Source organism: Rhizobium sp. B21/90, from assembly GCF_019355815.1.
Lineage (GTDB): Bacteria > Pseudomonadota > Alphaproteobacteria > Rhizobiales > Rhizobiaceae > Rhizobium > Rhizobium rhododendri.
Window position 1 is genome coordinate 634,386 of sequence record NZ_CP072163.1, and the last position, 57,671, is coordinate 692,056.

General features: G+C 57.8%; 48 protein-coding genes and 5 pseudogenes (2 of these 53 cut by a window edge). 34 read left to right on the forward strand and 19 right to left on the reverse strand.

The window, feature by feature from the left end:
* The 3 genes in view from J5278_RS21085 to J5278_RS21095 are tightly spaced (at most 50 nt apart) and all read right to left on the reverse strand, a layout consistent with a single transcriptional unit that may run on beyond the window.
* Positions 1–160: the 5' portion of a biotin carboxylase N-terminal domain-containing protein gene (locus tag J5278_RS21085; protein ID WP_219259011.1), read on the reverse strand. It extends 1,619 nt beyond the left edge of the window; only the first 160 of its 1,779 coding nucleotides appear in the window; the start codon lies at positions 158–160; its stop codon lies beyond the left edge, outside the window.
* Positions 160–1,761, reverse strand: a complete 1,602-nt coding sequence (pxpB, locus tag J5278_RS21090) for a 5-oxoprolinase subunit PxpB (RefSeq protein ID WP_219259012.1) — start codon at positions 1,759–1,761, stop codon at positions 160–162. The genes J5278_RS21085 and pxpB overlap by 1 nt, the downstream gene beginning before the upstream one ends.
* A gap of 50 nt (positions 1,762–1,811) precedes the next feature.
* A complete protein-coding gene (locus tag J5278_RS21095) occupies positions 1,812–2,579 on the reverse strand; it encodes a LamB/YcsF family protein (protein ID WP_142831709.1) in 768 nt (255 codons plus the stop codon).
* A 390-nt stretch (positions 2,580–2,969) separates the two neighbouring features.
* Here J5278_RS21095 and J5278_RS21100 point away from each other — a divergent pair, with 390 nt between their 5' ends.
* Complete coding sequence (locus tag J5278_RS21100) at positions 2,970–3,581, forward strand: GntR family transcriptional regulator (protein ID WP_244615512.1); 612 nt, start codon at positions 2,970–2,972, stop codon at positions 3,579–3,581.
* A gap of 149 nt (positions 3,582–3,730) precedes the next feature.
* Here the strand turns inward: J5278_RS21100 and J5278_RS31150 are convergent.
* The 3 genes and pseudogenes from J5278_RS31150 to J5278_RS21110 all read right to left on the reverse strand — a co-directional run.
* Positions 3,731–4,040, reverse strand: a pseudogene (locus J5278_RS31150) (hypothetical protein); the annotation flags it as partial.
* Between the two features lie 143 nt (positions 4,041–4,183).
* Positions 4,184–4,525 (reverse strand): annotated as a pseudogene (locus J5278_RS31155) (FCD domain-containing protein); the annotation flags it as partial.
* A 152-nt stretch (positions 4,526–4,677) separates the two neighbouring features.
* The gene (locus J5278_RS21110) at positions 4,678–5,388 is read right to left on the reverse strand and encodes a GntR family transcriptional regulator (RefSeq protein WP_142831711.1); all 711 of its coding nucleotides are present in this window, start codon (positions 5,386–5,388) and stop codon (positions 4,678–4,680) included.
* A 166-nt stretch (positions 5,389–5,554) separates the two neighbouring features.
* On the opposite strand from J5278_RS21110, the gene J5278_RS21115 reads away from it, so the two are divergent.
* The 5 genes from J5278_RS21115 to J5278_RS21135 are packed head-to-tail and all read left to right on the forward strand — an operon-like array spanning position 5,555 to position 11,311.
* The gene (locus J5278_RS21115; protein WP_142831712.1) at positions 5,555–6,577 is read left to right on the forward strand and encodes an amidohydrolase family protein; all 1,023 of its coding nucleotides are present in this window, start codon (positions 5,555–5,557) and stop codon (positions 6,575–6,577) included.
* The gene (locus tag J5278_RS21120) at positions 6,574–7,464 is read left to right on the forward strand and encodes a VOC family protein (protein ID WP_143123075.1); all 891 of its coding nucleotides are present in this window, start codon (positions 6,574–6,576) and stop codon (positions 7,462–7,464) included. Before J5278_RS21115 ends, J5278_RS21120 begins: the two co-directional genes overlap by 4 nt.
* 46 nt (positions 7,465–7,510) lie before the next feature.
* A complete protein-coding gene (locus J5278_RS21125; RefSeq protein ID WP_142831714.1) occupies positions 7,511–9,073 on the forward strand; it encodes a bifunctional 3-(3-hydroxy-phenyl)propionate/3-hydroxycinnamic acid hydroxylase in 1,563 nt (520 codons plus the stop codon).
* 54 nt (positions 9,074–9,127) lie between these two features.
* Positions 9,128–10,438: an MFS transporter gene (locus tag J5278_RS21130; RefSeq protein ID WP_219259014.1), complete on the forward strand. Its 1,311-nt coding sequence runs from the start codon at positions 9,128–9,130 to the stop codon at positions 10,436–10,438.
* Between the two features lie 30 nt (positions 10,439–10,468).
* On the forward strand, positions 10,469–11,311 hold the full coding sequence (locus tag J5278_RS21135; RefSeq protein WP_142831716.1) for a fumarylacetoacetate hydrolase family protein: 843 nt from the start codon (positions 10,469–10,471) through the stop codon (positions 11,309–11,311).
* Positions 11,312–11,997: 686 nt separating this feature from the next.
* Here the strand turns inward: J5278_RS21135 and J5278_RS21140 are convergent.
* A complete protein-coding gene (locus tag J5278_RS21140) occupies positions 11,998–13,005 on the reverse strand; it encodes a LacI family DNA-binding transcriptional regulator (protein ID WP_142831744.1) in 1,008 nt (335 codons plus the stop codon).
* A gap of 186 nt (positions 13,006–13,191) precedes the next feature.
* On the opposite strand from J5278_RS21140, the gene J5278_RS21145 reads away from it, so the two are divergent.
* The 9 genes from J5278_RS21145 to J5278_RS31160 all read left to right on the forward strand — a co-directional run bounded on the left by J5278_RS21145 (position 13,192) and on the right by J5278_RS31160 (position 23,523).
* A complete protein-coding gene (locus J5278_RS21145; protein ID WP_142831717.1) occupies positions 13,192–14,220 on the forward strand; it encodes an ABC transporter substrate-binding protein in 1,029 nt (342 codons plus the stop codon).
* A gap of 70 nt (positions 14,221–14,290) precedes the next feature.
* Positions 14,291–16,531 carry an iron ABC transporter permease gene (locus J5278_RS21150; RefSeq protein ID WP_219259016.1) on the forward strand — a complete coding sequence of 747 codons (2,241 nt, stop codon included), beginning with the start codon at positions 14,291–14,293 and terminating at the stop codon, positions 16,529–16,531.
* Entirely contained in the window at positions 16,528–17,592 is a 1,065-nt protein-coding gene (locus J5278_RS21155) for an ABC transporter ATP-binding protein (protein WP_142831719.1), read from the forward strand. Before J5278_RS21150 ends, J5278_RS21155 begins: the two co-directional genes overlap by 4 nt.
* A gap of 49 nt (positions 17,593–17,641) precedes the next feature.
* Positions 17,642–18,442, forward strand: a complete 801-nt coding sequence (locus J5278_RS21160) for an inositol monophosphatase family protein (protein WP_142831720.1) — start codon at positions 17,642–17,644, stop codon at positions 18,440–18,442.
* Between the two features lie 567 nt (positions 18,443–19,009).
* Positions 19,010–20,281 (forward strand): sn-glycerol-3-phosphate ABC transporter substrate-binding protein UgpB, encoded by a 1,272-nt coding sequence (gene ugpB, locus J5278_RS21165; RefSeq protein ID WP_247749429.1) that lies wholly within the window; start codon positions 19,010–19,012, stop codon positions 20,279–20,281.
* Positions 20,282–20,344: 63 nt separating this feature from the next.
* Positions 20,345–21,226, forward strand: coding sequence for a sn-glycerol-3-phosphate ABC transporter permease UgpA (ugpA, locus tag J5278_RS21170; protein WP_209188228.1), 882 nt, complete (start codon positions 20,345–20,347; stop codon positions 21,224–21,226).
* A 9-nt stretch (positions 21,227–21,235) separates the two neighbouring features.
* Positions 21,236–22,084: a sn-glycerol-3-phosphate ABC transporter permease UgpE gene (ugpE, locus tag J5278_RS21175; protein ID WP_142831723.1), complete on the forward strand. Its 849-nt coding sequence runs from the start codon at positions 21,236–21,238 to the stop codon at positions 22,082–22,084.
* The gene (locus tag J5278_RS21180; protein ID WP_209188213.1) at positions 22,084–23,139 is read left to right on the forward strand and encodes a sn-glycerol-3-phosphate import ATP-binding protein UgpC; all 1,056 of its coding nucleotides are present in this window, start codon (positions 22,084–22,086) and stop codon (positions 23,137–23,139) included. Before ugpE ends, J5278_RS21180 begins: the two co-directional genes overlap by 1 nt.
* A gap of 96 nt (positions 23,140–23,235) precedes the next feature.
* A complete protein-coding gene (locus J5278_RS31160) occupies positions 23,236–23,523 on the forward strand; it encodes a hypothetical protein (protein WP_247749422.1) in 288 nt (95 codons plus the stop codon).
* On the opposite strand, the pseudogene J5278_RS31665 reads toward J5278_RS31160, so the two are convergent.
* The 3 genes and pseudogenes from J5278_RS31665 to J5278_RS21190 all read right to left on the reverse strand — a co-directional run.
* A pseudogene (locus J5278_RS31665) lies at positions 23,445–23,774 on the reverse strand (PIN domain-containing protein); the annotation flags it as partial. The gene J5278_RS31160 and the pseudogene J5278_RS31665 sit on opposite strands and share 79 nt — an antisense overlap.
* Complete coding sequence (locus J5278_RS31165) at positions 23,771–24,025, reverse strand: plasmid stabilization protein (RefSeq protein ID WP_257623467.1); 255 nt, start codon at positions 24,023–24,025, stop codon at positions 23,771–23,773. The gene J5278_RS31165 and the pseudogene J5278_RS31665, both read right to left, overlap by 4 nt.
* 324 nt (positions 24,026–24,349) lie before the next feature.
* Positions 24,350–25,147 (reverse strand): transporter substrate-binding domain-containing protein, encoded by a 798-nt coding sequence (locus tag J5278_RS21190; RefSeq protein ID WP_142831727.1) that lies wholly within the window; start codon positions 25,145–25,147, stop codon positions 24,350–24,352.
* Between the two features lie 238 nt (positions 25,148–25,385).
* Between J5278_RS21190 and J5278_RS21195 the strand changes: the two genes are divergently transcribed.
* Entirely contained in the window at positions 25,386–27,617 is a 2,232-nt protein-coding gene (locus tag J5278_RS21195; protein ID WP_257623468.1) for a bifunctional diguanylate cyclase/phosphodiesterase, read from the forward strand.
* A 403-nt stretch (positions 27,618–28,020) separates the two neighbouring features.
* Here J5278_RS21195 and J5278_RS21200 read toward each other — a convergent pair whose 3' ends face one another.
* Entirely contained in the window at positions 28,021–29,115 is a 1,095-nt protein-coding gene (locus J5278_RS21200; RefSeq protein ID WP_219259024.1) for a GSU2403 family nucleotidyltransferase fold protein, read from the reverse strand.
* Between the two features lie 81 nt (positions 29,116–29,196).
* Between J5278_RS21200 and J5278_RS21205 the strand changes: the two are divergent.
* A pseudogene (locus J5278_RS21205) lies at positions 29,197–29,806 on the forward strand (ABC transporter ATP-binding protein); the annotation flags it as partial.
* A 228-nt stretch (positions 29,807–30,034) separates the two neighbouring features.
* On the opposite strand, the gene J5278_RS21210 reads toward J5278_RS21205, so the two are convergent.
* The gene (locus J5278_RS21210; protein WP_209188217.1) at positions 30,035–30,937 is read right to left on the reverse strand and encodes a LysR family transcriptional regulator; all 903 of its coding nucleotides are present in this window, start codon (positions 30,935–30,937) and stop codon (positions 30,035–30,037) included.
* 132 nt (positions 30,938–31,069) lie between these two features.
* Here J5278_RS21210 and J5278_RS21215 point away from each other — a divergent pair, with 132 nt between their 5' ends.
* The 4 genes and pseudogenes from J5278_RS21215 to J5278_RS21230 all read left to right on the forward strand — a co-directional run bounded on the left by J5278_RS21215 (position 31,070) and on the right by J5278_RS21230 (position 35,688).
* A complete protein-coding gene (locus tag J5278_RS21215; RefSeq protein WP_219259026.1) occupies positions 31,070–32,257 on the forward strand; it encodes an HlyD family secretion protein in 1,188 nt (395 codons plus the stop codon).
* Between the two features lie 32 nt (positions 32,258–32,289).
* Positions 32,290–32,880 carry a hypothetical protein gene (locus tag J5278_RS21220; RefSeq protein WP_219259028.1) on the forward strand — a complete coding sequence of 197 codons (591 nt, stop codon included), beginning with the start codon at positions 32,290–32,292 and terminating at the stop codon, positions 32,878–32,880.
* Between the two features lie 90 nt (positions 32,881–32,970).
* Entirely contained in the window at positions 32,971–34,590 is a 1,620-nt protein-coding gene (locus J5278_RS21225) for an MDR family MFS transporter (RefSeq protein WP_219259030.1), read from the forward strand.
* Between the two features lie 161 nt (positions 34,591–34,751).
* Positions 34,752–35,688 (forward strand): annotated as a pseudogene (locus J5278_RS21230) (NADP-dependent oxidoreductase).
* Between the two features lie 132 nt (positions 35,689–35,820).
* On the opposite strand, the gene J5278_RS21235 reads toward J5278_RS21230, so the two are convergent.
* From J5278_RS21235 to J5278_RS21255, 5 genes are all read right to left on the reverse strand, one after another.
* Positions 35,821–36,186 (reverse strand): response regulator, encoded by a 366-nt coding sequence (locus J5278_RS21235; RefSeq protein ID WP_209188222.1) that lies wholly within the window; start codon positions 36,184–36,186, stop codon positions 35,821–35,823.
* Positions 36,187–36,246: 60 nt separating this feature from the next.
* A complete protein-coding gene (locus tag J5278_RS21240) occupies positions 36,247–36,504 on the reverse strand; it encodes a hypothetical protein (RefSeq protein WP_374109207.1) in 258 nt (85 codons plus the stop codon).
* A gap of 159 nt (positions 36,505–36,663) precedes the next feature.
* Positions 36,664–37,788, reverse strand: a complete 1,125-nt coding sequence (locus J5278_RS21245; protein WP_209230093.1) for an IS5 family transposase — start codon at positions 37,786–37,788, stop codon at positions 36,664–36,666.
* A gap of 50 nt (positions 37,789–37,838) precedes the next feature.
* Complete coding sequence (locus J5278_RS21250; RefSeq protein WP_257623469.1) at positions 37,839–38,618, reverse strand: sensor histidine kinase; 780 nt, start codon at positions 38,616–38,618, stop codon at positions 37,839–37,841.
* Positions 38,619–38,913: 295 nt separating this feature from the next.
* Complete coding sequence (locus tag J5278_RS21255) at positions 38,914–39,243, reverse strand: YciI family protein (RefSeq protein WP_209183077.1); 330 nt, start codon at positions 39,241–39,243, stop codon at positions 38,914–38,916.
* Positions 39,244–39,317: 74 nt separating this feature from the next.
* Here J5278_RS21255 and J5278_RS21260 point away from each other — a divergent pair, with 74 nt between their 5' ends.
* The 6 genes from J5278_RS21260 to J5278_RS21285 all read left to right on the forward strand — a co-directional run bounded on the left by J5278_RS21260 (position 39,318) and on the right by J5278_RS21285 (position 43,008).
* Positions 39,318–39,776, forward strand: coding sequence for a metalloregulator ArsR/SmtB family transcription factor (locus tag J5278_RS21260; protein ID WP_257623470.1), 459 nt, complete (start codon positions 39,318–39,320; stop codon positions 39,774–39,776).
* A gap of 28 nt (positions 39,777–39,804) precedes the next feature.
* Positions 39,805–40,266, forward strand: a complete 462-nt coding sequence (locus J5278_RS21265; protein ID WP_209183078.1) for an SRPBCC domain-containing protein — start codon at positions 39,805–39,807, stop codon at positions 40,264–40,266.
* Positions 40,267–40,435: 169 nt separating this feature from the next.
* Positions 40,436–41,200: a VOC family protein gene (locus tag J5278_RS21270; RefSeq protein ID WP_219259034.1), complete on the forward strand. Its 765-nt coding sequence runs from the start codon at positions 40,436–40,438 to the stop codon at positions 41,198–41,200.
* An 11-nt stretch (positions 41,201–41,211) separates the two neighbouring features.
* The gene (locus J5278_RS21275) at positions 41,212–41,706 is read left to right on the forward strand and encodes a VOC family protein (protein ID WP_209183080.1); all 495 of its coding nucleotides are present in this window, start codon (positions 41,212–41,214) and stop codon (positions 41,704–41,706) included.
* Positions 41,699–42,355 (forward strand): dihydrofolate reductase family protein, encoded by a 657-nt coding sequence (locus J5278_RS21280; RefSeq protein WP_219259035.1) that lies wholly within the window; start codon positions 41,699–41,701, stop codon positions 42,353–42,355. Before J5278_RS21275 ends, J5278_RS21280 begins: the two co-directional genes overlap by 8 nt.
* Complete coding sequence (locus J5278_RS21285) at positions 42,349–43,008, forward strand: glutathione S-transferase family protein (RefSeq protein WP_219259037.1); 660 nt, start codon at positions 42,349–42,351, stop codon at positions 43,006–43,008. The genes J5278_RS21280 and J5278_RS21285 overlap by 7 nt, the downstream gene beginning before the upstream one ends.
* 513 nt (positions 43,009–43,521) lie before the next feature.
* Here J5278_RS21285 and J5278_RS21290 read toward each other — a convergent pair.
* A complete protein-coding gene (locus J5278_RS21290; RefSeq protein WP_219259039.1) occupies positions 43,522–45,456 on the reverse strand; it encodes a DUF4139 domain-containing protein in 1,935 nt (644 codons plus the stop codon).
* A 1,306-nt stretch (positions 45,457–46,762) separates the two neighbouring features.
* Between J5278_RS21290 and J5278_RS21295 the strand changes: the two genes are divergently transcribed.
* The 4 genes from J5278_RS21295 to J5278_RS21310 all read left to right on the forward strand — a co-directional run bounded on the left by J5278_RS21295 (position 46,763) and on the right by J5278_RS21310 (position 50,430).
* On the forward strand, positions 46,763–47,929 hold the full coding sequence (locus J5278_RS21295; protein WP_219259040.1) for a Toxic anion resistance protein (TelA): 1,167 nt from the start codon (positions 46,763–46,765) through the stop codon (positions 47,927–47,929).
* A 16-nt stretch (positions 47,930–47,945) separates the two neighbouring features.
* Complete coding sequence (locus J5278_RS21300; protein WP_219259042.1) at positions 47,946–48,641, forward strand: TerD family protein; 696 nt, start codon at positions 47,946–47,948, stop codon at positions 48,639–48,641.
* Between the two features lie 71 nt (positions 48,642–48,712).
* Positions 48,713–49,651, forward strand: coding sequence for a hypothetical protein (locus J5278_RS21305; protein ID WP_219259044.1), 939 nt, complete (start codon positions 48,713–48,715; stop codon positions 49,649–49,651).
* Between the two features lie 2 nt (positions 49,652–49,653).
* A complete protein-coding gene (locus tag J5278_RS21310) occupies positions 49,654–50,430 on the forward strand; it encodes a VWA domain-containing protein (protein ID WP_219259047.1) in 777 nt (258 codons plus the stop codon).
* Between the two features lie 191 nt (positions 50,431–50,621).
* Here the strand turns inward: J5278_RS21310 and J5278_RS21315 are convergent, their stop codons facing one another.
* Positions 50,622–53,219: a heavy metal translocating P-type ATPase gene (locus tag J5278_RS21315; RefSeq protein WP_219259048.1), complete on the reverse strand. Its 2,598-nt coding sequence runs from the start codon at positions 53,217–53,219 to the stop codon at positions 50,622–50,624.
* Between the two features lie 291 nt (positions 53,220–53,510).
* Between J5278_RS21315 and J5278_RS21320 the strand changes: the two genes are divergently transcribed.
* From J5278_RS21320 to J5278_RS21330, 3 genes are all read left to right on the forward strand, one after another.
* Positions 53,511–54,134 carry a DUF433 domain-containing protein gene (locus J5278_RS21320; protein WP_209183097.1) on the forward strand — a complete coding sequence of 208 codons (624 nt, stop codon included), beginning with the start codon at positions 53,511–53,513 and terminating at the stop codon, positions 54,132–54,134.
* Between the two features lie 252 nt (positions 54,135–54,386).
* Positions 54,387–54,509: a hypothetical protein gene (locus J5278_RS31670; protein WP_257623471.1), complete on the forward strand. Its 123-nt coding sequence runs from the start codon at positions 54,387–54,389 to the stop codon at positions 54,507–54,509.
* Positions 54,510–55,551: 1,042 nt separating this feature from the next.
* Positions 55,552–57,671, forward strand: partial view of a bifunctional diguanylate cyclase/phosphodiesterase gene (locus J5278_RS21330; RefSeq protein ID WP_142831735.1) — the 5' portion only. It continues 310 nt past the right edge of the window; the window shows 2,120 of its 2,430 coding nt (coding positions 1–2,120); it begins with the start codon at positions 55,552–55,554; its stop codon lies beyond the right edge, outside the window.

A 57,671-nucleotide genomic window follows, 5' to 3' on the forward strand; every position in this document is an offset into this window, starting at 1 on the left:
TCGATCCCTGAAGCGCATAGGCCTCGTCCGCAAGTCCGACGAACAGCGCATCGACATCGACATCCGCATAAACGGCAACCGAGGTAAGGCCGTAGTCGCGGCAGGCCCGGATGAGGCGCACGGCAATCTCGCCGCGGTTGGCTATCAACACCTTCTTCATCACTGCTGTCTTCCTGCTATGGGCTGCGTGGCAAACGGAGCGGACGCAACAAAGCGGATGCGCGTACCGACTGGGATCTGCCCTGCAAGATCGAGATGATGGCCAGCGATATTGGCAATCACCGGATAACCGCCCGTCAGCGGATGATCGACGAGGAACAGAACCGGCTGACCGCTCGCAGGCACCTGAATGGCGCCGCGGATCGTCGCCTCGCTCGGCAGTTCCTTGACGATGGACCGCTCCAGCGCGTCGCCCTCGAGGCGCATGCCGACGCGGCTCGATTGCAGCGAGACGGTCCAGTCCTGCGCGAGGAAGCTTTCGATTGCGTCAGGCGTGAACCAGTCCGTGCGCGGGCCGAGCACGACGTCGAGGCGGACCGTTTCGCCAGCGCGAGGCATGGCAAATTCCGGCTCCTGGAGGAGTGCAACCGCAGAATGAGAGCCAGCCTGCACATTGGATATCGAAATGAACTCCCCGACCCTCAGCGGTTCCGGGCCGATCTGCGCCAGCATGTCCGTCGCGCAACTCTTCAGAACGGGGGCCACATAGAAGCCGCCTCTGATCGCCATATAGCTGCGCATGCCGGACGTCGCGATGCCGAGCGTCACCAGGTCGCCATCCTCGACGGCAAAGGCACAATGATGCGGAGCCTCGATCGCCGCTCCCTCAGCCGTCGCGACGGAGACCCTTGCCTGCGCGCCTGTCATCGCCATGACGCCTTGGCCGTGCATGCGGAAGGACAGCCCGCCCAGCGGGATTTCCAGCGCGACCGTATTGTCCGGATTGCCGACAAGGCGATTGGCTGCTGCAAAACTTTTCCGATCGGCGGCACCGGAGCGGCCGATGCCCTGGTGTACCAGCCCCGAACGTCCGAGATCCTGAAACAGAACGGGAAGTCCGACGGAGACGATCTCGATGGCGGTCTGGCCATCCGTTGGAACGGTTGCGGGGCGTGTGGCAAACGACGGACCGGAAGACCTGGTCTGAATGGTGTAGGCGTGGTCGGTTGCCATGTCGCAAAACCGCACGCGCTGACCCGGCTGCAGCAGCGAGACCGGCTCGCGGGCAATGTCGAACATGTCGAGAGGGGTTCTCCCGATGAGTTGCCAGCCGCCTGGGCTCGCCTTGGGATAGACGCCGCTGAAGGCGCCTGCGAGGCCTACGGAACCGGCGGGAACCAGCGTACGCGGCGATTGCCTGCGCGGCACGCTAAGGCGCTCGTCGCCCTGGGTGAGATAGGCAAAGCCCGGCGCAAAACCGGTGAAGGCAACCAGATAGTCATGTCCGGTATGCAACCGGACCACCTCCTGCGGAGTCATGCCCAGCAGGGCGGCGACTTCCGGCAGGTCTTCACCCTCGTAACAAACCGGGATTTCCAATAACGGACCCAAGGCGGGCCCGGTCCTCGACAGGTCCAGGTCGGCGATTGCAGCATTCAGCATCGCGGTGGAGAGAACCGACGGATCGAACTCGATCATTAGCGTGCGCGCCGCCGGAATGAGTTCGCGAATCCCCAAAAGATTGCGGCGCAGAAGAGCATCGTAAAGGTCCAGTGCCGCTTCCAGATCGACGAGTTCGACAAGTACGCAATCGGCCCGCATGGGCAAAATCTGTGCATCGCAGGCTTTCTGGGGATCCGCCCCTCCCCTGATCATGCGGCGCCCGTAAAGGCGCGCACGGTCAGGCCCGCTTCTTCCAGGCGCCGACGCAGGGTCCTTGCCATCCGCACTGCGTCGGGGCTGTCGCCATGCACGCAGATACTCTGGGCCTTGATCCGCGTGGGCTTGCCGTCGATCGAGTCGACGACCCCTTCGCGAACGAGCCGCACCATGCGTTTGGCGACCTCTTCGGCATCATGTAGAACGGCGCCCGCTTGCCGGCGCGAAACGAGATGGCCATCGCAGGTGTAGGCACGGTCGGCAAAAGCTTCCTCCACCACCCGCAGCCCGGCGGCTTGCGCCTGCGCCACCAGGGGCGCGCCTGCCAACGCCATCAACACCAGTTCCGGATCGACCGCGCGGATCGCGGCAATCACGTCGGCGGCCTGCCGGGTGTCGGTGGCGATGGTATTGTAAAGGGCGCCGTGGGGTTTGACATAGCTGACGCGCGTTCCGGCAGCTTGGGCAAGACCCTTCAGCGCACCGATCTGATAGATGACGTCTCCGATCAGCTCTTCGCTCGTCGGGTCCATATTGCGGCGGCCAAAGCCGACAAGATCGCGGTAGCCGACATGGGCACCGATCGCCACGCCGCGCGCGGCGGCAGAGCGCAGCGTCCTTAGAATGCCGGCCGGATCGCCGGCATGAAAGCCACAAGCCACGTTCGTGCTCGTCACGACTTCGATCAGGGCATCATCTTCGCCCATTTTCCACGGGCCGAAGCTTTCACCGAGGTCGCTGTTGAGATCGATTGCCCACATCCGACAAACATTTCCATTGAAAACTGACAGGAGGCTATCAAGTGAGGACAATTCTGTCCAGAGTGTTGAACAATATCGATGCATTGCCCTACAGATAGCACATTGCTCATTTGTTGTGCAGCGCATCGGCGTGTCTTTTCCATTGATGTTTTCGCGTGAAAGAGCCTAAGCAGTGAAGACAGGCAGCGACTGACACATGCGTTCCGGCACGAGAACTCAACTGCTGAGGAATGGCAACGCCGCATGGGATGCGCGACAGATAGACGAGACGAGATGAAGGTGATCAGCCAAGCAGCAGACGGGACATCCGGATTGCCAAACGAGCAAACGTTGGGGCCGATATCCAGCCAGCCGGCCAGCCAGACCTTGGCAGAGGCGGTCGCGGGCCGCATGCGCGAGCAGGTAATCTCAGGACGCCTGACGCCGGGTAGCCATCTGTCCGAACTGGCGCTGAGCGAGGAGATGCAGGTATCGCGCAACACGCTACGCGAGGTTTTCCGCATATTGACGAAAGAGGGCCTGCTGCGCCACGAAGCCAATCGCGGCGTGTTCGTGACGACACCCAGCATGTCCACGATCATCGACATCTACCGGGTCCGCCGCATCATCGAGTGTCCCGCACTTGCCCAGGCGCACCCAAGCCATCCCAGTGCCCGAAAAATGCGTGTCGCCGTCGAGGCCGCCCGCCGCTGCCGCTCGGAGGGCGACTGGTTGGGCGTTGGCAGCGCGGATATCGCCTTTCACGCTGCGGTGGTCGACCTGGCCGACAGCCCCCGCCTTTCGGCATTCTTCCGCGAAGTATCGCTGGAACTGCGCCTGGTATTCGGGCTGTTGCGCGACCCCGAGTTCCTGCATGCGCCCTTCGTTGATCAGAACCTCAAGATCCTGACCGAATTTGAGGAGGAAAAACCCACACAGGCTGCCGCCGCCATGGAAATATATCTTAACCAGGCGGAGCGCTTCATCATGGGCGCCTATGGTCGCCTGTCCGGTAAACCCTGAGGCCAGTGGACACAGGCCTTGGAAGAGTCCCTGCTATCCAGCCCGCAAGCCGGTCTCGATGAAGGCCAATCTCTCCCGGTCCTTTGCATGGACTATTGTGCGGACAGATGGTTGCGGCGCGTTGGTAGAGCCGGTCTCCTGAGCTGGCCGACATGGGCTGGATGCGGCATCCCGAGATGGGCGCGTGCAGACAACCGGGCCAGTAGGAGACCTTCATGCCGCCCGCGTCGCGCGCCTCCACAAGCGCGGCCGGCCTGTCGCCGCGCTCGCTGGCGTTCTGTGCCATCACCGGCCTGATCTCTTTGCCCGCCCTGTTTCCTTCTGGCGGCAGTAGACCATTCCGTCCTCGGGAAAATAGACCTTCTGGTGCGAGCTGCGGGGCTGGAGGAACGGGCCGGCATGATAGGAGGCGGCCAGATTGATGGTGTTGAGACCGGCGCGCTTACGCAGCTCGGCGCTGGCTTGACCGAGCGTCGAAGTCTTAAATCCTTATATAGGTGGGGAACTGAGGAGATCACATCGATTATGGAAAGCGTAGCGCACAGGTGCTTTCGCAAAGCCATCTCAGCATGTGCAGGTCGTCCTGAAACGATGGCGTCCACGATTGCTTCGTGTTCGGTAAGCACGGTTTGCATCTTCCCAGGCATAGGTAAGTGAAGTCGTCGGAGCCTGTCCAGATGGACACTTTGACGTCTGACACTAGCCCAAAGCTCAAGGATGCCGGTTTTCTCATAAAGTATTCTGTGGAACTCACGGTCGATGCTGTCGAATACGTCGTCGGTTTCCTGTGTCGCAACCGCAGCCTGCCGTACCAGCACCTCTCGCAGATCCTTTGCCGTTTCGGCCGACGCATCTGCCGTCAAGCGTCTCACGGCTTCAAGCTCGATTGAGAGCCGCAAGAACTGCGCCGGCCTGGCATGATCAAGGTCGATTTTGGCTACCACCGTGGCATACTGGGGATAAACATCAACCAAGCGTTCCTCTTGCAGTATCGAACTTCCGTCAGGGTAAAGTAATGCGGTTTTGACGGCGGCCTCCGGTTGAACCCTTCCGATTGTCTGTGCCCAATCTCCTCTATATTTGCCCTTTCGAGGCTTTAATAACCTTGCTCAGAACCAAACTGCTCAAGATCACCAACAATAGCTTCAGCCGTCCGTTTGTAATGCTTCTCCAGAAGTTCCGACGCCGTATTCACATTGCCCTTCAGCACTTCCTTCAGGATCGCCTCGTGCTCATCGGTCACGTGACGGGTCCGGAACACCTTCCTGATCGACATCTGGCGGTATCGGTACAGGCGGTCTGCAAGTTGCTCGGCGAATGCAATCAGCGGTCTCGAGCCACAATTGGCAATCAGGACTTGGTGGTAGCGACGATGTGCCCGTTCCCACTCCGGATTGTCTTCGAATTTATCTTCTCTAAGTGAGCGCGGAGTTCGGTCGAGCCGATGATGGGCAACGACAAGGTCTTCTTCCCATTGCGGTGTGCGGTTCGCCATCGACTCGCGCAGGGCGAGCCCCTCCACCCAGCACCTCGTCTTGGTCAACTCCACGAGCTCCGCCCTGCTGACAGGCTGAACGAAGAAGCCGCGCTGATCTCTTCCTTCAACTAGTTCCTCCGACGCCAGACGGTTCAGCGCCTCCCTTAGCGGCGTTTGGCCCGCGCCATAGTGGTCCATCAAAAACCGCAGCTGCAGTTTGCGACCAGGCTCCAGCACTGTGGTGAGAATGTCCGATTTCAGGCGCTCGTAGACGGAGCTGGCCTGTGTCGATGCCGACAAGGCGGGCTTCGTGACTGCAAGAGTATTCATTGGCGATTTTCCCCGACGATGCCGATGTGGGTATTTATATAACGCCGGTCGTCTTGGTGCAAATTTATAAATTATTGTTTACAGAGACTCTATTGTATAATATCCATTTGATGACGATGACATTTCACTGTGAGGGTGCGATGGTTTCCACGCAAAGAGGCAGGCTATGACGAGGCTATGCGGGTGCCGCGGCATCGACGTCCATTGCCATGTCGTACCCTCGGAGTTTGCGCCCTATCTCAAGGGGGCACCGCCTTCGAACTGGCCTTCCATGATGGCCCGGGACGCCTGCCACAGGACGATCGTGATCGACGGCAAGAACTATCGAACCGTCAGCGATGCCTGCTGGGACTCACAGCGCCGCATGGACGACATGGATCGAATGGGCATCAAGACGCAGGCGCTGTCGCCGATGCCCGAATTGTTCAACTACTGGATGGATATCGACCCAGCCAACGATCTTATCCATTACTTGAACGACACCATCGCAACCATGGCAAGCACCTCCGGCGGCCGGTTTGTCGGTCTCGGTTCGGTTCCGCTCCAGGATGTTGACAAGGCAATCGACGAGCTTCGCCGCTGCATGAGGGACCTCGGTTTCTCCGGCGTGGAGATCGGCAGCAACATCAACGGCATTCCGATCGGAGACCCGCGATTCTTGCCTTTTTTCGCCGAAGCTGAAGCGCTGGGTTCTGCGGTGTTCGTCCACGCGGTCAGACCGACCGGAATGGACAGGCTGGTCGGTCCCGGACAGTTGCAGCAAGTGCTGGCCTATCCGACGGACGTCGGATTGGCAGCCGCCTCTGTCATCACGGCGAACCTGATGCTCAAGCATCCAAGGCTGCGCCTGGCGTTCAGTCACGGCGGAGGAACACTCGCCTCGTTGTTGCCTCGGCTCGATGAAGGCTGGAAGGTCTTTCCGGCTCTGCGCGAGACGATCCTTGAGGAACCGTCCATCCAGGCCAAACGCCTCTACTACGACGCCCTGGTGTACGATGAGCCGACACTGCGGCACCTCGTTTCGATGTTCGGCGACGAGCGAGTCATTCTCGGTACCGACTACCCCTTCAACTTCCACGAAAAAGCCCCCCTCGCCCGGATCGAGGCCGCCTTCGGCGACGACCTTACCCGGGATAGACTGACTTTTTCCAATGCCGAAGCATTCCTGGCACTCGAGGCACAGTCATGACACAGTTTCCCGTGACCGCTCTAAAAAGCGTCGAACTTGGCACCCCGGATCTGAACCGTTCGGAAGAATTCTACACTGCTGTATGGGGACTGGAGGTCGTCGCCCGGCAGGGCGGCAAGGTGTTCCTCGCCGCTTCCGGCGACGATCATCACGTTCTCGAGTTGATCGGCAGCGACAGGTCCGAACTGCGCAAGATCACCTTCAGCGTCGGCAGCGCCGATGATCTCGGCCGACTGTCAGCATCAGCCGTGGCGCTTGGCTGCCAGTTGCTGCGTCCTGTCGAGCAAAGCCCCGGTCCCGCCGGCGGCCAGCGCTTCGTCATCCGGGAGCCGCAGGGAAGCACGCTCGAATTTGTCCACGGCGACATGACCAAGACCGGCGCTGCGGTTGCCAACCGGCCGCTTCGACTGGCGCATGTCAACATCAACAGCGCCGACGTCGATGGCCTATCGCGCTTCTACGAGCAATTGCTGGGTTTTCAGCTCACTGACCGATCGAAGATGATGGCCTTCCTGCGCTGCAACGACGATCACCATGCCGTCGTGCTTGCCGAGGCGAACGTCAATGGCCTGAACCATATTGCTTTCCTGATGCCGGATACGGAGTCCGTCATGCGCGCCTCCGGCCGCATGGTCGACAACGGCTATCCGATCGGCTGGGGTGTCGGCCGGCATGGTCCGGGAGACAATGTGTTCGCTTACTTCCTCGATCCGCTGGGCGTCGTCATCGAATACACATCCGATGTTCTCCAGGTGGATAACACCTATCAGCCAAAGGGCCCTGAGCAGTGGACATGGCCGCCCGGCCGCACAGATCATTGGGGTATCGCTCCACCAAAAAGTGACGTGGTGAAAGCAGCTCAGCTCGCCATCCCCTTCAAGGCGTGATCATCCGAACGGGCATTCCATTGCAACTTTGAAGCGGCTCAGAACAATGACGAACACATCAGAACATTACGACGTCGTGGTCGTAGGCTTTGGCCCGTCCGGCGCCGTTGCGGCCTCGCTGCTTGGCAGCCGGGGCATTCGCACACTCGCGATCGACAGGCAGGAGGACGTCTACGACAAGCCCCGCGCCATAGCCATCGACCACGAAATTCTTCGCCACCTGGACAATCTCGGCATTGCGGATGCGATCAAGCCCCATATCGCGGCGTTCCCCGCATCCGAGCATTTCGGCGCAAAGGGGCAGCTGATCCGCCGGATCGACATGGTGCCCGAGCCATATCCCCTCGGCTACATCCCGACAATGGTGTTTTCCCAGCCGCCCGTCGAAGCCATTCTGCGGGCCCATGCGCAAACCTATCCTTGCGTGACCGTGGAACTAGGCACGGAGCTGATCAGTCTTGCGCAGACGGAGGCGCAGGCGACGCTGCATCTGAAGGAGAAGGACGGCACCGCTCGAACCGTCACGGCCTCCTATGTGATTGCCTGTGACGGCGCGACGAGCGGCGTCCGACAGGCGCTGGGGCTCACGCTGGAAGACCTTGTCTTCGACGAACCCTGGTTGGTCGTCGACGTCATCGTCAACGAGACTTCTCTGGAAAAGCTGCCGAAGACCGCAGCGCAGTTCTGCGATCCGGCCCGGCCGACGTCCTTTATCGTTGGCCCCGGCACTCATCGGCGCTGGGAGATCATGCTGCTGCCCGGCGAGGACGCCAGGGAGATGGAAAAGCCCGCGAATGTCTGGAAGCTTTTGTCTCGCTGGCTGAAGCCGGAAGATGCGACACTCTGGCGGTCGGCGAGCTATCGGTTCCATGCGCTGGTGGCGGCCAATTGGGAACTCGGTCGTGTGTTCCTCGCCGGAGATGCCGCCCATCAGCAGCCGCCATTCATCGGCCAGGGTATGTGCCAGGGACTTCGGGATGTCTCGAACCTCATCTGGAAACTTGACCATGTCCTGAAAGGTCGGACGAACCTCGAGCTGCTCGACAGCTATCAGGTCGAGCGGAAGGCGCATGTCACGGAACTGACGACGCGCATCAAGGCGATAGGCCACGTCATCTGTGAGCGCGATCCGGCCGCTGCGGCCGCGCGCGACGAGCGGATCCTCGCCGAAGGCGGGGGTACGGCCCGAACTGTCACCCGTCAGGAAATCGTGCCGCCGCTTCGCGATGGTTTTTTTGCTAAACGAGCCAATCCGGCAAACGGAACGCTCGCGCCCCAGCCCTGGATCTACGGTGAGGAAGAACCCGTCCTTCTCGACAAGCTGACCGGTGCCGGCTGGCGCCTGATTGTGGATGGCCGCGCCGGCGACATCGATCCAAACACGCTCGAACGGCGCGAGATCTCCGTGGCGCAGGTCGGCCGGCGTAACGGCGGCGCTTCATCGACAGACAAGGGGCTCGTCGAGAAGGACGGGGTCATGGCAGCCTGGTTCGATAGCCACAAATGCAGTGCCGTTCTGGTGCGACCCGACCATTACGTCTTCGGGACCGCGAAATCGGCAGACGAAATTCACGCACTTTACGCAGAGCTGGAGGAAGCGCTCGCCTGACGGCGTGGCGTCACGCGATGCGGGGTAATCGAGGCACGTCATGGGGAGGAAAACATGACCAATTCAACGAGCGCAAGTCACGCCGGAAAATGGCGTCCATACACAGTCTTGATCATGCTCTTTCTGTTTCAGACGCTGAACTTCTTCGACAAGCTTGTCTTCGGCCTGTCCGCCGTTCCGATGATGAAGGAACTGTCGCTGTCGCCACAGCAGTTCGGCCTGATCGGCAGCAGCTTCTTTCTGCTGTTTTCCATCTCCGGCATTCTCGTCGGCCTGTTCGTCACCGGCCGTGTTCCGGTCAGGTGGATCTTGGCTATCCTGGCTCTCATCTGGTCCGCGACGCAAATTCCGATCTTCTTCAGCACGTCGATCACCGTTCTTATCGGCTGCCGGATCCTGCTCGGTTTCGGTGAAGGACCGGGCCTGCCAACGGCGATCCACGCCTGCTACGACTGGTTCTCGACCGAGAAGCGGAGCGTTCCGAGCGCAATCATCCTCCAGGGCATCAGTGTGGGCTTGCTGGTTGGCAGCCCGCTGCTGGCCTATGTGATTGTCTCCTATGGCTGGCGCAGCGGCTTTCTGTTCTGCGGCGTCTTGGGTCTGGTCTGGCTCGCTGCCTGGCTCTTCATCGGCGGAGAAGGTCCCTATGCCGTCAAGACCGTGGATCATGGCGTGGTCGATACATCGCCCCGCATTCCGGCAACGAAGCTGTGGCTCGATCCGACTGTCATCGGCGTCATCATCATGTCGACGATGTCCTACTGGATCGTCGGCATGTCGGCGACCTGGCTGCCGCCCTACCTCCAACAGGGTCTTGGATATTCCCACAGTGAAACGGGGTGGATCATCTCTGGTGTCTATATCTTTCAGTCGCCCCTACTCCTCGCAGGATCGTGGCTCGCCCAGCGGATGCTGAACGCCGGCTGGAGCAGACGCACCACGCTTGGAAGCGCTTCGGGATGGGCTCTGCTCGTCAGCGGCGCCGCCTTGGTGCTCGGCGTATATGCCTCAGGTCCCCTTCAGCTCGTCCTGATTGCCATCGCCTTCGCGGCGCCGAGCCTGACGACGATCTACGGCCCGGTCACGCTCGGTGCCATCGCCCCTGCGGCCCAACGCGGCAAGCTCATCATCGTCATCTATTCGGGCAACGCTGCTTCCGCGCTCGTTTCGAACGCAGTAACCGGCAGCATCGTGCAGGCATCCGGCTCCGACGGGCCCGGCGGTTATGCCAATGCTATGCTGTTCACCGCCGGCATCCTTCTTATTGGCGCGATCGCCGCGTTTGCACTGATCTTCCCCGAGCGGACGCTCAGTCGGTTTTCAAGCATCCCCGGCCTGAAGGGGCTGGGTCTTCGTCAAGCATAGGGCAGCGCCCGCCTCCAAGGAGACCACAAGATGAAACTCTCAACATTCAGTCACGACGGCCAGACGAGCTGGGGCGTTGTCCAAGACGACCGGGCCTTCGACGTCGGAGCGGCCTTGGCGTCCCGCTACCCCGATCTCAAGGCAGCGATATCGGCTGGACTGGACGGAATCAGCGCCGCGCTCGAAGGCGCAAAATCCTATCCACTGTCCGAAGTGATGTGGCTGCCGGTGGTGCCGAACCCGGACAAGATCCTCTGCGTTGGATTGAACTACGAAATGCACCGCAAGGAAACCGGCCGCAGCGAAGTCGAGCACCCGACGATTTTTGCTCGCTATGCCAACAGCCAGACGGGCCATCTCGCGCCGATCGTCCGTCCGAAAGTTTCGGCCGAACTCGACTTCGAAGGCGAACTGGCTGTTATCATCGGCAAGGCCGGGCGATATATCACTCGCGAGGAGGCGATGTCGCATGTTGCGGGCTATGCCTGCTACAACGACGGCAGTGTGCGCGACTTTCAGCGCCATACCATCCAGTTCACGCCAGGCAAGAACTTCCCGGATACCGGTGCCTTCGGTCCCTGGATGATGACGCCGGATGAACTGGGCCCGCTCGGCGACCTTCGCATTCAGACACGCTTGAATGGTCAGGTCGTGCAGGAAGCCAAGTTCGACCAGATGATTTTCGATATCCCGAAGCAGATCGAATATATCTCTACGTTTACCCGCCTCGAGCCTGGCGACGTGATTGTCAGCGGCACCCCTGGGGGCGTCGGAGCGAAGAGAAATCCGCCGCTCTGGATGAAGGCCGGAGATGTGATCGAGGTGGATATAGAGGGCTTGGCCGTCCTGAAGAATGCCGTTGTCGATGAGTGATTCTGCGCTCGGTCTGTTTTAAGGCATGAATTGAAGCTCGGAGTATAGTGTGAACTTTCCACACCGTACTCCGTTCAAACTATTCGGTGCCTTGATGGGATGAGAACAGTTGACCTGCTGCTTCTGCCACAGAGCCGAGTGGTAAATTTGTGATTGCAATCTAGCATGAAATAATTGTTGCACGCTCTCCCAATTTCTCCTGGGTATAACCACAAACGCGCGCGCCGGTTGCCGTATCAAATGCATGTGCCCTTGTTGAGCAGTTGCTAGCTTGGGCGCGTGCTCAGACGGTCCCTGGATATGATGGTAAGGTGGTGCCCGGCCAGCCGAGCCGTGACGTGCGTTTCCAAACCCGTGGGCTCGTGCGAACGCTTCATCCGCTTGCGCAAGCCTCTCATTAGAACCGCAACCCAGGACGGCTCAGCGGTACTTGGTGTTGATGAGTGTCACAAGAGCAATGAGACCGAAAGGAAATGCCATTCTAGCCCTCCTCTGAGAAACCCAAACAGGCAAAACCGGAAGGCTTTCCCGATCGGCTTTCTGTTAGCCGACTATGGTTTCCAACCTGCCTCGATAAAGCAAGCGCCATTGTCACAAACGTCATATATCCCAATTTCTCTCGTTTAGACAGATAGTTGACCGCGATCGACATTTTGCACGCCCAGTCTTGAGGGGCGACTGAACGACTACCCCGCTCGGACGGATCCTCTCCACACGAATTCGGCATGCAGTCGTTTTGATGTCTGATCGGGGTCGCCTGACGGCTCCGCCGACAGCCATTGGACGGCCTCGCTTGCAATTGCCATCACTGGCTGCGCGAAGGTGGTCAGCTCGTAGGAAGACCATGACGCTTGTTCGATATCGTCGAAGCCAACAATGCTGAGGCTCTCAGGAACCGAAATCGAAAACTGATGACGGGCAGCATCCATAAACCCGCACGCCAACAGGTCAGTCGCGCAAAACACGGCGTCAGGGCGCTCGCTTTTGGTAAGCAGTCGTTGTGCCAGCACCTTCCCGGATTCATATCCGGTGAGACCGTAACGCTCGACGGTGACATCCAGTCCCTGCGCCTTCGCTGCGGCAACGAAACCCGTCTCACGCGCCATCAGACTTGGCGTGCCCGCGTCGGAATTGGCAAATGCAAGCCGTCGGCATCCCGCCCGCACGAATGCGGTTACGACCCTTTGCGCCGCTTCGGTATCATCTAGATTGATCCGCAAGGGGCCCGGCTGGTCGTCGTCGCGATTGATCAGCACAAGCCTTTGGCCGCTGCGCAAACAGAGCTGGGCGATCGACTTGTCGGGTAGACCGGACATGATGATCGATGCATCGGCTCGATATCGGATGGCCTGTTGCAGGGCGCGATCAACGCTGCCGTCCGATCGATCCGTATTGACAAGCATGGCGACCTTGCCTGCCAACTGGAGCTGCTGCGTCAGCTCCCGCAAAAGCGCCGACCGATAGGGTGTGGCGACATCAGAAACGATGAGGCAAACAATCCCACTTTCGTTGCGCATCAGGCCACGGGCAAGATGATTGACATGATAGCCAAGTTCTTCGGCAGCCTGGACCACCTTTTGACGCGTCGATGCCGACACGGACGCGCCAGGTGTAAACGCCCTCGACACGGCCGAGCGCGACACCCCTGCCCGCTTGGCGACCTCGTCCGCACTGACGAAGAGTTTTTGAGACACGCACCTAGCTCCCTGTGTTTTGCACAGATTCATGCACCTTTTTGCAAAGCCGTGCAAGAAGCATGCTGTCGACTTTAATGTTATTTTTATGACAAACATGTTGACAGGCTTAGTATTCGCAGGCAGCATTTGCACACGCTTGCAAACAGCGAACGGCGTGGAGGCGTCGTATTAACGGAGGAAACTATGCGATCCATCAAATTGGCCGCGGCATTGCTTGCCACGGGTGTGTCCCTTTGCGCCTATTCGGCCCATGCGGCAGGCGACCTCAACATGATCTGCTCGGCAGACCCCGAGGTTTGCGACGTTATGAAGAGCCTGTTCGAGAAGCAGTCGGACATCAAGGTGAACATGGTTCGCCTCTCCGCAGGCGAGACCTACGCGAAAATCCGCGCCGAAGCCCGCAATCCGAAGACCGACATCTGGTGGGCGGGGACAGGCGATCCGCATCTTCAGGCCGCCGCCGAAGGTTTGACGCAGGAATACAAATCACCATTGTTCGATCAACTTCAGGATTGGGCCAAAAAGCAGGCCGAAACCTCCAAGTTCCGTACGGTCGGCGTCTACGCCGGCGCACTTGGCTGGGGCTACAATACGGAGCTCTTGAAGAAGAAAGGCTTTAAGGAACCGAAATGTTGGGCTGATCTTCTCGACCCCTCCTACAAGGGTGAAATCCAGATCGCCAATCCAAACTCGTCGGGGACATCGTACAACAGCCTTGCCACGCTCGTGCAAATCATGGGTGAGGATAAGGCCTTCGAGTATCTCACCAAGCTGAACGCAAACATTTCCCAGTACACGAAATCCGGCTCTGCGCCCGTCAAGTCCGCCGCGCGCGGTGAAGCGACGATCGGAATCGTATTCATGCACGATGCTGTAGCCCAGACGGTCGAGGGCTTCCCAATCAAGACAGTCGCGCCCTGCGAGGGCACGGGTTACGAAATCGGCTCGATGTCGATCGTAAAGGGCGCGAGGAACCTGGAAAATGCCGAGAAATGGTATGACTGGGCTCTGTCGGCAGAAGCGCAATCGCACATGAAGGACGGCAAGTCCTATCAGCTTCCGTCCAACAAGTTTGCCGAGGTGCCGAAGGAAGCGCCGAAGTTCGACGACATCAAGCTTATTGATTACGACTTCGCCAAATATGGCGATCCGACTGTCCGCAAGGCCTTGCTCTCCCGCTGGAACAAGGAGATCGGCGCCAAGGCTAACTGAGCCCCAGTGCCGTTGGCTGCCGAACTGATCTTTGGCAGCCTTCACAAAACTTGAGCGGAGATAAATAGACATGACACAAGCCAGTCGCAGGCAGGATGTCGCCTTCATTGTCGGACTTTTGGCCATGATCGTGTTGCCCTGGTACCGGATCGAGGGCGGCTTCTACAGTTTTGGTTGGCTCTCCAGCTATCCGAATGATCTGGCAATAGCCCCTGCGGCTCTCGAAATATTTGAGTTCGGGCGTTGGTGGCTGTTGGTTGCGGCTGTTCCGCTTCTGGTGGCGGGCGCATCGCGCTTCATCGGCGCGCCTGAGCGTCAAGGGCTCGTCCTTGCCTGGGCGGGTGCAATCGGCGTCGCCTATCTGATATTCCAAGGCCTTGCGATCAACTTCTCCGGCTGGAGCTGGTCCGTCAGCGAAACTCTGTTTGGACCTATGTCGGACGGGCAGCCCTCGATGGGCGCCGGCGCCATTGTCACAGCAATCGTGTTTGTCCTGCTTTTTTCGTTCGGCCTTGCGAAACGCGGTGTGATGAAGGGCGATGCGTTTGTCATAGGCTCGATCACCATGTTGATCTTCCTTGTGGCCATCTTTGTATTCTACCCGGTCGGCAGCATGTTCGTCGGGGCCTTCCAGTCTATCGACGGCTCATTCGACGCGACGGGCTTCATCTCCAATATCCAGGATCCTTCGGTCTGGAGCCTGAGTTGCATTGTCGGCGGCGACAGTTGCGGAGTCGCATGGCGGACGCTTTGCCTCGCGATCCTGACTGCGACGGGAGCAACCCTGCTTGGGCTCTGTTTTGCCCTTGTTGCCACCCGCACCCGATTTCCTTTCAAAAAGGGTCTGCGGCTGCTGACCATCCTACCGATCATCACGCCGCCCTTCGTCATCGGTCTGGCGCTGATTCTGCTGTTCGGACGCTCCGGTGTCGTCACTGAATGGGTGGGCAGCTTGACCGGAGCGGAACCCAGCCGTTGGCTCTATGGCCTGACAGGGATCTGGATTGCTCAGGTGCTATCCTTTACCCCGATTTCGTTTCTGGTGCTGATTGGTGTCGTCGAAGGTGTAAGTCCTTCGATGGAAGAGGCCTCGCAAACATTGCGCGCCAATCGCTGGCGGACATTCTGGCGGGTGTCGCTGCCGCTGATGACGCCGGGTCTGGCAAATGCATTCCTGATCGGATTCATCGAAAGCATGGCGGATTTCGGCAATCCAATGGTGCTAGGCGGGAGCCACGGCGTGCTGTCCACGGAAATCTTCTTCGCTGTGGTCGGCTCGCAGAACGATCCGTCAAGAGCAGCCGTGCTTGCGATGATCCTTCTGGTGTTCACGATGACAGCCTTCATCACGCAGCGCTTCTGGCTTTCCGGCAAGAGCTTTGCCACCGTGACCGGCAAGGGTGATTCGGGTGCGCACATTGCCCTGCCGAAAGGCCTGTCGATCGCCGTCCACGCCATGGTTATTCCGTGGATTGCATTCACGCTCGTCGTTTACGGTATGATCCTGTTCGGTGGCTTCGTGAAAACATGGGGGCTGGATAGCAGCCTGACCATCGAACACTACATCAAAGCGTTCTCCATCGGCTTGCGCAACGACGGGGGGCTGGAATGGTCCGGGGTTGCCTGGAACTCATTCTGGACGACGATGGAAATCGCTCTGATCTCCGCACCCTTGACGGCCGCTGTCGGCCTGCTGACCGCCTATATCATTGTTCGCCAGCGGTTCGTCGGCCGGAACATCTTCGAGTTCGCACTGATGATGAGCTTCGCTATTCCGGGCACCGTCATCGGCATCAGCTACATCATGGCATTCAATCTGCCGCCACTGGAAATGACAGGCACCGCGCTGATCCTTGTTGCCTGCTTCGTCTTCCGCAACATGCCGGTCGGCGTCCGAGGCGGCGTTGCCGCCATGAGCCAGCTCGACAAGAGCCTCGATGAGGCATCCCTGACGCTGGGCGCCACCAGCTTCCGGACGATCCGAAAGGTTATCCTTCCCCTCCTTCGCCCTGCCATCACGGCGGCACTCGTCTATTCCTTCGTGCGCGCCATCACATCGATCAGCGCTGTGATCTTTCTCGTCAGCGCCCAGTACAACATGTCCACCGCTTTCATTGTCGGCTTGGTCGAAAATGGCGAATACGGCGTCGCCATCGCCTACTCCTCGGCGCTGATCGTCGTGATGATCGCCGTCATCACAGGCTTCCAGTTCATCGTCGGTGAACGCCGTCTGCGACGCGAGAACCGCGTTGCGATCGCCGCCCCCGTCGTAATCGCACCCACGCCGATCGGTCAGGAGAATCCAACATGAGCATGATCAAACCCGGTTCCGTGGTTTTCCAGAGTGTCAGGAAGATCTTTGGCGCCTTCACCGCCATTCCGGATCTGTCGTTGACCATTGCGCCTGGGACGCTGGTGACGCTCCTCGGCCCCTCTGGCTGCGGCAAGACGACGACATTGCGGATGCTCGCGGGTCTCGAGCATCCGTCCTCTGGCCGCATCCTGATTGCCGGCAAGGATGTGACGATGCTGCCCGCCAACGAGCGCGATGTCTCCATGGTTTTCCAGAGCTACGCCCTGTTTCCCCATATGACTTCGCTCGACAATGTCGCCTATGGTCTGGAGTCTTCCGGGTTGAAGAGGAAGGAAGCGCGTGAGCGGGCCGAAGAGGGCTTGAAGTTGGTCGGGCTTGGCGGCATGGGCAAGCGGCTGCCAGCCGAACTCTCCGGCGGCCAGCAGCAGCGTGTCGCTGTCGCCCGCGCTCTCGTTCTGGAGCCACAGGTTCTGCTCCTCGACGAGCCGCTCTCCAATCTCGATGCGCGACTGCGCAGACGGGTGCGGACGGAAATTCGCGAGTTGCAGCAACGTCTAGGCTTTACGGCCGTCTATGTTACCCACGACCAGGATGAGGCGCTGGCCGTGTCTGATCAGATTATCGTCATGAAGGATGGCGAGATCGCCCAGCAAGGCGCACCGCGCGATCTCTACGAAACACCTGCCTCGGCCTTCATTGCCGACTTCATGGGGGAGGCGAATGTCGTTCCCTGTGATGTGATCGCAATCGAGCCTGGCCACGCGGTGATCAACGTCGAGGGTCTGCAGCACCGGATGCCAACCTTGAAGGCCGCAAAGGGCCCAGCCCAGCTCGCCGTTAGGCCGAACGCCATAACGCTTTCGCCGGGTGCCTCGCCCGGCAGCTTCAGCGGCCACATCATACATGCAGCATATCTGGGAGATCACGTCGAATATGAGGTCAAGACGCGGTCGTCGACGCTGTTCGTTATCGACAGTGCGGTCGAAAAGCCTCTTCCGTCTTCGACCGAGGTGACAATCGGCTTTCGGGAGCGGGGCATCGCCATCATCGGCGCATGAAGCATGCCGCCGTTTCAATTCCGTGCAGTATCCCACAAGGAAAATCGCAATGACCTCCCAAACCGTCTCCGGCCTTGAAGGGCGCTTCACTCTAGCCCAGACCGTTGCCCTTGAAGCTGGAAAGCTCGCGTTCGACTATTTCAACCGTCGCGAAACGCTTGTGATCGAAACGAAGCGCGACCTTCAGGACGTCGTATCGATCGCCGATCGTGAGGTCGAAGAGCTAATCCGTTCCCGTTTCGGCGAGGCATACGGCGCGGATGGCGTGTTGGGAGAGGAATACGGCCTTCAGGCTGGAACCTCTGGTTATACCTGGGTCGTCGATCCTATCGATGGGACGAGCCCGTTCGTCAACGGCATGCCAAACTGGTGCGTTTCCATCGCCCTTCTTCATGACTGTATCCCTGTCGTCGGGGTAATTTACGCTCCCTGCTTCGACGAAGTGTACGCGGGCTGCCTCGGGAGAGGTGCGACACTAAATGGCAAGTCACTCTCGCTCGACGCAAGCCGCACTATACAGAATGCGGTGACAGGGTTTGGTGCCAACAGCCACGTGACCCCCGCCTCCGTGGGCAAGATTGTCGAAGGCATCCTCGAAGCGGGGGGTAATTTCATCCGCAACGGCTCCGGCGCGCTGATGCTCGCCTACGTCGCGGCAGGTCGCCTCGTCGGTTACTATGAGCCCTACATGCACGCCTGGGATTGCCTGGCGGGCTATTGCCTCGTGAAGGAAGCCGGCGGCTGGTACCACCCCTTTCCGACAGAAGGCGAGCGTCTGACCAGGGGCTCCCAGGTCCTTGCCGCAGCCCCGGGCGCGATTGATGATCTCAAAAAGATTGCTGGCTTGTAAATCAGGACTAGGTTGATTGGAACATGATGTACAATACCGATGATCTTGCAATCGCGACCTCCACAAGTCAGAAGCGAACTGCTCGTCTGTCTGACGAAGACAGGTCTTTTGCAGGAGCAACTGATGCGCCTCGCCGATTGCGCGCTCGGGCATCCAGACAGGAGGGCATTCGGGTCATACAAGACCGTCGCCTTATCTGCAGGTGTCCCTACCAGTGCGGTATCGCGCCTGGCAGTCGGGCTTGGCTTGTCCTCGTTTCACGAGTTGCGGGACAATTTCCGCAATGAACTGAGAGGTATCCCGCAATCCAGGCATGTCGGCGCAAGTGTCCGGGATTGGCCAAGAACGATAGCTGGCTTATAAATATCTCCCTCCATCTGGACGGAGAACCACGCTGCTCTAAATCCCGTGAACGCCTTTGCATCCAGAGCGGAAGCACTGGGATTTTGGAGAGCGTACGGCAGTTGCAATGGTGATCTGGGAGGGTCGCCGTTGCATGTGATTGAAGATGAAGGACAGGGAGGAAACATGACCAATCGTTTCATTATAACATGCTCCATCGCGGCAATGGCTTCGATAGCAGGCGCCCCGCACACGTTTGCAGCGACAGAGCTTCAATGGTGGCATGCTATGTCGGGCGCCAACAACGAAGTGGTCGACAATCTCGCCAAAGAATTCAACGAGAGCCAAAAGGATTTCAAGGTGGTCCCTGTCTTCAAGGGCACCTATCCGGAAACGTTGAACGCAGGTATCGCAGCATTCCGCGCCAAGCAATCGCCGGCAATCCTGCAGGTCTTCGATGCGGGTAGCGGCGTCATGATGGGAGCCGAAGGAGCGATCATGCCGGCGGCCGACGTTCTGAAGAAGGCAGGCTACGAGTTCAACAAGGCAGACTACCTGCCGGGGATCGTCTCCTATTACTCGAAGCCGGACGGTACCATGCTGTCCTTCCCGTACAATTCCTCCTCGCCAATCCTCTACTATAACAAGGACATCTTCAAGAAAGCCGGCCTGGATGCGGCGATCCCGCCAAAGACATGGGCACAGGTGTTCGACGCTGCAAAGAAGATCAAGTCGAGTGGCGCCGCAAATTGCGGGCTGACCTCGACCTGGCTCACCTGGATTCAGACGGAAAATTATGCCGCCTGGAACAACGTGCCCTATAGCACGAATGAAAATGGTCTTGGCGGCACGGACGTCAAGCTGGAGTTCAACTCGGCACCGTTTGTTCAACATTTCCAGGCAATCGCCGATTTGGCGAAGGATGGAACGTTCCGTTATGGCGGCCGCACATCAGAGGCCAAGCAACTCTTTACATCTGGCGAATGCGGGATCCTGACGGAATCTTCTGGCGGCCTTGGTGATATCGTCAAGGCCGGCATTGCCTATGGCATTGGCCAGCTTCCCTATGACGACGGAGATGGTCGTCCGCAAAACACCATTCCCGGCGGTGCGAGCCTCTGGGTCCTCACCGGCAAGACCGATCAGGAATACAAAGGCATCGGTGAGTTTTTCCACTTCCTGTCGCAGACCAAGATCCAGGCCCGTCTGCACCAGGTCTCCGGCTACCTGCCGGTGACGATGGCCGCCTATGGGGAAACGAAGAAGTCCGGCTTCTACCAGAAGAACCCCGGCATGGAGACGCCGATCCTGCAGATGATGGGCAAACCGCCGACGGCAAACTCCAAGGGTGTCCGCCTCGTCAATCTGCCACAGGTCCGCGACATCATGAATGAGGAATTCGAGGCGATGCTTGCCGGCAAGCAGGACGCAAAGACGGCCCTCGACAAGGCCGTGGAACGAGGCAACGCAGCGATCGCACAGGCGAACGGTAACTGAATGCAGGAAGCCATGGTCCGCGCGCCCTGTTCGCGGACCGCCCTCCCCTTCGAGGAGATCGCCGTGCAAAACGTCGTCTTTCCAAACAAGATCCTGCCCTACCTCCTGGTCGCGCCGCAGATCATCCTGACGGTGGTGTTCTTCTTCTGGCCGGCCAGCCAGGCACTCTACCAGTCACTCCAGCGTGAAGATCCGTTCGGCATGAAGAGTGGATTCGTCGGTCTGGCGAACTTTTGGCAGGTCCTCGGCGATCCGAGCTACCTCCATTCGCTACAGGTGACAGTCGTCTTCAGCGTGGCGACTGCGGCACTCTCCATGATCGCAGCCATTGCATTGGCGACAGCAGCCGACAAGGTGGTGCGAGGCAAGACCCTCTACCGGACACTGCTGATCTGGCCCTATGCCGTGGCGCCAGCCGTCGCCGGCATGCTCTGGCTTTTCATGTTCAATCCCGCCATGGGTACGTTCGCATACCTGCTTCGTCGCAATGGGTTTGCCTGGGATCCGTTGCTAAAAGGCGACCAGGCGATTTCGCTTGTCGTCGTTGCCGCGGCCTGGAAACAAATCAGCTACAACTTCCTGTTCTTTGTCGCGGGCTTGCAGGCCATTCCCAAATCCTTGCTTGAGGCCGCGGCCATCGACGGCTCTCGTGGCGCCCGACGCTTCTGGACTATCGTGTTCCCGTTGCTGGCCCCGACGACCTTCTTCCTGCTGGTCGTCAACACTGTCTACGCGTTCTTCGACACCTTCGGCATCATCGATTCCGTCACTAAGGGTGGCCCGGCCAAGGCGACCGAGACCTTGGTCTATAAGGTCTACAATGATGGCTTCGTAAATCTCAACCTGGGCTCATCCGCTGCCCAATCGGTAATCCTGATGGCAATCGTAATCGGGCTGACAGCTTTCCAGTTCCGCTTCGTCGAACGGCGGGTGCACTATGCGTGAGATTCGCTCATGATCGAAAAACGTCCCATCGCCAATCTTGTCGGGCACCTGATGCTGATCCTTGGCATTATCATTGTCGCCTTTCCGATCTATTACACCTTCGTCGCATCAACGATGACATCTGCGGAAATCTTGAAACCTCCGATATCGCTGCTGCCCGGCAGTCACTTCCTGGAGAACTATGGCGACGCTCTTTCGGGCGGCGTCGAGAAAGTGGTTGGCGTCAGCCTGGAGCGAATGCTCTGGAACACTATCGTCGTCTCGGTCGTGATTGCCGCAGGTAAGATCGTCATCTCATTCCTGTCAGCCTACGCCATCGTGTTCTTTCGCTTCCCGCTTCGCATGGTGTTTTTCTGGATGATCTTCATCACGTTGATGTTGCCGGTCGAGGTCCGCATCCTGCCGACCTACAAAGTGGTCGTCGATCTCGGAATGATCGATAGCTATGCCGGCCTTACCTTGCCGTTGATGGCGTCGGCCACTGCGACCTTCCTGTTTCGTCAGTTCTTCCTCACGATCCCCGGCGAACTGCTCGAGGCCGCGCGGATCGACAATGCCGGGCCGTTCCGCTTCATGCGGGATATTCTGCTTCCGCTATCGAGCACCAACATCGCAGCCCTCTTCGTCATCCTGTTCATCTATGGCTGGACGCAGTATCTCTGGCCGCTCCTGGTCACAAACGACGCCCAGATGACCACGATCATCATCGGACTGCGAAAGATGGTCGATTTCACCGACGCATCGACACCGTGGAACCTCGTCATGGTGACAGCGATTCTGGCAATCATTCCCCCCATACTCGTCGTGGTGCTGATGCAGCGCTGGTTCGTCAAAGGGCTCGTGGAGACTGAGAAGTAATGGCTGCAATCACCCTCAAGAATGTCCGCAAGACCTATGGCAAGACTATCGAGGCCATCTCCGGCGTTTCGCTGGAGATCGGGGACGGCGAATTCGTTGTTCTGGTCGGCCCGTCGGGCTGCGGGAAATCGACGCTGCTGCGAATGATTGCCGGCCTGGAGAGCATATCCTCAGGCGAGATCTCTATCGGCGGCCGTGTCGTCAACGAACTCGAGCCCTCCGAGCGCGACATCGCCATGGTCTTCCAGAACTACGCGCTCTATCCGCATATGACGGTGCGCCAGAACCTCGCCTATGGGTTAAAGAACCGCAATATGCCCAAGGCCGAAATCGATAGCCGCATCCAAAAGGCCGCATCATCGCTGGAGATTGAGACTTTTCTCGAAAGAAAGCCGCGGCAACTATCCGGCGGCCAGCGTCAACGTGTTGCCATGGGCCGGGCAATCGTGAGAGAGCCGGCAGCCTTCCTGTTCGACGAACCGCTATCGAACCTGGATGCAAAGCTGCGCGTCCAGATGCGTGTCGAGATTAAGAGCCTGCAGTTCTCGCTAAAAACGACGAGTGTCTATGTCACGCATGACCAGATGGAGGCGATGACGTTGGCAGATCGGCTGGTCGTGCTCAACGCCGGCCGGATCGAGCAGGTGGGTTCGCCCATCGAGCTTTACGAGAAGCCTGCCACGACCTTCGTTGCCACCTTTATAGGCTCTCCATCCATGAACCTCCTGAACTGCGTCCCGGAAAATCCGGACTTCCGTCTTGGAGATAGGCTCGCAGCCAAGCAATTCACAACGATTGGCATCAGGCCGGAAGATTTCTTGGTGACCGATGCTGAAGGCCAACAAGCGTTTCGTGCGAAGGTTCGCGTCCTTGCGGTCGAGCTGGTCGGGGCGGAAAGCTACGTTCATGCAGTCTTGCCAGACCGTCAGGCAATCACGTTCCGTGTACCGGGACGTTCCGCCGTCAGGATCAACGATGAAGTCGTGATCGCGGCCCCGGAGACGGCCCTTCACTTCTTTGACCACCAGGGAAAGCGTTGCGAGACGTTATCCTGACGCAACCGCATTTGTGACAAGCGCGAACGAGACCTGCGTTGACATCGAAGATGTTGCCGCGAAAAAAATGGCAGGGTTCAACAAAAGGAGGAATGCATGAGGAAAAGACAGATCCACCGCTACGCCGCAAGTACTGCGCTTCTGCTGTTCCCTGGAACTTTGGGCGCATCGTTCGTATCGGCCGCCGATCTGGTCGCAACACAGGCCAACGACAATCTCAATGCGGTTCTGTGGGACCAGACGTCGGTCGAGTCAAAGGGCAACGCGCTTGGAGCCTATGCGCTCGGGCAGGTACGGCTAGATCAGGCGCTGGCTGACAAAACGTGGACGGCGGTTACAATAGCCTTCCCAGATACCCGAGCGCGCACTAGGAGTTCAAAATAGAGCTGTGAAGCCGCTAGATTGAATGCCAGTATGCGCTCTGAAAGTGCAGCAGCACCTCTCCTTCAAGGCGATTTCGGAGAATGGATGCCGCTTCCCTAAGGGCATCGCAGCAATCTGAAGCGTAGCTCAGCAATTGTTATCGCTGAGAGAAACAGTGTCTCAATAGCTTTGGCATCTAACCATGCGACCACCGCCAGATCGGGAACCGGCTTCCATGGCTCTGAAATGACGTTCGTATCCAACAAGATCATTCGAAAATCATCAGTTCAGCAGGTCCGTTATCGCGACTTTTCTGCAGTGCCTCAACATCGCCATTAGCAAGCCCGGTATCACGACCAATCGCAGCTAGGAGAGAACCAAGTTTAAGGCGCTCAGAGGGACGTACGGCGGCCTCTATGATAGCACGTATCTTGGCTTCAGTGCTTCGGCCATGATGAGCCGCCCGCACCCGTAGGGCATGATGCGTTTCGTCAGACAGATTTCGACTAGTGACAGCAGGCATTGACATCACCTTTCAAAAACGATGGCGTTGATATCAACACAGTCAGAATGATGCCATCTTTCAAGTAGATTTACGAGGGCGAAAACCCCACTTGTCGAAGATTTACGTCTATAAGGGGCTCGTCTCGGTGACCAGCAAAGGACCTGTGTGTCTTTGTATAGCGCAACACTAATTTATTGAACTCAGGTCCAGCTTCACGCGCTAACGAGCTAACGAGCTAAATGCATGTTGTGATAGGCGAACTACTATTTTGTGGCTTTGTCTCCGTGTCAATGTCAACTTCCAAAAAGCGTCGGCATCCTAGTAAGATTTCTTCAGGTAGCGTTAGCGTATGCTGAACGGGAAGTATTTGGCATTAATAGTATCGTACGTATCGTCCGCTTCGATTACCTCAATCGCAGAATTCAATTTTTTCAGCAGTTCCGTGTCGGAAGGGCGCACCGCAATCCCCGCGCCATCGCCAAAATACTCCGTATTCTTTATATCGGATCCTTTATACTCGCAGCAACTACCTGCTTTTGTGTTTGCCAGCCAATCGTAGATTGCCAGTTTATCCTCAATAATTATATCCACACTTCCATCGACAAGCGCTTTATAAAGGTCTGGCGATGCATGAAACTCAGTAGTAGACACACCCGCGTAAAACCGTCTCGCATAAGCTTCTTGTGAAGTGGCTGCCGTCACGCCTAGCCGGAGCTTCTTTAAGTCCTCCATGCCTGTACCCGCAATATTGCTCCCTTTTCTAACGATGAATACCGATGGGCTGTCATAGTACTTCTGGGTGAATGCAACGCTTTTTCGTCTTTCCGCGCTCATCGACATGGACGAGACAATTGCGTCAAAGCGATCCGCTAGCAAATCAGGGATCATGGTTGTCCATTCTTGCACAACAAACTCACACTTCAACTCCGCAACCTTGCAAAGCGCTTTTCCAATATCGACATCGAAACCTTGGAGTTGATTGTTGGAATCGACATAGTTGAACGGCGGAAACGCCCCCTCAACGGCGATCCTGATGCTTTTGGAATCTGAAGTTTCTCCAGCGAGGCCAACGCCCGCGGCGAATAGACATCCGAGCGACGTCAGACACACAAATCCCAGTAAGATTTTTATAAAATTCATGTCTCACCAATGCTGATGCGCTCGGCAGTGTTGCCAAGACCTGACATCGCTTTGGTCATACATATCATGCAACTATTAAGGAGCTTTTTCGCCTGTATGCTAATTTCAGCATGACTTGAAAAGCAATTCGTAATCAATACAAGTCAATGTCCAGTCGACTGGGGGAAGTCGCGTGCTTGGCAATTCGATCCAAAATCTATTTACTTATAGAGTGACGCGGACATCATCTGGATCGATATTGATTCTGCTCGCTGTTAGCGCGCTCGGGATCCTTGCGCTAGTATTCTTGGCTGCCGTTTGGGCCGGTTCGGAAAGCGATGCTGCAGCCCTTGATCGTCAGCGGCAACTTGTTACCGGCCGTTTGAGTGATCAGGTGACGCGTGTCTCTCAAGAAATGCAACTGATAGGCGCTGGCTACGCTTCGTTTTTGATTGGCGATACGGTTTTAGCGAAGGGCGATACTGGTCTTCCAAGCGAAGGCCGTAAACCCGCATCTGCAGAAACCTTCGGAAGGATTGCTACGACAGCCTTTGGTTTCAATGCCGCTTTTCTAACTACCTCCAAGGGAGAGCTTGCCCTCACCTCGGACCCAGAAGCAACGCGCCGTTTCAAGTGGGTCAGGCCGCTGCTCCAACCGCTTGTCGTCGATCTGGAAAAACGGTTGGTGCAACATGATCCGCTAACTGCCTCTGGACGCGTTGGTTTGATGCGACTTGAGGGCCGCCCTTCTGTCGTGGGCGTGATCCCTGTAGTAAGTTCGGCGACCGCCAGGGATGAAGAAGGAGAACATTTATATCTCTTGGTCGTTCGTTTCCTCGATGGCGTCACGCTCGACACCCTCAGTCGCGAACAAGGCTTGGCCGGCGCCCGGTACGCGCGTAGTGCGGATCAGGATTCCACTGAAGTTGCTTTTGAAATAGATGCGACGGCAACAGGTGAACCTATCGGCTTCATCATTTGGAAGCCCGACTTGCCAGGTTCAAGAGTTCTAGGACGCCTGATCCCTGTACTCTCCATTGCGGGATTGATTATCGCAGGTTCGTTTTTTGCATTGATGGGGCGCTTGCGCGGAAGCCTGAATGAGTTGAGTGCTAGCGAGCACCATGCAAAACATCTCTCGCTTCACGACGTGTTGACCGGACTTCCCAATCGAGCTTTGTTCACCTCTCGCTTTGAGGCGTGTCTTGCCTCGATGAAGGCCGATCGTAGCACCGCTGTTATCGCACTCATCGATTTGGACAGATTCAAACAAGTAAATGATACATACGGACATGCCACCGGTGACGAACTTCTGCTTGCGGTCGTCGCAAGGATTTCCAACCTGATAACTTCGAGTGACACCCTCGCCCGTGTTGGCGGCGACGAGTTTGCGTTGCTAATGCCTAAGCGTGGAGGAGATGCTGATCATCAGATCGTCTTTTGTGAAAAAATCATCAGGGCCTTGAGTGATCCCTTTCAGCTTCGCGGCGGCGACATCGTTGTTCGCGTAGGAGGCTCGATTGGCGTCACGACATTCGATGATGACAGACAGACGCTCGATGAGTTCCTTCGCCGCGCAGACGTTGCGCTTTACCAGGCGAAGACGGCCGGTCGAGGCAGAGCTGTTGCCTATGATCATTCAATGGACAGCATAGTCGAGGCACGGGAGGCTCTCAAAAGGGATCTGCGTCTCGTCCTGGAAGGCAGTTCGTCTGCCTCCGTGGAAAGCGGCCGGCCAGACATCGATAAGGGCAATCTGGAGGTTTATTTTCAGGGAGTGTATCGTTCCGACCAAATTTGCGAGCTTTCAAGCGCCGAGGCGCTCGTCCGGTGGAACCACCCGACGCATGGGCTGCTAACGCCTGATAAATTCATTTCGATTGCTGAGGAAGCCGGTATTATCAATCAGCTCGGCGCATGGGTCTTGAGAGAGGCGGCTGAAGCTGCATCAAACTGGCCAACAGAGATATCCATCGCAGTCAACGTTTCGCCTTCGCAAATGCGGCATCCCGAATTTGATCGTCATGTGCTTGAAATACTCGCGGTGACAGGGTTATCTCCATCCCGGCTGGAACTAGAGTTGACAGAAGCAACACTGTTCAACATCAACGAGAACGCTTTGGCCGCGCTAACGCGGCTACGGGCTCACGGTGTTCGTATCGCCCTCGACGATTTCGGCACAGGGTTCTCGTCACTCAGCCACGTCATTCAATTTAACATCGACAGAATTAAAATCGATAGATCTTTTGTCAGGCTACTCGGCACGCGCGCCGAGGGTGCGGCTATCATATCCGCGATCGTCGGCCTGAGCCGTACATTGGGCAAGGAGACTACAGCGGAAGGTGTCGAAACTCAGGGTCAACGGGACTTCTTGATCGCAGTGGGCTGCACCGATTTGCAAGGTTTTTTGTTTTCTAGACCTGAGCCCTTGAGTGACTTTAGATCACGGATAATACATCCCATACAAAAGGTTGCTGCTCCCCTCGGCTGATGAGTGCCGATTCTGATGAAGCACGCCCCGTTGTTCCGAGATGCGCCCACAGGTCGCACGTCATATGGCGCTCCGGATGACTCAGCTGCTTCGGCAAACAAGGAAGGTGTCGACACCGAGGATTGCCTTGAGGAGAAACGCGCTTTCCATCAAGACGGTGGAGGCTGCACGGATCACCGATGCAAGCCGTCACACCATCAAAGATCACCTCAAAGCACTCGTGAATCAAGGGCACCTCGTCCTGCACGGTGCCGGCCGCGGCGCCTGGTACGGTCTTTCCTAATGGATGGGATGTCAGGCCTATCTGAATGTGTGCGCTTGAAAGGAACCGAACCCTCGGCACTATATTTTTCTTATTCACGTCGAATTAAGTCAACTGCTTGGCTTTCGAGTGGTGGATACCCTATTCTCCAAACGGAAGCTTGATTTCTTCCCTATTTTTCTTTGCGCCGTCGATCAGTACCGTTTCAAACCGCTCGGCATCTTGTTCTTGCAGCATGCCCGCCCCGGACCGAATTCCTTCTTGCCAAGCAGAGCCGCGCTTCCACGCTTCATTGTACACAAGCGCCAGGTCGGCGGATCGCCTTGTCTGCTGCAGGGCTTCGAGAAGCAGCGCAGCTTGGCGAACTTCTTTTTCCCGCTTCGCCGGCCCCTGCCCATCGGTGGGCCGGCGGCTAGCGACGATGAGCTTGTGGATCGCGTAGCGGCATGGATCGGGGACGACAACTGGCACACCGCTTCGGTGGAGCAGCATTGTCCTGAGAGGTTCCCTGATGAGGAAGTCGAGAAAGCGTAGTGGGTCCGCGCTGGCGCCGCCCAAGGCGGGCATCTTCGCCGGCAGGTCGATGTAGTCATCCGAAGCACGGTTCGATGTCAAGAATTCAACCCGGTAGCCGTTGGCATTTTGAAACGCCGACGATGCCGCAAATCCTGATCGATGGGGAACCGGTCGGAAGCTGGCGTCGACGCCCCGCAGCAGCTCAAGGACAGGCGGCAGGCTGTCCTCCACCTCCGGGCTGATGGCATAATGCTGTGCAATGTCCGCATCGCCGGTCAGGATCGATGCCATGGGAAGGCGGACGCCCAGTAGTCCTGAGTAGCATTGAAAGGCCACCGTACCAATGAGAACACCGCGGAGCCGGAAGAGACCGCCGTCTGCCAGAGCCTCGACAATGTCACCTGACATGGCGTCGGGAGCGATCATTCCACCTTCGCGGGTCAGCGTATTGACCATGCGCCTGCGAGCACGCAGATCGTCCTTGTCCCGCTTGTGTTCGCCTACACGCCGTGCGACATCCGGGTCGTCTGCAGGGCCGACGTAGCGACGTTTCGTGCCGCCATGCCCATCAGGTATGTCGAAGTACCAATACCTCCGCCCCTTAACGTTCGCGGGAGTGAACCGACCTTCCGATGGAAAGTCGGCTGTCCACGCGGCATCGAGCGAGCGCTGGCCTAATTCGGCGAGGATTGTCTGGTACATGAGGTCGATGGACTTCATAGGCTCGACTCCACGGTTATACTGTTTTTCAAAAAAAGTATAACCGACGTGCCGGCAGGGTACAACGTGAAATGGTCGCCTATCGCCAGCACCGAGACCCGCAGCCCGCCGAACCTCAAACCTCAAACGACATCGCAGACAAGCGGGACCATCCGTCTTAACGATCCGGATGTGGGCGCCGTCAGGCCGCGTGACCGCGATCTTGCAATGGTCTTCCAGTCCTATACGCTTTATCCGCATCTAACCGTGGAACAGAACATCGAAGTGCCTTTGACCATGCGCCGCCTGAACTCCATCGAACGCCTGCCGTCTCTCGGGCGTCCTCTATCCGGGAGCGGCTGAACGATTGCGCGACATCGATAGCGAGGTGGCGCGGGGTGCATCCCTGTCGATCGAGGTATTGAAGCAGCCAAGCCGGCGGCGCTCTCGGGCGGTCAACGGCAAAGGGTGGCGCTGGCGCGTGCCATGATGCGAAACCCGAGCGCCTTTCTAATGGACGAACCGCTCTCCAATCTGGATGCCAAAATGCGCGTCCAGGCACGCAGCGAAATTGCACAGCTCCACCGCGCGCTGGGCGCGACCTTTATCTATCTCACCCATGACCAGGCCGAGGCCATGATGATGTCCGAACCGTATTGCGGTGATGATGGACGGGGAATTGCTGCAGGTCGGCACGCCTGACAAGATCTACTACAGGTGGTTCGATCCGCAGCAAGGTTGATAGTGCCCCCGTCTGCATCTACAAGACGGGTGAAAATTTCTTTGAGTTGCCTGGCTCGAAGCACAGCATCAGCAAGAAGGCGCGCAAGAAAGTCCTAGCCAGCCTGCTTGCAGTCTTCATCGTAGGTTCCGATCACAACAACCTGACGGAGCCGGATGACTGATAGCCCCCCTGCAATGAAGGGCCGGAACTCCCTCGTCAAGTCATCCACTTTCGATGCTCTGCGAAACGATCCGCAAGCAGATCGATGAACAGGCGAACCTTAGTCGGGAGATGGCTGCGGTTAGGGTAGACCGCGTTGATGGTGAACTCGACCGCATTCACGTCAGGCATTATCCGGACAAGCCGCCCCGAAGCTAGATCGTCGAAGACAACAAAACTGGGTGCCAGAAACACGCCCCGCCCTGTCGCCGCAAGGTGTCGGAGCGTTTCGGCGCTGTTCGATACCACGTTTCCTGAAATCTTGACGCTCTGGTGACCTCCGTCGGGCCCTTCGAAACGCCATTCCTCTCCGTAAGGGTAATAGGCATAACGAAGACAATTGTGTGCCGTTAAATCGGCCGGACTTTCAGGCTTCGCATGCGTCTCCAGATAGGACGGCGAACAGGTGAGAATGTGACGCCAGGGCGTTAGCTTCCTGACAACGAGGCTTGAGTCCGGCGGCGGTATGGTTCTTATCATCAGGTCGTAGCCGTCTTCGACCATGTCGATCGCCTGTTCACCGATCTTCAAGTCAAGTGAAATCGACGGATAGAGCTCCATGAATTCACTGACGACGGGCAGAAGAAATCGCACAATCGCTGTGCTGGTATGGACTTTCAGCGTGCCGCGGGGTGTTGTGTTCAAGGCGCCGGCGGCGCGATCGGCGTCGTCGAGGTCTCCCAGTATTTGGGTCGATCGTTCGTAGTAGAACTTGCCGGTCTCCGTGAGGCTGACCTTGCGGGTGGTGCGGTTTAACAACCGCACGCCGAGGCGCTCTTCAAGTGATTGCACATGGTTGCCCACCATCGTCACCGACATGTTGAGCTTGCGCGCAGCCGCCGAGAATCCCCCGCAATCGACCACACGACCGAACACGATAAGGCTTGTTAGCCTGTCCATTCATACCCCCGATTATCCGCTGAGAGTGGATGATCCTTCCCGATATCGACAGATTATCACAAGGCATATTGCGGGGCATTCTCATTCTCATCGAACAAGCCGGCCCAATGGCCGAAAATGAGGAGAAGGACAATGGTCGAAATACCCCGCGCAGCGGCTTTTGAAGCAGCCAACCAGACGAGCATCGCGAAGGTTCAGGATGCACCATCGGACAGCGAAAGCAACAGTGCTCCTGTCCAACCTGCACAGGTCCCGGCAAAGCCAGGAAATGGTCGCAAGATCGCCAAGCGCGGCCTCATCCTGGCTGCTCTCCTTGCCGGCGTCGCCTTCGGGGCGGATTTCGGATACCATTACTGGACAGTTGGACGCTTCATCGAGTCCACCGACGACGCCTACGTCAAGGCCGACTACACGACCATCGCTCCGAAGGTTGCCGGCTATATTGCCACCGTTTCCGTCAACGACAATGATGTGGTTAAGGCCGGCCAGGTTCTGGCACGGATCGACGATCGCGACTTTCAGATGGCGCTGGCCCAAGCAAGAGCGGACGTCACGGCAGCCGATGCCGCCATCTCCAACCTCGACGCCCAGATCGAACTGCAGCAATCCGTCATTGGCCAGGCGAAGGCCACGATCGACTCGTCTCAGGCTTCGCTAGACTTCGCACGCTCTGAGGCCGCGAGATCCGCGCGGCTGATCAGCAACGGCGCCGGCACCCAGTCCCGTGCCGAACAAAGCCAGTCGCTGAGCCAGCAGGCAATCGCCGCACTGGAACGTGATCAGGCGGCTCTCGTCGCCGCTGAGAAGAAAATCCCGGTGCTGCAGACCCAGCGTAAACAGGCAGTCGCGCAGCGCGATCGCTCTGCCGCCGCCGCGCAACAAGCGAAACTCAATCTCTCTTATACGACGATAACAGCGCCGGTCGACGGCATCGTCGGTGCGCGGTCCCTGCGTGTCGGCCAATATGTGACCTCAGGCACCCAGCTGATGGCGGTCGTGCCGACCCATTCCGCCTATGTCGTTGCCAACTTCAAGGAAACGCAGCTGACGAATGTCCGCGCCGGACAGCCGGTCGTCATCAAGATCGATAGCTTTCCCGACCTGACAATCAGGGGTCACGTCGACAGCGTCTCGCCCGCGAGCGGTCTCGAATTCTCGCTGCTGCCGCCGGACAACGCGACCGGCAACTTCACCAAAATCGTCCAGCGTATCCCGGTCAAGATCGTCTTTGACGATAACAGTCTGGCTGGTCTGCTTCGCTCGGGAATGTCGGTGGAGCCGGACATCGACACCAAGCTGACCGTTCTGGGCGGCAAATGAGCGCCGGAGCGACATCGAATGGAGTTGAAACCATGCTTGACATCGTTTCCTTGAAGCCCATCGTCGGCGAAAGACCTCCCGTCGATAAGGATGCCCTGCTTTCCATGATCGAATGGATATCCGATGAGGGTTGCGAGCACGAAGACGAGCGGTTGTTCATCGCCGGGCTGGGTAAACGCCTACGCGGCCTCGAATTCCCGATCGACCGTTTGACCTTCCATGTGCTGACGCTCCATCCCGATTATGTCGGCCGCACCGTCGCCTGGGCGCCGGATGGGGTCGTCGAGGTTCTCGATCGCGAGCAGTGTGTGGTACCGCTCTTCTCCAGGACGCCGTTCTATAGAGTCATGAAGACAGGTTGCTCTCTTGTCATAGGTACTGGTGAGGAAAACGGTGACTGGCAGGACATCGATGTCTTTGCCGGCCGCCAGCTCATACAGATGATCATCGCGCCGCTCGGCAAGGGAGCCGGACCGGTCAGCGTCGTCGCCTTCGGAACCGCGCAAGCCGGCGGCTTCTTGCCGTCGCAATGTCAGGTCATCCACCGCATGCTTCCAGCACTGCGCAATGCCTGGGAACTCCAGGCCCTTCGGCTGGAGGATCTCAGCCTGATCGGCGATTGACCCGTCTGGCTTGATGATCCTTCCAATCTTTCCGCAATTATCGCGAGCGCCATCCTGTGAGACTGTCTCGGCATCAGAAGGAGAACGGCAATGGCAACGCTTCAGATCGCAGTGAACAACAATTCGGCTTCGGGGCCCTCGGCAACGGCCGCCCCGCCTACCCATGCGATGAGCCCACTGCGCATGTGGAGCGCTGTCATCGGCTCAACCCTCGGTGCATTCATGGCCGTCCTCAACATCCAGATTGTCAACGCATCGCTCGCCGACATCCAGGGCGCGATCGGTGCGGGTTCGGATGACGGCGGCTGGATTTCCACCTCCTACCTCATCGCCGAAATCGTGGTGATCCCGCTTAGCGCCTGGCTCGCCCGTGTGTTCTCGGTACGCGTTTATCTCTTGACGAATGCCGTCATCTTCCTGCTGTTTTCGGTCGCCTGCGCCTTTGCAGCCGACCTTCAGCAGATGATCATCCTGCGCGCCATTCAGGGCTTTTCGGGCGGCGTGCTTATCCCGATGGCTTTCACGATCATCATCACGCTTCTGCCCAAAGCCAAGCAACCGATCGGCCTCGCGCTTTTCGCCCTGTCCGCAACCTTCGCCCCGGCCATCGGACCAACGATTGGCGGATACCTTACTGAGAACTGGGGTTGGCAATACATATTTTATGTCAATCTGGTACCAGGTGTACTGATGCTAGGCATGCTCTGGGCTTCCCTCGATCGGGCACCGATGAACCTATCCCTGCTTGCCAAGGGCGACTGGCCGGGTATCATCACTATGTCCGTCGGCCTTGCCGCCCTGCAGACCGTACTTGAAGAAGGCAACAAGGAAGACTGGTTCGGTTCCGACTTCATCCGTCGCCTGTCGATCATCGCGGCCGTTTCACTGATACTGTTCCTCTATATCGAGCTGAAGTCCGCCCATCCCCTACTGAACCTGCGCCTTCTCGTTCGTCGCAACTTCGGCTTCGGCATTGTTTCCAACTTCATGCTCGGCGTTGCTCTCTACGGCTCGGTCTTCGTCCTGCCGATCTATTTGACCCGAATACAAGGTTATAATGCAGAGCAGATCGGTATGGTTCTCGCCTGGACCGGCCTCCCACAGCTGCTTCTCATTCCGCTCGTGCCACGACTGATGAAACTGGTCGATATCCGGCTGCTCATTATTGTCGGCTTCGCCCTCTTCGCAGTATCTAACTTCATGAACATCCACATGACTGGTGACTATGCCACCGACCAGCTGTTCTGGCCGAACATCGTACGCGCCGTCGGTCAGGCTCTCGTCTTCACACCGCTGTCCGCAATCGCTACATCGGGGATAGAGCAGGAAAACGCAGGCTCGGCCTCAGCTCTCTTCAACATGATGCGTAATCTTGGCGGCGCCGTCGGCATCGCAGTCCTGCAGACCTTTCTCACCAAGCGTGAGCAGTTCCACTCAAACATTCTCACGAGTTCTGTCTCGGTATTCCAAGATGCGACCCGGGACCGCGTGGCAAAATTGACGGCCTACTTCATGAGCCATGGCGTCAGCGACCAAGCACTTGCCACACACAAGGCCGTGGTCGGGATCGCTCTGAAATTACGTAAACAGGCTAATATCCTTGCCTTCAGCGATACTTTCTACCTGCTCGGGGTAGCCCTTGTGATCGCACTGCTTGCATCACTCCTTTTGAAGAAGCCTGGTCAGGTGTCCGGTGGAGGCGCGCACTAACGCGTCACTGCAACCACTTCGATTTTGTCCCAATCAGTCCATCCCAGACCCGATGACAAAAGATCCACTCCATCGGTCCCGCTAAAAATGCAGCCAACCGAAGTTGCTGGAACCAACTCAAACCCACCTTGAAAAACAGGAGAACTGAAATGAGCAACACAATGAAGGCCTACCGCGTCCATGAGTTTGGCGGCCCGGAAGTCATCCGCGCGGAGCAGATAGAGCGTCCCGCTCATGAAGCGAACGAAGTGCTGGTGAAGGTGCACGGCGCAGGTGTCGGTCCTTGGGACGGGTGGATCCGCTCTGGGCACAGTGCGCTTCCACAGCCCCTGCCCCTGACACTCGGATCGGATATCTGTGGCGTCGTCGAAGCCGTCGGGGAAAACGTTCGCTCCTTCAAAGCAGGCGACGCTGTCTACGGCGTCACGAACCCCCGCTTCATCGGCGCTTACGCCGACTATGCCATCGCCAGCGCTACCATGATCGCTCTCAAGCCGAAGACAATCGACGACATCGAAGCTGCTTCGATTCCGGTGATCGCCGTCACGGCCAAACAGGCTCTGTTCGATCAGGCCGGTTTGAAGCAAAGGAAACAGTGTCCTCATCCACGGCGCTGCCGGCAACGTCGGCAACTACGCGGTCCAACTCGCGCACAAAGCGGGCATCAGGGTCATCGCAACAGGAAGTGCCGGGGACGTCGATGAAATCAAAAGTCTGGGAGCCGACCAGGTCATCGACCATCGTGCCAGTCGGTTCGAAGAGCAGGTATTCGAGGTGGATGCCGTCATCGACCTCGTCGGAGGTGAGACCCAGACCCGATCTTTCGCTGTCCTGAAAAAAGGCGGGAAGCTTGTATCTGCAGTGTCCAAGCCCGATCAGGAGCTTGCATCAAAACACGGTGTCACCGCAGCGTTCTTCCTGGTCGCAGTATCGACAGCCGAATTGAATGAGATCGCCGCAATGGTCGATGGCGGATTTCTAAAAACCAACGTCGGCGACGTGCTGCCACTATCAGACGCGATTGCTGCGCATGAGATGTTGGAGGGAACAAGAGCTCGAAACAAAGGGAAGATCATCCTTAATGTCTTGAGCGACTAAGGCAGTCAGTAAATAGCTTAGCAAAGGGAACGCTTTATCAACTCCAGTGGCGACTCAACTGGTCGCCGCTGTTCTATGTACACGCTGTGTGACTTGCGAATTTCCGCGATGGTTTTAGGTGATCTATGGAACTTAGGCTGCCATTAGTTGATGAATTGATTCAACGACATCAGCTGTGTGATACGGCTTTGCTAGGAATAGCCCTTCGACCGGCAACGTGCCTGGCTCAATGGCGTGATAGCCAGACGTCACGATGATCTTTATCGGCGGCCAACCGTCGCTGATTGCGGCAGCCAGCTTCAACCCATCGATGCTACCAGGCATCTCGATATCGGTGAACACCACTTGAATGTTCGTGTTTAAGATCAGGCAATCGATAGCCGTGTCGGCATTTTGGGCGTCAAAGACCTCAAATCCCGCGTCTTCCAGCGCGCTCACAAGCGCCATCCTGATGATAGCCTCGTCTTCCACCACAAGAACCACAATACGATCTTCCATTTTATTGCTTTCCCATTCATGTCCGGCCACCTCAAGCAGAGCGGCTGTGAGTTAGGCTGATTACATCACTTGACAGGCGACGCTCGCCCTTGACCCAGGATGATTATCGGTGACTGTGAATTTAGCCTGGAGCTGTTTAGCCATCGCCTCGACGATGCCCGTGCCAAGGCCAGGTTTGGATACAACGGGATCAAGTGACATCCCGACGCCGTCGTCGTCCACCGACAGCACCCATCCCGCTTGATTGGCGCGATAGGCCACTATGATCTTGCCCCTCCGATGGTTTGGAAAGGCATGCTTCAAAGCGTTGATAACCAATTCCGTAACGATCAGACCTAGCAGGTCGCGGAAATAGCGCCGATTTTTCCGCCGATCCTGGCTAGACGGCTCGAAGACAGGCCGTGATGAGGCTTTTTCAGCGGCCGTTGTCGGCCCATTTTGTCGTCATCCGCCTGGTTCGGCGGATTCCGGGCGCGATTAGGCTGTCGCCAGCAGCTTTGGCAGCCTCACCAGATTATAAGCGGTGGCTGTCAGTGTGAACATCCAGCCGACGCGATCCTTTCCACGATGGCGGGTCTTACGCATTCCGCCGCTGGTCTTGGCCCAACCGAACACTTCCTCGATACGCTTGCGAATGCGCTGACTGACAGCGTAGCCAGGGTGATGGGTGGTGCGACCGTCGATGGCCGAGCGTCGGTTCGTCGTGTTTTGGGCGACGTGTGGCGTCACCTTTGCGTCCCGCAAGGCAGCAACGAAATCGGCCGTATCGTAGGCTTTGTCTGCAGCCAATGTGATGCGATGACGACCATCCATGCGGCCCACCATATCCAGTGCCGCCTCGCGCTCGGCGGTTCCGGTCGCATGGGTCAGCGTGGCGTCAACAACCAAACCATTGCGGTTTTCCATGGTGACGTGGCCCATGTGGCAAAGCCTGGCCGCCTGGCCACGGGCCTTCTTATAAAGCCTGGCGTCCGGGTCGGTGGTCGATGCGTGGGTTGCGTTGCTGCGCTTCTCGCCGTGGAAATCGCGCTCAGAGTTGCGGCCTTTGGCTTCTGGCGGCTGTTTCTCTTCAGCGCCAGAGCCGCTGCCGTCGGTGTCGCCACCATCTGTGTCGTCCTTGGGCTTGAAGCTCTTCATGCTGGCCCAGGCTTCGATCAAGGTGCCGTCCACCGAGAAGTGGTCGTCTGACAGCAATGCTTTCACCCGCGGCTGGCTCAGCAACGCGGCCAGAAACTTGGCGGCGATATCGCCAGCCAAGAGCCGCTCACGGTTCTTGGTGAACACGGTGACGTCCCAGATCGGCGCGTCCATCGACAAGCCGACGAACCAGCGGAACAGCAGATTGTAGTCCATCTGCTCCATGAGCTGACGCTCCGAGCGGATCGTGTAAAAGGCCTGCAACAACAGAGCGCGCAGCAGCTTCTCCGGCGGGATCGACGGACGGCCGATCGCTGAATACATCGCCTCGAAATCCGGCGACAAAACTTCCAGCGCCTCGTCTACAATCGCGCGGATCGCCCGCAGCGGATGGCTTGTCGGAACCCGGGCTTCGCAGCTCACATAAGAAAACAAACCCGCCGTCTGGATATCATTACCGCGCATGTCCTGCTCCTGCCGACCAATCACTCAGGCATGGAATCATGGCAGTCCGTTCACAGCAAGGGCCTTTTTCCGCATCCTGCTAGACTCACAGAAACGGTTGCCTTGGCGACACTGCCGTCAACGTCGACGTCTATCGTGATCTCCTCAGGATCGAGGATCATGGAGGCGCCAAGGCTGTCGCAAAGCTGGGTAAAGTAGGTTCGTAGATGGACGTCGCCTGTGTTGGTCGACGCGAGCTGTCGCTGAACCGCAGCAATCGACATCACCCGGCCATGAGCGAGCTTCAAATGCGAGCGGCTTTCGTCGGAATTCACCCGCCGGGTACTCTGCAAGAGAATGCTAGCGATGATCTGCAGACTGTTGGCAACGCGGTGTTGGACTTCCTGCAGTAGCACAGCCTTCTCCGCAATCAGCTCGTCCTTTTGCTTTTCGGCAAGCCGGGCATCGGTGACGTCAAGGATTGAGAGCAATAGGCGTTCGTTTTCGAGGTCTCCGTACGCCAGCTTCTGGGCATTTAGAACCAGGCATCTCGGCAGCTTTCCGTCTCGATGGAGAGTAATTTCGTACGCTTGAACGGCTGCACTGCCCGACGCCGTTGCTTCCAGCAGCAATGACAGCGTTCGGAAGTTCCATTCGCCGTGACCAACTTCGGCGAAAGGCTTGTTTAAAATTGTGTCGGCGTCGATTTCAAACTCACCGCAGAACGAGTCGCTAGCAGCGACGACCGAAAGCTTGAGGTCCAACAGTAACATCGGCGCGTTAGATGACGCGACAATAGCAAGACCGAGGCTCATCGCGCCCTGCGGCGGAGGAGTTGCAGCAATTGTCATTAGAAATTGTCCTTGAAACCCGGAGGCTCGCACAGCGAAAGCCTTTCCCGGCGTGGACGTCGGTAACTGAGCAACAGAGCTTCAGTCCCGTATCGAAGCCTACCACGTATTCGAGAGCAGCCTAATGAAATCGTGTAGCGCTCCAACGGTTCGTCTCAAAGACGCTCAACAGATGGGCATACTAGGTTCCTATAGCTGCCAAAGACGCTGAACCTGGACGGCTCTGCGTCGGATACGCGTCCGGCATGACGTTGGAATAACGTCCGGTCTCATTGAACAAATCAGTAAGACGCGATCACTCGTCTTGCAGCGGCCACACTTCAACGACGCCGTGGGCCACGGCACAAGGCGCTTTGGATACCATCTCGATAGCCTCTTCAAGATCTTTTGCCTCAATGACGGCAAAACCCGCAACTGGAAGGGAAGAAGCCATATAGGCTCCATCTTCTGTTTCGACTCTTATGGCATCGGTGTTGCGAACTCGAACGGGCTGGCCGGCGATGCCGATCAACGCGCCCATGCGGCGCAAGGAGGCATCATGTTCATGCGCCATGTCTCGGGCAGCGCGCGGGGTTCGATCGTAACCGGCCTGGTCGCCATAACCGATTGTGACAAACTTAGGCATATTTTTCTCCTCAGGTAATCGCGCCGTTTCGGTAAGCACGCCTGAAGATGCAGAATTTCCACGAGCTGTCATGCGTGAACGTCGGCCTTATTGATATGCACGCGACTGTCGCGGACCCTTATCCCGATATTGACAAGCGATCCTCCATCAATCTATACCACTCGGTAAATATAGCAAATGGTTTACATATGACCGATCCTCTAAGTATGAAATTTGCAGCACTTGCTGACCCTACACGCCGCGCAATGCTGGCCCGCCTTGCACTCGGCGAGTTGACCCTTGCTGACCTCGCAAGACCTTTGCAGATGACGGTTCCAGCCGTTGCGAAGCATTTGGCCGTCCTGGAACGCGCGGGCTTCGTCACGCGCAGTCAGCCAATCAAGTCGATCGCACGACCGGCAAAGCTTCAAGCATCTGAATTTGCTGAAGTGACCGATTGGATCGAGAAGTGCCGTGTTCATTGGGAAGAGAGTTTTGATCGCCTGGCAGCCTATCTTGAAACGCCAGAGGCCCAGGCTTCAAAAGATGCGTGAGCCTAACGAGAGTATCGGAGACAGAGCTGTGCTGCGTCCCTTGACGATAATTCGGGACTTTGCTGCCCCGCGCGAACAAGTATGGAGAGCATGGACACAGCCGGATGCGCCGATCCGATGGCACGGCCCGCACTTTTATCGTGCCGCCGAATTCGATGCGGATGTCCGGGTAGGAGGAGCATGGCGGGCCTGTCTCAAATCAGACAATCCTGAAGACATCCTCCTTTGGCAATCAGGTAGATATCTCGTCGTAATGCCGCCTGAGCGTTTGGAATTCACCTTTGCCTGGGAGACTCCGAACCACGAAGATGGTCCTGACGTGCAGACCCACATCGTTGTCCGCCTCGAGGAATTGCCGAATGGAGGAACGCGAATGCACTTTAGCCAGACCGGTTTTAAAACAGTACAGAGCGCAAAAAGTCATTCAATGGGTTGGAACAGCACTTTCGATAGATTGGCAGAGTTTCTTATTCACCAGTCGGCCAGCTAGATCGTTGCTGAGCCATCTGATCAGACCATTTCGATCAGATGGCAGTCTTCGATGGTAGACCTCAGAATGTCGTCAAGCGGAAGACCATGCTGCTCGACGACTGGCGCCTCGTTTAGGCGGCTTTCGTGCGACCGTTGATCAATCATCATCCAGCAGAAGGACCGACGAAATGACCAATCCAGCAGGCACTCCGATCTGGTACGAACTTATGACCACCGACGCCGACGGCGCGCAAACATTCTATGCCGATGTCGTCGGCTGGAGCATCGCTACTTCAGGAATGGAAGGCACCCGCGACTACCGCATTCTGACTGCGCCAGACGGACAAGACGTGGGCGGCCTACTGACGCTACCGGAGGGTACCCCGATGAAACCCGGCTGGTTTTGCTTTATCGGGGTTCAGGACGTCGATGGTATAGCTGAGAAAGCCAAGTCGCTCGGCGGCATGGTTCTAATGGGCCCGCAAGATATTCCAGGCGTCGGCCGTTATGCGATGGTCGCCGATCCGCAAGGGATGGTGTCCTACATTATGCGCGGCGACAGTCAGCAGGCGTCCCGGGCGTTTCACGCTAGCACGCCTGGGCATTGTGGCTGGAACGAGCTTGTTACCAGTGACCACAGGGCCGCGCTCGCCTTCTATGGCGAATTGTTCGACTGGGAGAATAGCGAAACGATGCCGATGAGTGAAATGGGCGAGTACTGCTTCATCGATCATGCCGGCCATAGGATTGGTGCTGCGATGACCGCCGGCGCCGGCTGGCCGACACGCTGGAGCTATTATTTTAACGTTCCCTCGATCGAAGCAGCCCAAGGGCGGATCGAGCGGGGCGGTGGTACAGTGACGATGGGACCCCATGAGGTGCCGGGCGGCATGCACATCATCATGGGCAATGATCCGCAAGGCGCTGCTTTTGCGCTGGTCGGCGGCAAGTAGGAAGAGAGACAATGGCGAAGATCACCACCTGTTTATGGTTCGACCACGGCAAGGCCCGCGAGGCGGCCGAATTTTATGCGAGCGTGTTCCCCAACAGCCATGTCGGCTCGGGGCAAGACTCCCCTGCGGACAATCCCTCGACTAAGCGTGGCGAGGAGATCACCGTCGAGTTCACTGTCCTCGGCCAGTCATTCGTTGGACTGAACGGGGGCGCGCGCTTCAGCCCCAACGAGGCGGTCAGCTTCCAAGTCTTCACTGACACTCAGGAAGAAACCGATCGCTACTGGAACGCGATCGTTGGAAATGGCGGTACAGAGAGCATGTGCAGTTGGTGCAAGGATCGATGGGGCTTTTCGTGGCAAATCGTACCCCGCGCGCTGATGGACGGGATGGTCGACCCTGACCCCGCTGCTGCCAAACGCGTGATGGAAGCGATGATGAAGATGCGCAAGATTGACATCGCCAAGATCGAAGCGGCGCGGGCTGGGGAGACGCGCGATGCGTAAGATTATTGGCGGCATGTTCGTCTCGCTCGATGGGGTCATACAAGCACCGGGTGGCCCGACGGAAGACCCCACAGGCGGGTTCGCGAATGGCGGCTGGATGTTTCCCATCGCAGACGAGAAGGTTGGTACCGTGATCGGCGAGTTTTTTTCGCAGCCGTACGATCTACTGTTGGGGCGGCGGACCTATGACATCTTCGCCGCTTATTGGCCTTACGCCGACGGCGAAGTGATGGGCAAGGCCTTCACCGCCGCCAACAAATATGTACTGACAAAAGGTGGCCAACCGTTACTATGGGCAAACAGCCATCGGATGGGCTGCATCGATGACGTTGCGAGGCTCAAGCAGGGCGATGGCCCTGATCTGTTGATCCAGGGATCGAGCACGGTCTATCCCGCGCTGCTCGCAGCGGGCCTGCTCGACCGACTGGTGTTGTACACCTTTCCAATCGTGCTTGGCAGCGGCAAGCGGTTGTTCGGCAACGGCACGTCGCCAGGCACGCTCCGGCTGGTCGATCACCAGGTGTCGCCTGGCGGCACCGTCATCGCCACTTACGAACCAGCGGGTCCGGTCGAAACCGGGTCTTTCGGCGCGATTGAGAGCGCGCTTGAGGAGGAGCGACAGGCGAAAATAAAGGACGGCACATGGTAATCCATCTCTTCGGTCATCCATTTTCGTCCTATACTTGGAAGGCGCAGATAGCATTCTACGAGAACGACACGCCGTTCGAATTCAGGATGATCGGTCCTGATCATCCTAAGAATAGTTCCGAGCTTTCCCGTCTCTCGGCGGCTGGCAAGTTCCCACTGCTTGTCGACGGCGATGACGCGGTGTTTGAGGCAACGGCAATTGTTGAATATCTCGAGTCGGTCCGCCCTGGTCCTGTGAAACTGATACCCGACGATCCCGCGGCGGCAGTCAAGGTGCGGATGATGGACCGCGTATTCGACAATTACGTGATGAACGTTATGACAGTGATCGTTGGCAACGCGCTGCGCCCCGAGGAACACCGCGACCCATACGGTGTCAAGCGGGCCCGCGCCGATCTGGACAGGATCTATACCTGGCTCGACGGCGAACTGGCGGGCCGAGAGTGGGCGTGCGGCGCAGATTTCACCCTTGCCGACTGCGCCGCCGCCCCCGCGCTGTTCTATGCCGACTGGACGAACCCGATCGCGGATAAGCACGTTACGCTCAAAGCCTATCGTACTCGCTTGCTCGCCCGCCTTTCGGTCGCGCGTTGCGTTGAAGATGCGCGACCCTACCGTAGTTATTTCCCCCTGGGCGCCCCCGACAGGGATTGAGAGAAGAATCTTATGACGAAAAAGCTTAAGTCTAAGCAAGACCAGCGTTGTGTGGCATCTGCGGCGGCTTGCGGCACGTGGTAGTGCTGCGGCGGCGCCTGTAGATAGAGTTGGTTCACGGACCCAGCCGCGGCCTGACAGTTGTGGCTCTGACCAACATTGCATCCGACGGCATTTTGGGAACAGGCGGTTTTCAGCAGTCCTCGGTCGGGCGATCTATCCAACTATTGGAAACCCGTCGTGAATGAGAGAGGGGCTTGCGGTATACTCCTCAAGCGATTGAATGCAGAGCTCTTGGTTCTTGAAGAGATACCAACGGCCGACACAAACAATAGCGAAAAATGTGAGTAAACTCAAATTCTTAGAGTAACAGGCATTCGTGAAACACGTTGTGGAGCCGATCCCGGTTAGATCTCCGCCTAGAGCTGATTTAGCCATCGAGCTGCTAGCAATTCAAAATATAGATTTCTTCTTCGCGCTTGATGGGATCCGAACGGTGCACCCCAGACATTTTCAAAATGATCTGATAATGGCCGCAACCTTCGCGTCTGCGGTTTGGGCGACTTTTCGCTGTTCAGCCCGAGCTAGCTCGATCTTCTCCAGCTTGTCCTCCGTTCCGTTCAGCAGCTTCTCGAACCTTGTCTTGGTGTCGCCGCTGCCAACCGATTGCAGATTGGACCTGGCCCGCTGCTGATCCGCCTCAACCAGCGCGAACTGCTGGTTCAGTTCCTCAAGCGTCTTCCTTGCCGCATCCTGCGCAGCCTTCGCCTTCACGAGGTCATCGAGTTTTGCCCGCATCGCAGGGTCGATGGCTGCGTCCTGCCACTGGGTCAATTCATCCGATCCAGCATCCGCCAAGGCAAAGCCTTCCTGATTGACGATTGACAGCGTGGACGTCACCACTTTGGTTTCTCCTGCCTTCACAACCGTCTTGATGCGGTCCTTTGTGGGTGTGTCATCAGTCATGCCGTCCGCTTTGAAGGTCCAGCCCGGCCGCTTGATTTGCTCGATCAGCACAACTCTTGATGCGTCACTGGCACCCACGATCCGGTAGACCGTATCCTCGCGGGTCATCGACGAGGTGTTGATGATGCCATCGGCCACCTTGATCTGGGTGATCGTCGTTTCGGACCGGGGTTGTGAAGTGATGGAGACCTTCTGGTCGAGTGCGAAGCTGACGGCCTGCTTCTGCCCTGTCGGCAGTCCCATGGTCTTAGCGTCACCGACATATCCTTGTTTGCCGTCATAAACGGTCACGATGCCCGGAGGCAGGCTGATGCCGCTGTCGTTGTCGATCACGGCGGCGGCGGTCGGGTGCTCACCCCCCGCTTCAGCACGGTAAAGTGACACCATCTCCGCCTTCACGCCTTGGTCCAGGATCGGAACGGACAGCGTGTCGCCATTCCTGACGTCGTAAGTGCCCGCGAGCGCGAAGGTCGAGGTGACAGAGCCCTCCCCCGTCAGGACGGGATCAGCCGGTTCTGCCATCGAGGCGTCGCTGCTCTTTTCCGTCATTGGCGCCGGAGGCGGTGCCGCTATGGCCATCGCTGGAATACTTTTCCTGGCCAGTGGTTTGGCCGCCATGGCCTGATTTACGGCCACAGAGGTGGTGTCAACGGATACCTCCGTGCGCTGCTTCCAAAACAGGCTATGCAGCCGCTGCCTCAGCGTGACCGGCTTGCCGGATGACAGGGTGATTCCGACGCCATTCCAGTCTTCGCCCGAGGCATTCTCGAAGATGGCCCACGCCTGCAGCCGGACTGTACCATCCTGGCCGGGAACCAACCTGTAGGATGTCTTCCAGATCGGAGCGGGAACCACATAGGAAATATCGACATTGCGGCTCGCCGGTCCGTCCAGCTGGATACTGATAGTCCGAGCATTATCGGCGCTTGCTTTCGAGATGACGGCCATCGCGCTTTTGAGCTTTTCCTGAATGGCCGGATCGATGATCGTGATCTGGGTTCCCGGAATCGGGACCATCGAGATCGCGCCGTCGTCGCGCAGGAATGACAGCTGCCAACTCAGTTGCGTCTGGGCATTGCCTGGGATTTCAGTAACGCCGAGCACAACACCTTGCTGCTCACCGGCCTGGATGCGACCGCCGTGGATCGAATTTAACAGTGCCGGCAGGGACGTCAGGTCGGATGGCTTGAACGGCAGCGTTTTAAAGGTCTCATCGACCGGAGTAGGGCCAGCCAGAGACAAGCTCTTTACGTGGCCTATGTTGTCGCGAACGATGATGCTCTTGAGGATGTCATCAACCTGGTCCAGCGGGACGTCGATGTTGATCCAGGCATTCTGACCGACTGTGGCAGAACGAACGATCTCTGCCAAGCCGCCAGAAGATAGGGTGACGGACTTGACCGGGTCGCTGGTCCCGGCAAATGCGGTTGAGGCTGCGAGGGACAGGAAAAACGCTGACAAAGTCGCGATCGAAACAGACATGAATTCTCCCCACAAATTCACCGCAAGCGCCCTTCAGCAATCCACGGGCGCACTTACGATCTAGATCAACCTCTAAGTTCAGGATAATTGTAGCAAATTTGGGGTGGATAGCCGAACTCATCGGCAGATGGTTCATATATCGAAGCATCTCATGCAATCTAAACCATCGGCCACTCAATGTAGTAACTTTCTGTGCGGCTGAACGAGCTAGGATCGCAAGGCCCGGCTCACCAATGTCCGTGCTCGCATCGCTGACCTGCCTGCTTCTCGCCTCCTTGGGCCGTTGCCATCAGGAATGGAAGCGTCGTCGTCAGGCAGAAGACCCGCCTCATCCGCGGCATCCTGCATCCACATCCTTTCATCATAGCTCAGATCAACGTCGCCCACACAGCTGGATCTCCGGAAGGTTCACCGTATAGTGTCCTATCTCAAGGCTCACTCGATTGACGAGGATCCACAAGGCCAACTGAGGAGATGCCAACGGTGACTTCGGGATGCAAAGAAAGCTTATGCGTTTGATCACCCTATAGCTTATATCTTGCGGTGCCGCCCCAAGTTCAAGACTGTTCCGCTGGCGTTCGCTCACTCATCCTTCCGCAAGAGGAGGCCCCTTCGATGAAGAGTTGCAATAACTGCGAACGAGAAATCTCTGATTACCTTGCAGTCTGCCCGTATTGTCACAGGTTTCAGATGTCCGCTGATCAGAGGATTAGCCAAAACAGGAGGGTGCTGCTCGTGGCCATATTGACCATCATGCTGTTTAGCGGTTGGGCGCTTTTTCGGTATTATTCACGCGGTGTCATACCACATTTATAATGAAGTCGGTTTGGAGTATGGCGCATAGCCGCGACGTCGTCCCCGACAATGCAAATTTGGCAGCGGCCGGAAGGTCGTCGCGCTCAAACGAAGGAACGGCTTTGACGCTATGGCGTCGCCGCGGAGATTTGCCTTGAAAAATTGTGATCCGTGAACTCTACTGTTCAAAAAAAAGGTCTTTAAAGGGTCTGAACCGCCGCCCCGTTTGGATTCGTTTTAGTTACGAGAAATAACAAAAAGTGTGTTGCAGCGAATTTGCAGTTATCAAGACGCCGGTGACCATTGTGAACGAATATACGATGATCGGCGCCTGCGCGCCTCGAACCACGAGATTGCCTTACGAGTAGTAGCAGCCTCGCTGCGCTGATAATTCTCCTCCCAAACGCGTCCGCAGTCTGCTTCTCGTCCAGCGCGTGATGGCTAGCCCGGCTAAGATCATTGCCTCCTAGGCCCTCCTCCGTTACATTCTGCGACCAGCCCATAGGAGCATATGGCCATTTCCGACGACCTTCCAACAGCGACAGGCACGCAGAACCAGATCGCATTCCCGGCAGGCGGGCCGCTTGCCACCGTCAAGGTGACGCTTCCCGCGGAACGGGTGGCCGAGGCCGAAGTCATCGCGGACCGGTCTGCCTTGGATGCGATGGAGGCCAGCACCCTTGTGACGTTCGGCCAGGAGGCGGTCTTGGGGTTCGGCGCCAAGCTCGACGCGATCCTCGATCAGATCACAAAGGCGCAGTCTCCCGTACTCTTCGAACTGTTCCGGACGATCCGCGACGGGGTCAAGGGGGCCGATCTCGAGACCCTGGAGGCAGACATCCGTGAAAAGCTCAAGGGCGGCTTCATCGAGAGGCTCCTCAACGCCATAGGCCTTGGGGATCCCGCAGAGAGGTTGAAGCGGGTGTCGGACGAGGTCCGCGGGATGCTTCAGAGTAAGGCGAAGTGCCTCTCCGACCTGGTAAAGCCCATGGAGGCGAAGGTTGAAGAGGAGAGCGCTAAGCTCGTTGGCGAAGTCTCCCGCATGAGCCAGCTCGCGGATGCCTACAGGGAATCGATCATAGCGCTGGGCGTTTTCGTGACGGCGGGAAGAAGGATTGTCGAGACGGCCGAGGCCAACTTGGACCGGCTGACCCGCGAAGCTGCAACAGGCGACACTCTTCTCGTCCAGACGGCGAGAGATCATGCCCAGAAGCTCGACATCTTCCGCAACCGCCTCCTCGTTCTCGAGACTGCCTACGCCAAGGCACCCGCCGACCTAGACTCGATCGGGATTGCCCGTGGGGCGGCACTGGCAACACTGGCGGAGACAGTCTCTGCGGCGAATGCGGAATTCAACGACATCAAGTCCGTCCTCATCCGGCTCCATGTTCTTTTCCAGATGCAATCGATCCAGCAGATGAACGACATGCGCCGCCAACTCAGGTCTTCGCTTCAGAGATACGGTATGAACGTCCTCGAGGACGTTTCGGTGAACGCCGCCCGCGCGTCCGGCGAGAACCGTCTGGAGGATGCAGAGCTGGTGCTGGGCACGGCGCAGCGTCTTCGCGCGATCGCCGACAAGGTCGTCGCCGAGGGAGACAAGAACAAACAAAGATTTGCCGAGGCGCGCTCGAAGCTCGAGAAGGCGCGCGCGCTCGTCACCGACAGACCGATCTGAAGAAAGCGGAGCATGCATGGCCACGTTCAACCTCTCGAAGGGGCAGTCTTTTCAAATAGAAAAAGCAATGGAGCTGGTTCACTCCGGTCTTGTCTGGGATCCGCCGGAGGGCTCCGCCCCTGCCTTCGACCTCGACGTCCATTGCTTCGCCCTCGTGCATCCGGGCGGTGATCCTTCGCGCGCGCGTCTCTACAACGACGGCTCGCATGCGCTTTGCTACGCTTTCGTGCGCGGCCCGTCGAACGTCGAAGGTTCGCTGAAGAAGAACCCCGACGGCTCCTTCCAGACCGAAGACGGATCGATGTGGCACGAGCGCGACGATCGGACAGGCCGCGGTGGGAGTCCCGCGAAGCATGACGATGATGACGGCGACAAGAAGGAAGGCCACCACGGCGAAGGCTTCCGCGAGGAATTCAAGATTGTGCTCGGCGATCTCCCGGCCGAGGTCGCCGAACTGGCCGTCTGGTCGACGATCCACGACGCGGAGCGCAAGAGACAGGACTTCGGCAAGGTGAAGAACGCCTATATCGAGGTGTGCGACGCGATGGACGACGAACTCTGCCGCTATCAGCTCACGTCGGAATTCGCAGGGATGACGACCATACAGGTAGCCTCCTTCCTGAAGCAGAGTGACGGGTCGTGGAAGTTCCACGCGGTCGGAGCGGGCTCGAACGCCGGGCTGGGCGAAGTCATCAACGCCTATCTGGCCTAAAGGTGGCTCGCGTGCCCCCGGCCGACGATGATGCTCGCTCAGGCCCGAGGGTGCCGTTCGGTCGAGACTCGATGCGACCCGCGCCGAAGCCTGCTTCGGGTCCGATGATACCTTTCGGCGCAGCAAGAGTTCCTAGCACCCTCAACGACGGTCCGCGGATCGTCGGCGGCGGCATCGTCAGGCTACGGATATCATGCTCCATCGATGAACTTCGTACCCTCGATCCGGCGGTATCCGACCCGGTTCTGCGGCAGGCCAAGAGAGTCGTCGATGCGGTTAACTTCGACGATCACGAATTTGACGACGTCGTGCGTTTCGGTGCGCCTCTGCAAGAGGAGCATGGGAGGCTTGCCGAGGACCAGCTTGCATTGGCAGGCGACACACGCCTCGAGGAGGCGAAGCGTCTCTCCTCCGACCTCCTCGCACAACTTTCCCAACTCAATCCGGCATCCCTGTTCGATCGGGATCGAGGCCTGCTCGGTGGCATAAGGGCGGCACTTTCTCGAACTGCAGAACTCGAAAGCTTTCAGCAACGTTCGGCAGCAGTTTTGCAGACCGCCCGTCAGATCAAGGAACGTAGTCAAGAGTTCGCCGAATTCGAACGTCGGGCGAACCTTCTGATGAAAAGATGGATCACGCTCGGCGTCGGACTGGACGCTCACCTCCTTGCTGGCAGGTTTCTGACGAGACACATCGCAGAACATCCCCTACCCGACCCCGGAGCTGCGGCGCATCGCCTGTCACAGACAGGCGCGCTGGAAACGAGGCTCGCGTCGCTTGCATCGACCGCAGCGTCGGTGGCCCTTGGCGAACGCGTCCTGCAAGCGATCATTTCCACGATTGGCGGCGCACGGACGTTTGCGGAGGACATGATCGACAGCGACCTGCCCGTCTGGCAGACCGCATGCGCTGCCGCGCTGATTGCCAGATCGGAGGGCCGGTCCTTTGACGCGTCGCCCATTCGAAGCCTTTACGAGAAACTTGTGAAAACGCTGACACGGAGGAATTGAACATGACGACATTCAGACTCGAAAAGCCTGAAGAAGAGATTCGGAGGGTCGGCTTCGTGCTTGAAAAGCAGGGAATACACGAGCGCATCCCCGCGCAGGTCGGTCTGAATATCGACGTTTCCGGTTCAATGAAGGGTCTTTACGATGCAGGTGTGGTCCAGTCGGCGCTCGAGCGTGTCCTCCCGGTAGCGCTTTACTTCGACGAAGACGGCCGCATCGACACATGGGTGTTTTCTAACGATGAAAAGACGGCGTCGCTTACGCCGGTAACGGCTTCGACCTACGACGGGTACGTCGAAAGGGAGATAACCGGAAATATCGCCTTGCAGCGCATCCTGTGGGGCGGCACCGATTACGAACCCGTCATCCGTTCCAACCTCATGGCCTACGGTCTGCTCGAGGAGCGAAACGCCGGAGGGCTGCTGGGAATGATCTTCGGGCAAAAGCGGGACAGCTTCGGCGAGGAAACGCGGTCAGGCATTCCGGCGATCAACTACTTCCTAACGGACGGCGTGAATTCGGACCACGACAAGGCCTGGCGGCTGCTTTCGGAGGCAGAGCATGCTGAATCGCAGATCTACTACGTGATGGTCGGCATCGGTGACGAGGACTTCGTGTTCCTGCGGGAAGCCGCGACGGAATTTCCAAACGTTGGCTTCGTCAGCGCCAGGGATCTTGGGGAATTCGTCGGCGGAGACGACGCCTATGAGAAGCTTTTGCCCGCCGAGCTGTGCTCATGGCTCAAGCATGAGCATGAGGGCGAGGACGACCACCACTGATCTCAAAACCGTCGCGGCCCGTCAGATGGCTGACGGGCCGGAGAAGTGCTCCGAACCCAGCACGGCGGAGGGTCTCGTGATCGATGAGTGCGGATGTCAGTCCTTCCACACAGCAATCACGCCGAAAAGGCAGAACTAGATCAACGCGGTGACCAGGACGATGATGCCGCCGGACCCGGCCCTTCTGTGCATCACACTCCCCGGATCGGACGCAGCAGGCGCAGAGCGTTCAGGGTTACGAGAACGGTCGCTCCCGTGTCGGCAAGGATCGCTGGCCACAGGCCTGTAATGCCGAGAATTGTGGTCACAAGGAAGACCACCTTCAATCCGAGGGCAATGGTGATGTTCTGGAAGATATTGCGCATGGTCCGCTTGGAAAGGTCGATCATAAGGGCAACGTCGCCCACCCTGCCATGCAGCACGGCAGCATCGGCGGTCTCAAGTGCGACGTCCGTTCCGCCGCCCATCGCGATCCCAACGTCGGCTGCCGCCAGCGCAGGCGCATCGTTGATGCCATCGCCGATCTTTCCGACGACGTAGCCTTCCTTCTTCAGTTCGCCGACGATCCTCTGCTTGTCCTCGGGCATCAGCTCAGCGCGGACCTCTATGCCGAGCTGTGCGCCGATGGCCGTGGCCGTCCGCTTGTTATCGCCCGTCAGCATGACCGTCTTGATGCCAGCGTCGGTCAAAGCCTTGAGGCCCGTCACGGCGTCGGCACGCGGTTCGTCGCGCATGGCGATGGCACCTGCGAGAACGTCGCCTATCACAAGTACGGAGACGGTCTTTCCCTCATCGTTAAGCAACGTGATCGCCTTCGAATGCGCCACCGGCATCGTGACCCGCTCGGCTGCGGCCTTCGGCGAGCCGAAGAAGACCTCGACCCCGTTTATCACGGCGGTCACGCCCTTGCCGCCGAGCGCCTTCGCATCGGTCGCGACTGGAACGTCGATGCCGTCCTCCTGCACTTTGTCGAGAATGGCGACAGCGAGCGGATGGCTCGACCCGATCTCGAGCGCGGCGGCGTAGCGCAGGACCTCATCGACCTTTCGGACGAAAGGCACCACGTCGGTTACCTTGGGTTTGCCTTCTGTGAGTGTACCCGTCTTGTCAAAGGCGATCGCAGTAAGTTTGCCGAGTCCTTCGAGGACGGCTCCGCCCTTGAGAAGAAGGCCGCGTCGCGCGCCGGAAGACAGCGATGCGGCAATCGCGGCCGGTGTCGAGATAACCAGCGCACAAGGGCACCCGATGAGGAGGACCGCAAGGCCCTTGTAGACCCACTCGCTCCAGACACCGCCCCCGACGAGCGGAGGAACGACGGCCACCAATGCGGCCACGAGGACGACACCCGGCGTGTAGTAGCGTGAAAAGCGGTCGATGAAGCGTTCGGTCGGAGCCTTTGATTCCTGGGCCTCCTCCACCAGCCGCACGACGCGGGCGATGGTGTTGTCGGCGGCAGCGGCCGTGACCCTCACGCGGAGTGCCGCGTCGCCGTTGACGGTGCCTGCGAAGACGGTGTCATTGACGACCTTGCGGACCGGCACGCTCTCCCCTGTGACAGGGGCTTCGTCTATCGAGCTCTCTCCTGCAACGATGATTCCGTCGGCAGAGATCCGGTCGCCGGGGCGAACCAAGATGATGGAACCTACCGCAAGGGTCTCGGCCGGAACTTCGCGGGTCTTCCCGCCCTCCTCCAGCAGCGCCGTTTTAGGCACGAGCGCCGTGAGGGATTTGATGCTGTCGCGCGCCTTGCCTGCGGCAACTCCCTCTAGCAGTTCACCGATCAAGAACAGAAAGACGACCGCCGCAGCCTCCTCGGTGGCGTTGATGATCACTGCGCCGATAGCGGCGATCGTCATGAGCATCTCAATCGAGAATGGGGTTCCCGCACGTGCCGCCATGAAGGCCCGGCGGGCGATCGGAACGAGGCCGACCAGCATGGCGACGATGAAGGCGTAGGTCGCGATGGCCGGGAACAGATGACCGATGCCGTAGGCAACGACAAGCGCTGCACCCGCCATGATGGTCAGACGGCCTTTCTTGCTGTTCCACCATGGGCCTTCGGTCGGATTATGGTCGTGGCCATGAAGGCCTTCGATCTCCGCACCCGACGAAGCGGATCCGTGATCATGGCCCGAATGGGGGCCGCTCTGGCCCGCTGACGGCGCCGCCTTGAGGATGGGGACAATCGAATAGCCGAGACCTGAGACCTGCTTCTCGACGGCTTTCATGTCCGCCGACTGGCGATGCTTCACCGTCATCGTCCCCGAGGTGACCGAGACGGACACGTCCTCGATATCGTCTATGCGCCTGACAGCCGTGTCGATCTTTGCCGCGCAGGATGCACAGTCCATGCCGCCAATCCGAAAGCGGGCTTGCAGGGTTCCGGGCGCCGTGTCCTGTGGCGGTGCGTTCTGGTCAGGTCCATAGCCATCGTCGGCATGATTATGACCAGAATGATCGTGATGATGGTCATGGTCCGAGTGGTCGTGGGAGTCGGCATGTTGATGGTCGTGCGCGCAGTCCGAACCATGGGCATAGACGGGTTCCGCAGCGACTGGTTTGGACTTCGTCGGAATAGGTGTCGCTTTGTAGCCGAGACCGAACAGTTTCTTTGGAATCGCGTCGAGATCGCTGGTGTCGTCGTGTTTGACCGTCATCGTTCCGGCAGTGACCGAGACGGACACGTCGGTGACGCCGGGGATGCGCCTCACGGCCGTATCGATCTTGGTGGCGCAAGACGCACAGTCCATGCCCCCTACCCGAAATTTCGTCTGCAGCAAATCGCTCATCTCGGAATCCTCACTATCACCGTGAGAGTTCTACGACCTCTAGCGACTAGAGGTGCAAGGGAAAATCTGGCCAATCGATGCGAAAGACTGATACCCCTTATCCCGAGGGGCATTTCGAATTGAACCCATCAGCATCGCTCACTTCCAACTCCGCATCACTATCGCCAAAAGGTGCCAATCCATCGCCTCCTGGCCTTGGATGAGTGATTGAAAAGAGATTGCAGAAAACTCGAATATGAGGGCTTTACCACCAGCATTCGTCGCATCATATCCTTCTCCAAAAGGAGAATGATTATGGCTGTTTCACGCGCCTATACGCCGACTGAAGCTGCAGCTCTGAGCGAGATCGCAGTGAAGTCGGTGCACAACGCGATCGACAAGCAAATCATTGCACAGTTTATCGGGGGCGAAGGGCGTACGCTCAATGATGACGATCTGTTGCGGCTGAAGCTTTGGTATGGGGTAGGGTCAATCCTATCTGCCGAGCGCCGCAAACGACTGTTCGACACCATCGAACAGAACCCCGACGCGGATACGGTACGGGCGGACGACTATCTCATCGTGGATGTTGCGCGCGCCCGTAAACAGTTAGCAGCACGGGCTGAATCACTGAGGCAGGCAGAGCAGGTGATACAAATCGTCAAGGGAGTCATGGGTGGAGAGCCAGTTTACAAAGGGACCCGCATTCCAGTGAGAATGATCGCCGCGATGAAAGCTCAGGGGGCTAGTACATCGGAAATTCTTGAAGGCTATCCGTCTCTCAGCCCAGGAATGGTTGAGTCTGCTGAAATCTGGGCTGCCGCCCATCCGGCAAGGGGACGGCCGCGAAAGCTGTCTGAACTCGGATTGAAGGCGACATCCACAAAGCGTTTGCGTGTTGGGACGACTTCCAATTCGTCCGGCTCGGCATCGTGAAATTTATGATCGACGAATGCCTTCACACGTCGCTCGTTGCCGTGGCCCAAAGTGCCGGCCACGACTGCTCCCCTGTCAACTGGCTGGGTTTGAGCGGCGAAACGGACTGGGATAATGCCGCGGATCGTGGCCGAGGATTTCACATTCGTAACGAACAACACTCGCGACTTTCGCAAGCTCTATGCAAAAGAAGAGTTTCATGCGGGCTTGGTGATCATTGTTCCGCAGGTCCTACCGGCCCTACAATAGGAATTGTTCGCGCTCATTCTGGAAGAATTCGTCGTGGGGCAGGACTTCGTCAACGAAGTCATCGAAGTGACCATTGAGGGCGAAGACAGCGCGGTGCTCACCTGCTATTCGCTTCCGAAAGTCTGAGCGCAACCTCCGCCACAGTCCGCCAATCCTGAAGAGATCGATAGGCATCCCGACCAAGGGGTAAGGGTCCTCGTGACGCAACTGTCTCTCTGATCTGGCTGCCTTATATCAAAAAACCTTACCGAAATGCGTAACGCACGATTATGGGTTTCATACCAGTCCCACTCGAGGTTTACAGTTTCGCCTTTGAATACAAGTTTGCCCGACCATGCTGCTAGAAAAGAATATTTCTCTCCGGCGATCACCATGACGTGTTGGTGCCAGGCGCGCTTGTTGCCGCCAGGACTCGGTGAACGCGATTTATCTTTTAGATAAACGCCGTAGCTCTCAATTTCGGCTTTCTCAAGACCCTGACACCTAGTATCCGGAACCCGAGGGACGCTTATATCGACTATTCCTACTATAGCAACCTATACGACAAACCTCCGTTCAGGAATTGCCGTCGAGCCTCACATTGCGACAGGGTTTGTCGTGCAAAAAATGACCCTGTTGCATGGCGAACTTTGCCCCGCGACCGACCTGAGCGGAAATCATGGGTAGCAAGCGATTTTTACGCTCTCTGCCTCTTCGGCCGCACGACGAAGGCGCTTTGCCGCAGAAAGCTTTCTGTGAAGGTCCTAAAACGCACTTGGAACAGCGGGGTTACTGACGCTCATTGTTTATACAGAAAACTATAGGGCTGATGGGAGGACGCACGACGGTGAGCCAACAGACACCATTAGACACCAACAACCAGTCGATGCCGCAACGGATCCTCGGCTATGCTCGCATTGCGAGGACGAGCAATGTGAGGACACACAATTAGCTCCGGACAAGTACGTGTGGCACCGTGAGGAAAACGTGCGAACCAGCAGTGCCAGTTCCGTACAGCGGCATGGGACGCCTGCGCAGTAAAGCTTCACGCCACAGGTTCTATTAACGATGTACAAAGTAACATCGCGAAGTGGGGGTTTCCCTTTGCGTGAGTGCTGAATATTTCATATCTCTTGGATAAATTTTGCAGATGGTAAACGGGCAATACTACTGTCGTTAGGTGATCCAGGTGAAAGCCACGAGATTGAAAACACTCTTCGCGCAAGAAACCCTTCCGCCGTCTATTAAAAAGTCTTTCGTCGACACACTTTTCATGCAGACAGAGACGCTGGTCACGGGCTGGGTTTCGCAATGCGCGGTCTGTCTGCTCGGCTACTTCAACCTTGGCCGCAGCGAATTCCTATATCTGATCGCTGTCCTAACTCTCATTCTCGCCGTGCGGATGTGGGACTCGTCCAACTTCAATAGGCAGATGGCCCGCAAACGCGGGTATGAGGTCACGGACGCCCAGATCCGTATCTGGAGAGCCCGCTATATCATCGGTTCCTGCTCCACGGCCCTTTGCCTGGCTTTTATCTCCTGTTTTACCGTCTGGATCGATCCCGGTTCCCTTGCCACGCTCGCTGCAATTGGTCTGGCGCTCGGGACATTGAACTCGGTGGTCGGCAAGAACTTCGGCGACAAGTTTAACATCGACGCTCTCGTCTTCATCACCTGCGCGCCCATGATGTTAACTTTGGCACTCAAGGGTGTCTTGGCGAATGATAAAATCATGGTCGTCACGGCCCTTCTGCTCCTTCCCGTCATGCTGATTGCACGCCAGATGGCGCGCCAGGTCCGTGGAATCCTGTACAGCAGTTTGACCAACCTTCATCACGCCAATGCTTTTCGGAAGCTGTTCGAAGCGGCTCTGAACTATATGCCTGGCGGCCTCATCATGATCGACGACAACGACAAGGTCTCCATCATGAACTTCAAGGCCGCAAGAATGTTTGGCATCCCGGACCAGGCGGCGGTTGTGGCCAACAGGACGCGCCTTTTGCGACTGGTCACCCTTGGCATGGTCAGCAATCAACTGACCCGTGGCGAAGCGTCCGAGTTAAGGGCGGCAATTGGCGACCTCATGGGTGGCGACTCGGCCTCAAAGACGGTCAACATCGGTGACAAGCATATCCAGTTGACCGTCAACAAACTACCCACGAGAACCCCGAAAGAGGATGAGGCCATTGGCGGTGCTGTCCTTATTTGCGAGGACGTAACACTGAGGGTCGAGGCCTATGAGAGAGCCAGGCTCAATGCGAACTTCGACCACCTGTCCGGGCTGCCAAACCGCCGTTACCTGATCGAACAGATCAACGAAGCCGTGCAAGGGATGGGCGATGAAGAATTGATCGCCATCGGGCAACTCGATATCAACAAGTTCAAGCTCATCAATGACAATTTTGGCCACGCGACGGGCGACGCCGCCATTCGCAGTGTTGGCCAGGCGATCAACGCGCTCGAGACCGAGCGCATGCTGCGCGGGCGCTGGGGCGGCGACGAATTCATGATCGCGATTTTGGGCCTCAAGGATGAGCGCCATATCAAGGAGGAGCTAGACAAAATCTTCACGCGACTTTGCCGCCGTTATGAAATTGCGGACGATGGCGACAATGATGACGGTGTCGTCATGCAGCGCGTGAGCAAGCTTGATATCAAATGTTCGGGCGGCGTGGTCATCTGTAGAAAGGACTCGTTCGTCCTCGAAGATGCTATGAAAAAGGCCGATGTCGCGCTTCTGACAGCCAAGAAAGAGCCTGATATCGGCTGGTTGCAATTCGATGAGGCGATGGCTGCAGAGTATCACAAGGAACAGAAGCTGAAGGATGACTTCAGGATCGCCCTGCGCGAGGGTTACATCACGCCAGTCTACCAGCCAATGTACACGCCCGACGGCGCCAGGCTGGTCTGCTGTGAGGCGTTGGCGCGCTGGCACCACCCGGAACTCGGTAGCATCGTGCCGGCGCGATTTATTCCCATCGCCGAGCAATACGGGTTTATTCACGAGCTGACAGTGTCCATGATGAACCGTGCCTGCAGGGATTGCGCCGGGTGGCACGACCCGACCATATGCGTGTCGGTCAACCTGAGCGCCGTTGACCTTGCCAACCACAGGATACTCGACGTCATAAAAATTGCGCTTACCAGTGCGAAACTTGACCCGCATCGACTGCAAATAGAGGTGACAGAAAGCGTTTTCGTAAAGGACCGCGGCCAAGCCGCAGGCGTCCTGCGCAATCTGCAAGATATGGGGATCAGGATCGCCATTGATGATTTCGGAACTGGGTATTCCAACCTGGCGCTCATCAA

Coding starts and splice junctions, on each gene's coding strand:
- pxpB (WP_219259012.1), bottom strand. CDS start 1,761: ATGCGGGCCGATTGCGTACTTGTCGAACTCGTCGATCTGGAAGCGGCA.
- J5278_RS21095 (WP_142831709.1), bottom strand. CDS start 2,579: ATGTGGGCAATCGATCTCAACAGCGACCTCGGTGAAAGCTTCGGCCCG.
- J5278_RS21100 (WP_244615512.1), top strand. CDS start 2,970: ATGCGCGAGCAGGTAATCTCAGGACGCCTGACGCCGGGTAGCCATCTG.
- J5278_RS21110 (WP_142831711.1), bottom strand. CDS start 5,388: ATGAATACTCTTGCAGTCACGAAGCCCGCCTTGTCGGCATCGACACAG.
- J5278_RS21115 (WP_142831712.1), top strand. CDS start 5,555: ATGACGAGGCTATGCGGGTGCCGCGGCATCGACGTCCATTGCCATGTC.
- J5278_RS21120 (WP_143123075.1), top strand. CDS start 6,574: ATGACACAGTTTCCCGTGACCGCTCTAAAAAGCGTCGAACTTGGCACC.
- J5278_RS21125 (WP_142831714.1), top strand. CDS start 7,511: ATGACGAACACATCAGAACATTACGACGTCGTGGTCGTAGGCTTTGGC.
- J5278_RS21130 (WP_219259014.1), top strand. CDS start 9,128: ATGACCAATTCAACGAGCGCAAGTCACGCCGGAAAATGGCGTCCATAC.
- J5278_RS21135 (WP_142831716.1), top strand. CDS start 10,469: ATGAAACTCTCAACATTCAGTCACGACGGCCAGACGAGCTGGGGCGTT.
- J5278_RS21145 (WP_142831717.1), top strand. CDS start 13,192: ATGCGATCCATCAAATTGGCCGCGGCATTGCTTGCCACGGGTGTGTCC.
- J5278_RS21150 (WP_219259016.1), top strand. CDS start 14,291: ATGACACAAGCCAGTCGCAGGCAGGATGTCGCCTTCATTGTCGGACTT.
- J5278_RS21155 (WP_142831719.1), top strand. CDS start 16,528: ATGAGCATGATCAAACCCGGTTCCGTGGTTTTCCAGAGTGTCAGGAAG.
- J5278_RS21160 (WP_142831720.1), top strand. CDS start 17,642: ATGACCTCCCAAACCGTCTCCGGCCTTGAAGGGCGCTTCACTCTAGCC.
- ugpB (WP_247749429.1), top strand. CDS start 19,010: ATGGCTTCGATAGCAGGCGCCCCGCACACGTTTGCAGCGACAGAGCTT.
- ugpE (WP_142831723.1), top strand. CDS start 21,236: ATGATCGAAAAACGTCCCATCGCCAATCTTGTCGGGCACCTGATGCTG.
- J5278_RS21180 (WP_209188213.1), top strand. CDS start 22,084: ATGGCTGCAATCACCCTCAAGAATGTCCGCAAGACCTATGGCAAGACT.
- J5278_RS31160 (WP_247749422.1), top strand. CDS start 23,236: ATGAGGAAAAGACAGATCCACCGCTACGCCGCAAGTACTGCGCTTCTG.
- J5278_RS31165 (WP_257623467.1), bottom strand. CDS start 24,025: ATGCCTGCTGTCACTAGTCGAAATCTGTCTGACGAAACGCATCATGCC.
- J5278_RS21190 (WP_142831727.1), bottom strand. CDS start 25,147: ATGAATTTTATAAAAATCTTACTGGGATTTGTGTGTCTGACGTCGCTC.
- J5278_RS21200 (WP_219259024.1), bottom strand. CDS start 29,115: ATGAAGTCCATCGACCTCATGTACCAGACAATCCTCGCCGAATTAGGC.
- J5278_RS21210 (WP_209188217.1), bottom strand. CDS start 30,937: ATGGACAGGCTAACAAGCCTTATCGTGTTCGGTCGTGTGGTCGATTGC.
- J5278_RS21215 (WP_219259026.1), top strand. CDS start 31,070: ATGGTCGAAATACCCCGCGCAGCGGCTTTTGAAGCAGCCAACCAGACG.
- J5278_RS21220 (WP_219259028.1), top strand. CDS start 32,290: ATGCTTGACATCGTTTCCTTGAAGCCCATCGTCGGCGAAAGACCTCCC.
- J5278_RS21225 (WP_219259030.1), top strand. CDS start 32,971: ATGGCAACGCTTCAGATCGCAGTGAACAACAATTCGGCTTCGGGGCCC.
- J5278_RS21235 (WP_209188222.1), bottom strand. CDS start 36,186: ATGGAAGATCGTATTGTGGTTCTTGTGGTGGAAGACGAGGCTATCATC.
- J5278_RS21245 (WP_209230093.1), bottom strand. CDS start 37,788: ATGCGCGGTAATGATATCCAGACGGCGGGTTTGTTTTCTTATGTGAGC.
- J5278_RS21250 (WP_257623469.1), bottom strand. CDS start 38,618: ATGACAATTGCTGCAACTCCTCCGCCGCAGGGCGCGATGAGCCTCGGT.
- J5278_RS21255 (WP_209183077.1), bottom strand. CDS start 39,243: ATGCCTAAGTTTGTCACAATCGGTTATGGCGACCAGGCCGGTTACGAT.
- J5278_RS21270 (WP_219259034.1), top strand. CDS start 40,436: ATGACCAATCCAGCAGGCACTCCGATCTGGTACGAACTTATGACCACC.
- J5278_RS21275 (WP_209183080.1), top strand. CDS start 41,212: ATGGCGAAGATCACCACCTGTTTATGGTTCGACCACGGCAAGGCCCGC.
- J5278_RS21280 (WP_219259035.1), top strand. CDS start 41,699: ATGCGTAAGATTATTGGCGGCATGTTCGTCTCGCTCGATGGGGTCATA.
- J5278_RS21285 (WP_219259037.1), top strand. CDS start 42,349: ATGGTAATCCATCTCTTCGGTCATCCATTTTCGTCCTATACTTGGAAG.
- J5278_RS21290 (WP_219259039.1), bottom strand. CDS start 45,456: ATGTCTGTTTCGATCGCGACTTTGTCAGCGTTTTTCCTGTCCCTCGCA.
- J5278_RS21295 (WP_219259040.1), top strand. CDS start 46,763: ATGGCCATTTCCGACGACCTTCCAACAGCGACAGGCACGCAGAACCAG.
- J5278_RS21300 (WP_219259042.1), top strand. CDS start 47,946: ATGGCCACGTTCAACCTCTCGAAGGGGCAGTCTTTTCAAATAGAAAAA.
- J5278_RS21305 (WP_219259044.1), top strand. CDS start 48,713: ATGCGACCCGCGCCGAAGCCTGCTTCGGGTCCGATGATACCTTTCGGC.
- J5278_RS21310 (WP_219259047.1), top strand. CDS start 49,654: ATGACGACATTCAGACTCGAAAAGCCTGAAGAAGAGATTCGGAGGGTC.
- J5278_RS21315 (WP_219259048.1), bottom strand. CDS start 53,219: ATGAGCGATTTGCTGCAGACGAAATTTCGGGTAGGGGGCATGGACTGT.